Source organism: Dokdonia sp. Dokd-P16, from assembly GCF_003095655.1.
GTDB lineage: Bacteria > Bacteroidota > Bacteroidia > Flavobacteriales > Flavobacteriaceae > Dokdonia.
On sequence record NZ_CP029151.1, the window covers coordinates 2,245,944 to 2,303,614 of the forward strand.

The 57,671-nt window shown below is 37.4% G+C and carries 49 protein-coding genes and 5 tRNA genes (1 of these 54 only partly in view); 43 read left to right on the top strand and 11 right to left on the bottom strand.

All coding sequences use genetic code 11. From position 1 onward, the window contains the following. Positions 1-113: 113 nt before the first annotated feature. Positions 114-812 carry a LytR/AlgR family response regulator transcription factor gene (locus DCS32_RS10135; protein ID WP_108878158.1) on the bottom strand — a complete coding sequence of 233 codons (699 nt, stop codon included), beginning with the start codon at positions 810-812 and terminating at the stop codon, positions 114-116. After that, complete coding sequence (locus DCS32_RS10140) at positions 812-1,861, bottom strand: sensor histidine kinase (protein WP_108878159.1); 1,050 nt, start codon at positions 1,859-1,861, stop codon at positions 812-814. Before DCS32_RS10140 ends, DCS32_RS10135 begins: the two co-directional genes overlap by 1 nt. Positions 1,862-2,136: 275 nt before the next feature. Here DCS32_RS10140 and DCS32_RS10145 point away from each other — a divergent pair, with 275 nt between their 5' ends. Beyond that, on the top strand, positions 2,137-2,511 hold the full coding sequence (locus DCS32_RS10145) for a MotA/TolQ/ExbB proton channel family protein (RefSeq protein ID WP_108878160.1): 375 nt from the start codon (positions 2,137-2,139) through the stop codon (positions 2,509-2,511). Between the two features lies 1 nt (position 2,512). Here the strand turns inward: DCS32_RS10145 and DCS32_RS10150 are convergent, their stop codons facing one another. The 5 genes from DCS32_RS10150 to DCS32_RS10175 form a co-directional block, all read right to left on the bottom strand. Then, positions 2,513-3,358 (bottom strand): phosphatase PAP2 family protein, encoded by an 846-nt coding sequence (locus tag DCS32_RS10150; RefSeq protein ID WP_162533629.1) that lies wholly within the window; start codon positions 3,356-3,358, stop codon positions 2,513-2,515. A gap of 65 nt (positions 3,359-3,423) precedes the next feature. Continuing rightward, complete coding sequence (gene lptB, locus DCS32_RS10155) at positions 3,424-4,164, bottom strand: LPS export ABC transporter ATP-binding protein (protein WP_013749879.1); 741 nt, start codon at positions 4,162-4,164, stop codon at positions 3,424-3,426. Between the two features lie 220 nt (positions 4,165-4,384). Then, on the bottom strand, positions 4,385-4,744 hold the full coding sequence (locus DCS32_RS10165) for a carboxymuconolactone decarboxylase family protein (RefSeq protein WP_108878163.1): 360 nt from the start codon (positions 4,742-4,744) through the stop codon (positions 4,385-4,387). 69 nt (positions 4,745-4,813) lie between these two features. Next, the gene (gene tatC / locus DCS32_RS10170) at positions 4,814-5,653 is read right to left on the bottom strand and encodes a twin-arginine translocase subunit TatC (RefSeq protein WP_108878164.1); all 840 of its coding nucleotides are present in this window, start codon (positions 5,651-5,653) and stop codon (positions 4,814-4,816) included. Next, entirely contained in the window at positions 5,653-6,618 is a 966-nt protein-coding gene (locus DCS32_RS10175; protein ID WP_108878165.1) for an SIS domain-containing protein, read from the bottom strand. The genes tatC and DCS32_RS10175 overlap by 1 nt, the downstream gene beginning before the upstream one ends. 87 nt (positions 6,619-6,705) lie before the next feature. Between DCS32_RS10175 and DCS32_RS10180 the strand changes: the two genes are divergently transcribed. From DCS32_RS10180 to DCS32_RS10325, 30 genes are all read left to right on the top strand, one after another. Next, on the top strand, positions 6,706-8,904 hold the full coding sequence (locus DCS32_RS10180; RefSeq protein WP_108878166.1) for a RecQ family ATP-dependent DNA helicase: 2,199 nt from the start codon (positions 6,706-6,708) through the stop codon (positions 8,902-8,904). 133 nt (positions 8,905-9,037) lie between these two features. After that, positions 9,038-9,268: a PspC family transcriptional regulator gene (locus tag DCS32_RS16205; protein WP_108878167.1), complete on the top strand. Its 231-nt coding sequence runs from the start codon at positions 9,038-9,040 to the stop codon at positions 9,266-9,268. Next, positions 9,265-10,284, top strand: a complete 1,020-nt coding sequence (locus tag DCS32_RS10190) for a potassium channel family protein (RefSeq protein ID WP_108878168.1) — start codon at positions 9,265-9,267, stop codon at positions 10,282-10,284. The genes DCS32_RS16205 and DCS32_RS10190 overlap by 4 nt, the downstream gene beginning before the upstream one ends. 96 nt (positions 10,285-10,380) lie before the next feature. Continuing rightward, the gene (locus DCS32_RS10195; RefSeq protein ID WP_108878169.1) at positions 10,381-12,072 is read left to right on the top strand and encodes an alanine/glycine:cation symporter family protein; all 1,692 of its coding nucleotides are present in this window, start codon (positions 10,381-10,383) and stop codon (positions 12,070-12,072) included. 11 nt (positions 12,073-12,083) lie between these two features. Next, positions 12,084-12,965 carry a helix-hairpin-helix domain-containing protein gene (locus DCS32_RS10200; protein WP_108878170.1) on the top strand — a complete coding sequence of 294 codons (882 nt, stop codon included), beginning with the start codon at positions 12,084-12,086 and terminating at the stop codon, positions 12,963-12,965. Between the two features lie 127 nt (positions 12,966-13,092). Further along, positions 13,093-14,277, top strand: coding sequence for an acyl-CoA dehydrogenase family protein (locus DCS32_RS10205; RefSeq protein WP_108878171.1), 1,185 nt, complete (start codon positions 13,093-13,095; stop codon positions 14,275-14,277). An 83-nt stretch (positions 14,278-14,360) separates the two neighbouring features. Next, positions 14,361-14,555: a 30S ribosomal protein S21 gene (gene rpsU, locus DCS32_RS10210; RefSeq protein ID WP_013749868.1), complete on the top strand. Its 195-nt coding sequence runs from the start codon at positions 14,361-14,363 to the stop codon at positions 14,553-14,555. A 175-nt stretch (positions 14,556-14,730) separates the two neighbouring features. Next, the gene (locus DCS32_RS10215; RefSeq protein ID WP_108878172.1) at positions 14,731-15,618 is read left to right on the top strand and encodes a tyrosine-type recombinase/integrase; all 888 of its coding nucleotides are present in this window, start codon (positions 14,731-14,733) and stop codon (positions 15,616-15,618) included. 69 nt (positions 15,619-15,687) lie between these two features. After that, entirely contained in the window at positions 15,688-15,984 is a 297-nt protein-coding gene (locus DCS32_RS10220) for an HPF/RaiA family ribosome-associated protein (protein ID WP_108878173.1), read from the top strand. Between the two features lie 118 nt (positions 15,985-16,102). After that, positions 16,103-16,176 (top strand) — tRNA-Thr (locus tag DCS32_RS10225). Positions 16,177-16,277: 101 nt separating this feature from the next. After that, positions 16,278-16,359, top strand: a tRNA-Tyr gene (locus DCS32_RS10230). Positions 16,360-16,402: 43 nt separating this feature from the next. Next, positions 16,403-16,475, top strand: a tRNA-Gly gene (locus DCS32_RS10235). Between the two features lie 48 nt (positions 16,476-16,523). Further along, positions 16,524-16,595 (top strand) — tRNA-Thr (locus DCS32_RS10240). Positions 16,596-16,716: 121 nt separating this feature from the next. Beyond that, complete coding sequence (gene tuf, locus DCS32_RS10245; protein WP_108878174.1) at positions 16,717-17,904, top strand: elongation factor Tu; 1,188 nt, start codon at positions 16,717-16,719, stop codon at positions 17,902-17,904. Between the two features lie 168 nt (positions 17,905-18,072). Next, positions 18,073-18,145, top strand: a tRNA-Trp gene (locus DCS32_RS10250). Between the two features lie 106 nt (positions 18,146-18,251). Then, a complete protein-coding gene (gene secE, locus DCS32_RS10255; protein ID WP_013749864.1) occupies positions 18,252-18,455 on the top strand; it encodes a preprotein translocase subunit SecE in 204 nt (67 codons plus the stop codon). 10 nt (positions 18,456-18,465) lie between these two features. Beyond that, the gene (gene nusG, locus DCS32_RS10260) at positions 18,466-19,020 is read left to right on the top strand and encodes a transcription termination/antitermination protein NusG (RefSeq protein ID WP_013749863.1); all 555 of its coding nucleotides are present in this window, start codon (positions 18,466-18,468) and stop codon (positions 19,018-19,020) included. Between the two features lie 81 nt (positions 19,021-19,101). Further along, on the top strand, positions 19,102-19,542 hold the full coding sequence (rplK, locus tag DCS32_RS10265; RefSeq protein WP_035334250.1) for a 50S ribosomal protein L11: 441 nt from the start codon (positions 19,102-19,104) through the stop codon (positions 19,540-19,542). A 20-nt stretch (positions 19,543-19,562) separates the two neighbouring features. After that, on the top strand, positions 19,563-20,261 hold the full coding sequence (gene rplA, locus DCS32_RS10270; RefSeq protein ID WP_013749861.1) for a 50S ribosomal protein L1: 699 nt from the start codon (positions 19,563-19,565) through the stop codon (positions 20,259-20,261). A gap of 15 nt (positions 20,262-20,276) precedes the next feature. Beyond that, entirely contained in the window at positions 20,277-20,798 is a 522-nt protein-coding gene (gene rplJ / locus DCS32_RS10275; RefSeq protein ID WP_108878175.1) for a 50S ribosomal protein L10, read from the top strand. Positions 20,799-20,854: 56 nt separating this feature from the next. Continuing rightward, positions 20,855-21,226, top strand: a complete 372-nt coding sequence (gene rplL, locus DCS32_RS10280) for a 50S ribosomal protein L7/L12 (RefSeq protein ID WP_035334247.1) — start codon at positions 20,855-20,857, stop codon at positions 21,224-21,226. 194 nt (positions 21,227-21,420) lie between these two features. Next, positions 21,421-25,242 carry a DNA-directed RNA polymerase subunit beta gene (gene rpoB, locus DCS32_RS10285; protein ID WP_204161771.1) on the top strand — a complete coding sequence of 1,274 codons (3,822 nt, stop codon included), beginning with the start codon at positions 21,421-21,423 and terminating at the stop codon, positions 25,240-25,242. A 96-nt stretch (positions 25,243-25,338) separates the two neighbouring features. Then, positions 25,339-29,640, top strand: coding sequence for a DNA-directed RNA polymerase subunit beta' (gene rpoC, locus DCS32_RS10290; protein ID WP_108878176.1), 4,302 nt, complete (start codon positions 25,339-25,341; stop codon positions 29,638-29,640). 653 nt (positions 29,641-30,293) lie between these two features. Then, entirely contained in the window at positions 30,294-33,896 is a 3,603-nt protein-coding gene (locus DCS32_RS10295; protein ID WP_108878177.1) for a CheR family methyltransferase, read from the top strand. Between the two features lie 7 nt (positions 33,897-33,903). Further along, positions 33,904-36,111, top strand: a complete 2,208-nt coding sequence (locus DCS32_RS10300) for an ATP-binding protein (protein WP_108878178.1) — start codon at positions 33,904-33,906, stop codon at positions 36,109-36,111. Next, complete coding sequence (locus DCS32_RS10305) at positions 36,111-36,518, top strand: response regulator (RefSeq protein WP_108878179.1); 408 nt, start codon at positions 36,111-36,113, stop codon at positions 36,516-36,518. Before DCS32_RS10300 ends, DCS32_RS10305 begins: the two co-directional genes overlap by 1 nt. A 2-nt stretch (positions 36,519-36,520) precedes the next feature. Further along, positions 36,521-37,066 (top strand): response regulator, encoded by a 546-nt coding sequence (locus DCS32_RS10310; protein ID WP_108878180.1) that lies wholly within the window; start codon positions 36,521-36,523, stop codon positions 37,064-37,066. Positions 37,067-37,416: 350 nt separating this feature from the next. Further along, complete coding sequence (locus DCS32_RS10315) at positions 37,417-37,737, top strand: DUF3467 domain-containing protein (protein ID WP_108878181.1); 321 nt, start codon at positions 37,417-37,419, stop codon at positions 37,735-37,737. A 108-nt stretch (positions 37,738-37,845) separates the two neighbouring features. Then, positions 37,846-38,421, top strand: coding sequence for a biliverdin-producing heme oxygenase (locus DCS32_RS10320; RefSeq protein WP_108878182.1), 576 nt, complete (start codon positions 37,846-37,848; stop codon positions 38,419-38,421). Between the two features lie 104 nt (positions 38,422-38,525). After that, positions 38,526-39,542 (top strand): helix-turn-helix domain-containing protein, encoded by a 1,017-nt coding sequence (locus DCS32_RS10325; RefSeq protein ID WP_108878183.1) that lies wholly within the window; start codon positions 38,526-38,528, stop codon positions 39,540-39,542. On the opposite strand, the gene DCS32_RS10330 is transcribed toward DCS32_RS10325, so the two are convergent. Further along, entirely contained in the window at positions 39,539-39,835 is a 297-nt protein-coding gene (locus DCS32_RS10330) for a putative quinol monooxygenase (protein ID WP_108878184.1), read from the bottom strand. The two genes, DCS32_RS10325 and DCS32_RS10330, sit on opposite strands and share 4 nt — an antisense overlap. Further along, positions 39,832-40,668: an S-adenosyl-l-methionine hydroxide adenosyltransferase family protein gene (locus DCS32_RS10335; protein ID WP_108878185.1), complete on the bottom strand. Its 837-nt coding sequence runs from the start codon at positions 40,666-40,668 to the stop codon at positions 39,832-39,834. Before DCS32_RS10335 ends, DCS32_RS10330 begins: the two co-directional genes overlap by 4 nt. 184 nt (positions 40,669-40,852) lie before the next feature. Here DCS32_RS10335 and DCS32_RS10340 point away from each other — a divergent pair, with 184 nt between their 5' ends. Both DCS32_RS10340 and DCS32_RS10345 read left to right on the top strand, forming a co-directional pair. Then, entirely contained in the window at positions 40,853-41,809 is a 957-nt protein-coding gene (locus DCS32_RS10340; RefSeq protein ID WP_108878186.1) for a PhoH family protein, read from the top strand. 112 nt (positions 41,810-41,921) lie between these two features. Next, complete coding sequence (locus DCS32_RS10345; RefSeq protein WP_204161821.1) at positions 41,922-42,872, top strand: phosphoribosylaminoimidazolesuccinocarboxamide synthase; 951 nt, start codon at positions 41,922-41,924, stop codon at positions 42,870-42,872. 85 nt (positions 42,873-42,957) lie between these two features. On the opposite strand, the gene DCS32_RS10350 is transcribed toward DCS32_RS10345, so the two are convergent. Beyond that, the gene (locus DCS32_RS10350; RefSeq protein ID WP_108878188.1) at positions 42,958-44,037 is read right to left on the bottom strand and encodes a DNA topoisomerase IB; all 1,080 of its coding nucleotides are present in this window, start codon (positions 44,035-44,037) and stop codon (positions 42,958-42,960) included. A 106-nt stretch (positions 44,038-44,143) separates the two neighbouring features. On the opposite strand from DCS32_RS10350, the gene DCS32_RS10355 reads away from it, so the two are divergent. Next, the gene (locus DCS32_RS10355) at positions 44,144-45,535 is read left to right on the top strand and encodes an alanine/glycine:cation symporter family protein (protein ID WP_108878189.1); all 1,392 of its coding nucleotides are present in this window, start codon (positions 44,144-44,146) and stop codon (positions 45,533-45,535) included. Between the two features lie 122 nt (positions 45,536-45,657). On the opposite strand, the gene DCS32_RS10360 is transcribed toward DCS32_RS10355, so the two are convergent. Then, positions 45,658-47,286 (bottom strand): acyl-CoA carboxylase subunit beta, encoded by a 1,629-nt coding sequence (locus DCS32_RS10360; protein ID WP_108878190.1) that lies wholly within the window; start codon positions 47,284-47,286, stop codon positions 45,658-45,660. Between the two features lie 161 nt (positions 47,287-47,447). Here DCS32_RS10360 and DCS32_RS10365 point away from each other — a divergent pair, with 161 nt between their 5' ends. From DCS32_RS10365 to DCS32_RS10400, 9 genes are all read left to right on the top strand, one after another. Continuing rightward, positions 47,448-47,630, top strand: coding sequence for a CAL67264 family membrane protein (locus tag DCS32_RS10365; protein WP_013749842.1), 183 nt, complete (start codon positions 47,448-47,450; stop codon positions 47,628-47,630). A 9-nt stretch (positions 47,631-47,639) separates the two neighbouring features. Then, positions 47,640-48,947 carry a tRNA lysidine(34) synthetase TilS gene (gene tilS / locus DCS32_RS10370; RefSeq protein ID WP_108878191.1) on the top strand — a complete coding sequence of 436 codons (1,308 nt, stop codon included), beginning with the start codon at positions 47,640-47,642 and terminating at the stop codon, positions 48,945-48,947. Further along, the gene (locus DCS32_RS10375; RefSeq protein ID WP_108878192.1) at positions 48,944-50,953 is read left to right on the top strand and encodes a protein-disulfide reductase DsbD family protein; all 2,010 of its coding nucleotides are present in this window, start codon (positions 48,944-48,946) and stop codon (positions 50,951-50,953) included. Before tilS ends, DCS32_RS10375 begins: the two co-directional genes overlap by 4 nt. Beyond that, the gene (locus DCS32_RS10380; protein ID WP_108878193.1) at positions 50,954-52,831 is read left to right on the top strand and encodes a CocE/NonD family hydrolase; all 1,878 of its coding nucleotides are present in this window, start codon (positions 50,954-50,956) and stop codon (positions 52,829-52,831) included. Positions 52,832-52,939: 108 nt separating this feature from the next. Then, the gene (locus DCS32_RS16135) at positions 52,940-53,374 is read left to right on the top strand and encodes a helix-turn-helix domain-containing protein (protein ID WP_204161772.1); all 435 of its coding nucleotides are present in this window, start codon (positions 52,940-52,942) and stop codon (positions 53,372-53,374) included. After that, positions 53,338-54,219, top strand: a complete 882-nt coding sequence (locus tag DCS32_RS10385) for an IS3 family transposase (RefSeq protein ID WP_204161822.1) — start codon at positions 53,338-53,340, stop codon at positions 54,217-54,219. The genes DCS32_RS16135 and DCS32_RS10385 overlap by 37 nt, the downstream gene beginning before the upstream one ends. A gap of 131 nt (positions 54,220-54,350) precedes the next feature. Then, positions 54,351-54,611, top strand: coding sequence for a transposase family protein (locus tag DCS32_RS10390; RefSeq protein ID WP_239057517.1), 261 nt, complete (start codon positions 54,351-54,353; stop codon positions 54,609-54,611). A gap of 19 nt (positions 54,612-54,630) precedes the next feature. Beyond that, entirely contained in the window at positions 54,631-55,584 is a 954-nt protein-coding gene (locus DCS32_RS10395) for a transposase (protein WP_108876992.1), read from the top strand. Between the two features lie 552 nt (positions 55,585-56,136). Continuing rightward, positions 56,137-57,671, top strand: the 5' portion of a protein-coding gene (locus DCS32_RS10400) for a YifB family Mg chelatase-like AAA ATPase (RefSeq protein ID WP_108878194.1). It continues 4 nt past the right edge of the window; 1,535 of the gene's 1,539 nt are visible here — the first part of the coding sequence; it begins with the start codon at positions 56,137-56,139; its stop codon lies beyond the right edge, outside the window.

A 57,671-nucleotide genomic window follows, 5' to 3' on the forward strand; every position in this document is an offset into this window, starting at 1 on the left:
CTGCAATCCTTTTAATGGAATTTATTACGCTTTCGCGAAAGTATAATAAAGCACTTTTTAAATCTTTGTCGTAATGATTTTTTAAGGCTTGCAAAGGTACATAATAAACTACATTATTTTATGCGGTTTAATGTGCTAAGTACATTGTCACGGTAGCCGCGGCTGATAGGAATTGCTTTATTATTTATATTAATATGCTCGTTTGTGAAACTTTCAATACTACTTATCGCAACCACATATGATCTATGTGTTCTTAAAAATAGGGTAGCAGGTACTTTTTCTAGAGTAGCAAGCAGTGTTTCTCTAGTGACGATAATGTTATTTGTGGTGTGTATTTTCAAGTAATCACCTATGCTTTCTATGTAAAGTATATTGCTGAAGTCTACTTTTATCATTTTACGATCAGAGCGAAAAAAGGTAAAGGTTTCTTGATTTGTACTCTCAACTTTTGGACTTACTTCCTTATAAAACTTCTGTAAAGCTTTCATTAAGCGCTCTAGGGATATAGGTTTAAGTAGGTAATCTACCGCTTGTAAGTCAAAGCCTTCTACGGCGTATTCTCGATAAGCAGTTGTGAAAATTATTTTTGTTGTTCCTTGGATTGCCTTGGCAAACATAAGTCCGGTAACCTCTGGCATATTTATATCTAGAAAGACGAGGTCAACATCATGCTTACTGAGAGCACTGAAGCCTTCGGCTGCGTTTTTGCAAACAGCAATTACAGTCATCTGAGTTATTTTAGAAAGGTGATTTTCTAAAATCTCACGAGCCATGGGTTCGTCATCTATGATAATTGCTTGATAAGTTTCCATTAGTTTATGTTGATGTTTAGCTCAAGGTAATACCATCCTTTTGAAGTGTGGTTGTTAAGGGTATAAGCATTTGGATATAAAGTATCCAGCCGCTTGGTGCTATTTTGCATTCCTAGTCCGTGATTTTCCTTTGGAGAGGAATCTTCTTTGATTGTATTTTTTATAGAAAAATGTAGCTGTTTATCATGGACTTCAAGCGATATTACGATGTGTAATATTGTATCATGCGGACTGCCATGTTTAAATGCATTTTCAATAAATGCAATAAATAACATTGGCGGCACTTGTATGTCGTTGTCTATTTTTTTTGAGAATGAAACTTTTAATGTGTCTCTAAAGCGCACTTGCTCTAGTCCTATATAAGAAGATATGTAGAGCACCTCTTCAGAGATTGCAACAGTTTTTTTCTCAATCTGATTAAGAGTATAATCGAGTAGATTGGACAATTTTAAAATCAAGTCAGGAGTGTCTTTAGACTCTGTTAGTGCAGCGCCATAAATAGTATTTAGTGTGTTGAATAGAAAATGAGGGTGGATTTGCTCTTTTAGGTAATAAAGTTCTTTCTCTTTGAGCGTAAGTTGACCTTCTAGAAGTTTCTTTTCTAACGCTGTATTTCGATTAATCGCTTTGTAGTTGTATCGCAGTACTTGAACAAGTGATACCAATCCAGCAATTATATAAACAAGTATGAATACAAATAGAAAATTACGAGTGAGTAATGGCATTTGCTTCATATCATAATTAGATAAAAATATGAAGTTGATAAAAGTGATAATGATAATAAGAAATAGCGAGCCAACTATGGTGTAGAGTAAGTAGGTGCTAAATAGTAGATAGCGCTTTTCAAGCAAGAACTTTGGAATTAAATAGTAGGCTATAATATAAGTTACTGTAATCGTTATTGGCAAGAGACTTGTTGCAAAGTATAGTACAAATTCTTCATTTGCTGCTGCATAGCTAAAAAAGTAAATGTAAAATAGCCATACGACTATCCAAAGTATAATATGTAATGGGATAATCGCAAGATTTTTAAGCTTGAATTCATACATCTTCCAAAGATGAGAAAAATATAAGAACGATTTGATTTTTTGAGGTGAACGACGAGATTCATCATGGGAATAACATTTTCATCAAGCTAGTAACCACTTAAAAGGCTTATTAAGTTATAATGTGTGTTATAATGGAAGTTGGTCGAGTTTATAAATGAGCGTTGTAATTCAGTTATATATTTACCTCAGAAACGTTTACTAATAAATTGCTCAGCATGTTATTTTCAATCATTTAATATCAAAAGAAATGTTTTTAACCTTTAATACTATCCAATATGTCACAATTAATTGATCGCATGAACGAGGGAGGACCATTATTTATGTATCCTATTCTAATAGTAATTATTGCAATTATCGCCCTACTTGTAATTTCTCTTATGGGGAAAAGAGCTAAGAGGCCAACCTCAGAAATTATAGGTCACCTTAGTCTTTTTGCAATGATGTGGGGCTTTCTCGGTTCTACCTTGGGCTTAATTACAGCTTTTGATGCTATAGAAGGAAGCGGCAATATATCGCAACCCATGATGGCAGGCGGACTTAAAGTAGCATTGCTTTGTACGCTATTTGGTCTTTTTACCTTCGTGATTGGCAGGTTATCTATGTTAGTGCTTACTATAAAAGCACAACAAGAAGAGCGAATTAAAGTATAATTTAGAAAGTACCTGAAATCCCGGCTCGACCTAGACCCACGTTAAAATTCCAAGTGATTTTATTCTTTTTAGTTCCGTCGGGATAGACGTTACTTTTATTCATGTAGTTGTCTATAGAATCTACAATGACAATACTCAATGCAGCACTAAGAGCAACATCTGTAAGCCAGTGCGCTCCTCCCCAAATTCTTTGTAAAGGTGCAATAGATCCTAAGGCATACACGCCCACTTTTACCCACGTATTGTCAAATTGCTTTGCGATTGCATGCGCCATCGTAACAGATAGTATAGTGTGTCCAGAAGGAAATGATCTAAAACCTGGCATACCACTATAAGGGTTAAATGCAAATTTGCCTTCACCGTTCTTTGGTCTGCTTCTGCCTACAGAGGCTTTGAGAAGAGTTTGTAAAAGCCCAGCCGTAACTGCCGATGATGTCATCAAAGCTCCTGCTCTGCGTACCTTCTGATTCTTAGTAAATAACCCAAATAAATAAGTTCCAGCCGTCAGTCCATAGATCACCTGCGGACTACCGCCTCGTTCTCCAGCCTCGTCTAGTACTCCTGGTAAGTCATCACTTCTTTTTGTAAAAAAATTATTTACATCATCATCTACAAAATAGAGTAGTGCGGTTCCTCCAGCAATAGTACCAGCTACAATCCAGTCATCTTTTTTCCATCGTAGTGGTCCCGTATAAGCGTGGCCTATACCTTTGAGCATCACCTTGGTGTCGTACACTGCAAGTTTTAAAATACTCAAAGTGTCTTGAGTTTGAGAAGGAATAGGAGTTTGTGCTTTGCAAAAAACAGAAAGGAAACAAACGAGTATGATGGTAATGGTCGTTTTCAAGAGGATGATAATTTAGTCTGTGAGATTGATTAGAAAACTCACGCTATGGTTGGTTTAATGGTAAATTAGGTAAATAGTTTTTTCTTGCGTAGCTCAAAGTTTTGACCTAGATATACTTTACGTACCATCTCATCTGCTGCAAGTTCTTCTGGTTCTCCATGTTTAAGGATACTTCCTTCAAACATTAAGTAAGTACGATCTGTAATGGCAAGTGTTTCTTGAACATTATGATCGGTAATAAGAATTCCTATGTTTTTATCTTTTAGCTGGGCTACGATGCGCTGTATATCTTCTACTGCAACAGGGTCTACACCGGCAAAAGGTTCATCTAGTAATATAAAAGATGGTGAGGTTGCTAGTGCTCTTGCAATTTCTGTACGGCGACGTTCACCTCCAGAAAGTAAATCACCACGGCTTTTACGTATATGACCTAAGCTAAACTCTTCTATGAGTTCCTCCATTTTATGAAGTTGCTCTTTCTTTGAGAGTTTTGTGAGTTGTAAAACACTTAATATGTTATCCTCAATGCTTAGTTTTCTAAAAACAGATGCCTCTTGCGCGAGATAACCTATTCCATTCTGAGCACGCTTGTACATGGGATACTTTGTAATATCTTGCTGTTCTAGGTAGATATTACCACCATTAGGCTTTACAAGACCTACTATCATGTAGAAGGAAGTAGTTTTTCCAGCTCCGTTAGGGCCTAGTAATCCTACAATCTCTCCTTGATTTACCTCTACAGAAATTCCTTTAACCACCTTTCGGCCTTTATAGGATTTCATTAAATTTTCAGCGCGTAGTTTCATAATAGGTAAATATACAAATTGTTTAATCCTCTGTTCTAGTCTTACTATAACGTGTAAAAGTAAAAGCCATTATAAGACCAAAAAATAAACCTTGAAATAAATTACCAAACCAGCTTATCTCTTGTTTACTAAAATATTCAAAAGCATTGAGTACAAGACTGTGTGTAATGAAGACGGTTATAAAATATTTTAAAAATCTCATCGTTACACACAGCTTACATTATTTACCTGCTTTTCTCTCGTCTAGTGCTTCCCAAAATTCATAAGCACGGCGCAGGTGAGGTATTACAATAGTACCACCCACTAGAGTTCCTATGCCTAATGTTTCCATTACTTCTTCTTTTGTTACGCCTTCATCGTGACAGCTTTCTAAGTGATATTTTATACAATCATCACATCTTAGAACGGTAGAGGCTACAAGACCTAAAAGCTCTTTAGTCTTTTTATTTAAAGCACCTTCAGAAAAGGCATTTGTGTCTAGATTGAAAATACGCTTGACGATTTTATTATTATCGGCAAGGATTTTATCGTTCATTGTAGAACGGTAACTATTAAAATCGTCTATAATATTATTGCTCATAATTGCGGGGAGTAGTGGTTTTACGCTTTCGCGAAAGCGTTAAAAAAATTAAATGTTAGTTAAGTGATATTATGCAAGTCCTTGTTTCTTGAGTCGGCGTTTTTCTCTTCTGATAACACCTCTAGAAATAAAAATACTTACTTCGTATAATATAATAATAGGTACGGCAACGATTACTTGCGTTGAAATATCTGGAGGCGTTATAATTGCCGCCAAAATTAATACAATAACTAATGCGTACTTGCGATTCTTTTTTAGGAATTCTGGAGTAACAAGACCTATTTTGGTAAGAAAATACATGATGATAGGTAATTCGAATATAAATCCAGAGGCTAACACAGATGCTCTTACAAGTCCTATAAAAGAATCGATATCAAATTCATTTTGAACCGCGTCAGATATCTTGAAAGTTGCCAAGAAATTAATAGATAGTGGTGCTACCACAAAGTATCCAAATGCTGCTCCTAGAAAGAATAGAAAAGAGGCAACTACAATAAAGCCTTTACTAGATCTACGCTCATTTTCATAGAGTCCTGGAGATATAAATTTCCAAAACTCATACAATATATATGGAAAACCTATTACAACTCCGGCCATGATAGAAGTCCATATAGCTGCGCTAAACTGGCCAGCTACTTTTCTACTCTGGATGATAAAATCCATATCACCATCTGCAATACATCCTTTTTCTGCTCCAAAAAATTGAGAGATTTTACAGAGTATGTCATAAGAAACGAAGTCTGGATTTTGAGGTCCAAAAATAATTTCAAAAAGAGTTCCTTTAAATATAAAAGCAACAGTACCTATAATAACCACAGCAAGTGTAGCTCTTATTAAGTGCCATCTTAATTCTTCCAAGTGATCAAGGAAGGACATCTCATCTGGATGTTTTTTTACTTTTTTTGCCATTATGCGATTCCTTCTTTTATAAGATCGTGTATGTGAACAACTCCAGCATAGTTTCCATCTTTTTCAACTAATAACTGGGTGATATTATGTGCTTCTAAAATTTCTTTTGCATCAATCGCCATAGCATCATGACGTACAGTTTTTGGTGTAGCACTCATGATTGCGGCAGCGGTGAGACCGTCAAGTGAATCATTTTTTGAGAGCATGCGACGCAAGTCGCCGTCGGTTATAATTCCTTGGATAACTCCGTTGAGCACAACAGCGGTTACACCAAGCATTTTATTAGTAATCTCAATGATCACCTCCTTGATACTTGCATCTGGCGTTACTTGTGGGTTTTCATGAGTAGCGCAAATATCATGAACAGTAAGATACAATCTCTTACCTAGCGCGCCACCTGGGTGGTATCTTGCAAAGTCACTTTCTGTAAATCCTCTCAAATCTAGCAAAGCAACAGCTACAGCATCACCTAGTACGAGCTGTACAGTGGTGCTTGTGGTAGGTGCGAGATTATTAGGGCATGCTTCTTCTTCTGTGTTAGCATGTAAAATATAGTCTGCTTCTTTACCTAAAAAGGAATCTCTGTTTGCAGTAATTGCAATGAGCGTATTTTCTGTCTTTTTAATAAGAGGTACAAGGACTTTTATCTCTGGGGTGTTTCCGCTTTTTGATATGCAGATTACAATATCATCTATTAATATGCTTCCTAAATCTCCATGAATAGCATCTGCTGCATGCATAAATAATGCAGGAGTTCCTGTACTATTTAAGGTAGCAACGATTTTTTGAGCAATAATTGCACTCTTACCTATGCCGGTAATGACCACTCTGCCCTTAGATTTATAGATGGCTTGTACTGCTTGAGCAAATTCTTCGTCTATTAATGAACTAAGATTTGCAATCGCAGTTTGCTCAATATGAATGGTTTTCTGTGCGCTAGCAATGATTTGCTGGAAGTTGTTCAAAACTGGGTTTTGTTAAGATTTGTTTAACGTGCGGAAATTACTATCTTTAGAAAACACAAAGGTATGTAAAAATGTATTTGAATACATATGGGGACAAGGCAAATAGACTTACACGAAGAACTTAAAAGATATTTTGGCTTTAGTCAGTTCAAGGGTCTGCAGGAAGAAGTTATAAGAAGCATCGTAGGTGGTAATCACAGTTTTGTGATTATGCCCACAGGAGGTGGAAAATCATTATGTTATCAGTTACCTGCACTTATTGCAGAGGGTACTGCTATTGTGGTATCGCCACTTATAGCATTAATGAAAAACCAAGTAGATGCACTTAGAGGTATCTCTCAAGAAGAGGGCATAGCTCATGTACTTAATAGCTCGCTTACTAAAGGAGAGATAAAAAAAGTAAAAGAAGATATTACTAATGGAGTAACAAAACTCTTGTACGTGGCTCCCGAGTCACTTACTAAAGAAGAAAACGTCGAGTTTTTAAGAGGAGTTACTGTTTCTTTTCTGGCTATAGATGAAGCACACTGTATCTCAGAGTGGGGACATGATTTTAGACCAGAATACCGTAACCTACGTAAGATTATAGGTAGAATAGGTGATAATATCCCAATTATAGCGGTAACCGCTACTGCTACTCCAAAAGTGCAAGAGGATATTCTTAAAAACTTAGGGATTACAGATGCAAATACTTTTAAGGCGTCATTTAACAGACCTAATCTATATTACGAGGTAAGACCTAAAACGGCACAAGTAGATGCAGATATTATTCGTTTTGTAAAACAAAACGAAGGTAAGAGTGGTATTATATATTGCCTCGCGCGTAAGCGTGTAGAAGAGTTAGCGCAAACATTACAAGTAAACGGACTTAAAGCTGTACCATATCACGCAGGACTCGATGCAAAAACACGAGTGAGGCATCAAGATATGTTCTTGATGGAAGATGTGGATGTGGTGGTTGCTACCATAGCTTTTGGGATGGGAATTGATAAGCCAGATGTGAGATTTGTTATACATCATGACATTCCTAAAAGTATAGAGAGTTACTATCAAGAAACTGGTAGAGCGGGAAGAGATGGAGGAGAAGGACATTGTCTTGCTTTTTATGCGTATAAGGACATAGAGAAGCTTGAGAAATTCATGAGTGGTAAGCCTGTTGCCGAACAAGAAATAGGTCATGCCTTGCTTCAAGAAGTAGTAGCTTTTGCAGAGACGAGTATGTCTAGGCGTAAATTTATACTTCACTATTTTGGAGAAGAGTTTGATAACGCCACTGGAGAAGGAGGAATGCTTGATGATAATATGCGTAATCCTAAAAAGCAACATGAGGCAAAAGAAGAGCTTGTAAAAGTATTATCTGTAATACGAGATACTAATGAAATTTATAAAAGTAAAGAGATTGTTCTTACGTTAAGAGGGAAGGAAAATGCTATTATCAGTTCGCATAAAACGCATGAGCAGCCATTTTTCGGTATAGGTCATGACCAGAAAAAAGAATACTGGTTTGCCCTTATACGCCAAGCTCTAGTTGCAGGATATATAAAGAAGGACATTGAGACTTATGGTGTTGTAAAAATGACATCACAAGGTCTAGATTATATAGAGAACCCTGTTTCATTTATGATGACAGATGATCATGTATTTGATGCAAATAGCGATAATGCGATCGTATCTGCTCAAAAAGCAGGAGCCGGAGCCGATAAGAAGCTCCTGGAAATGCTCAAAGACTTGCGTAAAAAAGTAGCCAAGAAACTTGATGTGCCGCCATTCGTGGTTTTTCAAGATCCTTCACTAGAGGATATGTCTATTAAATATCCTGTAAGTGTTGAAGAACTGGGTAATGTACATGGAGTAGGTGATGGTAAGGCAAAAAAATACGGAAAAGAATTTGTAGCGCTTATCGATAGGTATGTTTCTGATAATGAAATTTTAAGACCAGATGATCTCGTAGTAAAAAGTACAGGAGCAAATAGCGGATTGAAATTATACATTATCCAAAACGTAGATCGCAAATTACCACTGGATGACCTCGCCTCTGCAAAAGGTAAGGATATGGCAGACTTCATTAAAGAGATGGAGGCAATCGTTTTCAGCGGTACGCGTCTTAATATAGACTACTGGATTAACGATATACTGGACGAGGATCAACAAGAGGAGCTTCATGATTACTTTATGGAGGCAGAGACAGATAAAATCGAAGTTGCTATGGAAGAATTTGATGGTGATTATGAAGACGAGGAGCTTCGTTTGTATAGAATTAAATTCATGAGTGAGGTGGCAAATTAAATTGTAACTGTATGAGATATGTTTGGTTTTGAATACGCTTTCGCGAAAGCGTGATTAATTAAATATCATCCCTGAGATTATTTTGATTCGTTTATTACAATATGGTACATCCAGCATTTATTACCTTCAGAATATGTTGAAACTAGTTTACGATATAAGGCATTATTTTGAGAAACATGGGTTTTATGTTTCCTCTAGACTCGCAGACCGCCTAGGAATGCGAGCAAAAAATGTCAGACTATTTTTTATATATGTGTCATTTGCAACCCTAGGAGTAGGCTTTGCATTGTACCTTACAGTGGCGTTTTGGCTTAAGTTAAAAGATCTTATTTACACAAAGCGTACTTCTGTTTTTGACCTATGAATTTGTTTTCCTTCTTTAAGAATAAAATTTATCTAGCTCTAGTGCTCCTAGTAACGACGTTGCTTTTAGGAGTTTTTGGCTATCGTTTTATAGCAGACTACAATTGGGTAGATGCTGTATATATGACGGTAATTACTATAACTACCGTAGGTTTTGGAGAAGTGATACCACTCACACCCGAAGCAAAAATTTTTACAGTAATACTTATTCTATTAAGTGTTGTGATTGTGGGTTATGCTTTGACAGTAATCTCGGAGTATATAATAAGTAAGAGTTCTTATAAAGATTTAATACATAAAAAGGTGCAGCAAGAAATCGATAAAATGACAGATCACATCATTGTGTGTGGTTATGGACGTAATGGACAAGAAGCAGTGCAAAAACTCATGGCTTATAACAAGCAATTTGTGGTCATTGAGATGGATTTAGACGTCATAGAGCGCTATGAAATGGATAAGAATATTCATTTTGTTAATGGTAATGCAAATGAAGATGAGATACTAGAAAAAGCCGGAATTACAAGAGCCTCCGCACTCTTATGTGCGCTTCCTGAGGATGCAGATAATCTTTTTATTGTACTCAGTGCTCGCCAGCTTAATAGTAAACTCAAGATTATAAGTCGAGCAACTGCAGAGACTTCTCAAAAGAAACTAAAACTTGCAGGAGCAGATAATGTGATAATGCCTGATAAAATAGGTGGAGATCATATGGCGTCACTCGTCGTAGTTCCTGATCTTATCGAATTTTTAGACAATTTATCTGTAGTAGGAGAGGAGGATAGTATCAATGTAGAGGAAATAAGCTTTGATCAAATTTGTGCAGACGGAAAAGAAGCAAGTATTAAGGAAATTGATTTGCGTTATAAGACGGGTTGTACGATTATAGGTTATAGATCGCCATCTGGGAAGTATATTGTTAATCCAGAAGCAGATATGCGGCTTGAGAAGGAGTCAAAATTAATAGTGATAGGACGCCCTGAACAAATCAAAAGATTGCATGAGACTTTTGGTATTTAAATATTGTTAAGGATTTTAAGATAGTTTCCTTTGAATAAGGGGCATTTTTTTGGATATTGCTAGCTGAATTTACAATAACTTAATATATCCATACTAATGAAGAAATACCTTTTATTCATTCTTTCTGTTTTTATTCCGCTTCTTTCATTTGCACAAGAAACTCAAGAAGTAGGAATTGACCAGAAAATTGACCAAGCATTTCAACCTGTTTCAGATTTCTTTTCGGCAATTGTATTTTTTGAAGTTGCAGGAACACCTTTTGTTCTTATTTTATTAGTGGCGAGTGCCGCTTTTTTTACGATTTATTTTGGATTTCCAAACATTCGCTTTTTTTGGAGAGCAATCCAAACGGTACGTGGTAAATATGAAGATATTGAAAAGCATGGAGCTGCAGAGCTTTATGGTGAAGATGGTATTGCCCAAGGGCAAGACTTGTCAAAAGTCGATATCGAGGAGCATATAGAAAATCTAGAGGTAGATGATAATCTAGCAATAGATGGAGATATCGTAGACACTATTAGAGACGAAAGTTCTGCTGGTGAAGTTTCTCACTTCCAAGCACTAGCTACTGCAGTATCTGGTACGGTAGGTAATGGTAACATTGCTGGTGTTGCACTTGCTATCGCTTTAGGTGGTCCTGGAGCTACTTTCTGGATGATAGTTTGTGGTCTCTTAGGAATGTCTACAAAGTTTGTAGAGTGTACCTTAGGTGTTCAGTACAGAGATGTAGGTGAAGACGGGACTGTTTACGGAGGCCCTATGTATTATTTAACTAAAGGTTTAAAAGCAAAAGGATTTGCAACTTTAGGAAAGATTGCAGCTGTAGTATTTGCTGTTTTCTGTATTGGTGGTTCTTTTGGTGGTGGTAACGCAGCTCAATCTAATCAAGCAACGATCGTCCTTAAAGAAATGTTCAACATGACTAGTGCAGCCTCAGGATTTATTGTAGGTATTGTACTTGCTGTAATTGTAGGTATTATCATCATAGGTGGTATTAAGCGTATCGCTCAGGTAACCGAGAAAGTAGTGCCTTTTATGGCAATCATGTACGTTGTTGCATGTCTATATATTATACTAAGTAACTTTAGTCTTATTGATGATGCTGTTGCACTTATTGTAAAAGAAGCATTTAATCCTACCGCTATAGGAGTAGGAGGATTTATAGGGGTGTTACTAGTTGGTTTTAAAAGAGCAGCATTTTCAAATGAAGCTGGAGCAGGATCTGCATCTATTGCACACTCTGCAGTACGTACTAAATACTCAGCAAGTGAAGGTTTAGTAGCATTACTAGAGCCATTTATTGATACAGTACTTATCTGTACGATGACTGCACTTGTAATTATTATTTTCAACTTTGGAGGAGCATTCCAGTATGGAGGTGATGGACTAGGAGCGGTAATGATAGGGGGAGAATCTTTTGAAGGAGCTGGTATTACTGCCAAGGCTTTTGCAGAATATATTCCTTATTCTGATGTGTTCTTAACAATCGCTGTAGTACTATTTGCAGTATCAACTATGATATCTTGGTCTTATTACGGACTACAATCTTGGAAATTCCTTTTCGGGCGTGGTAAGGTTGCAGATTTAGTATACAAATTATTATTCCTAACGTTTGTAGTTGTAGGAGCATCTGCAAGTATGAACTCAATATGGGCATTCTCTGATGCAATGATTTTTGCAATGGTTTTCCCTAACATGGTAGGACTATTCTTCCTATTCCCTGTTGTTAAAAAGCAATTAACTAGATACCTTAACGCTATAAAGCTTAAGGAGCAGGCTATAGAGTAATACTTAATATTATGAAAAGTTTTAAATCCCATTTCATTTACGATAGGCGTAAAAGAAATGGGATTTTCTTATTTATAGCAATAATCATTGCGTGTACAACTGCAATCATTTTCTATACTCCAGAAACTGAAGTCCTAATATCTCAAGAGGAAGATTTAGAAGTTTTGGCATTTCAGAAAGAGATAGATTCTCTTAAGGTAATAGAGCTTGAAAAACGTAAGCCTAAGATTTTTCCTTTCAACCCTACATTGCTTACAGACTTTAACGGTTACAAACTTGGTATGACCACAGAGGAGATAGATAGAGTGTTACGCTTTCGCGAAAGCGGGAAATGGTTTGACTCCACCGCTCAGTTTCAAAAAGTGTCAGGTATCTCAGATTCCCTACTTGCAGTGATGGAGCCTTATTTTAAATGGCCGAAATGGATTGAAGAGCAAAAGAAATCTCCTAAAAAGAAATCTAGGTTTAAAAAGAAATGGAAAACTGAAGAAGAAAAAGGTGATCTCAACAGTGTTACTTTTGAAAAGTTACTTGCTATTGACGGTGTAGATGAAGACGTGGCGACCAAAATAATTAGGCATCGTGATAAAACTGGTGGTTATCTAGTAGATTTTCAGCTTTACAGTGTGTTTGGTGTTGATAAGATTTTAAAGCGTGCAATCCTTAATGAATACACGGTAAAGGAAAAGCCAGTGGTTACGTTAGTGAATGTAAATACGGCAACTGCATCAGATTTATCTACCGTTCCTTTACTTAATTTTGATCTTGCCAAAGAGATAGTAGATTATCGAATTCTCAGAGAAGGTGTCAAATCAATAGAAGAATTGAAAAATTTGGATGGTATGACGGACTTTAAATATGATATAATAAGTTTATATTTACATATTGATTGAAATTGCTATAAATAACCATCGCATTCTTAGTAATTATTCTTTTTTTAGAGAATTACTTACTAGAATGAAATTCCCAATTGTAAGAGTTGTAAAAGGCTTACAATTGGATTGAAAAAGAATTTTAAATATGACAGACATGTATTTTACGGAGGAGCATAATCTCTTTCGCGAAAGCTTAAGAGACTTTCTTAAGAAAGAAGTAGTGCCGCACATTGATAAGTGGGAGAAAACAGGACAGATAGAACGTTTTATCTGGAAGAAATTTGGTGACATGGGATTCTTTGGGATTAGTTATCCTGAGGCATATGGAGGAATGAATCTTGACTTCTTCTATACTGTTATCTTATTAGAGGAGCTACAGCGTATTAATAGTGGCGGATTTGCTGCTGCTATATGGGCGCACGCCTACCTTGCAATGACACACCTTAATGTAGAGGGAGATGAAAGAATAAAATCTGAATATCTCACAGCTAGTATTGCTGGAGATAAAATAGGTTGTCTATGTATTACAGAGCCTTTTGGCGGCAGTGATGTTGCAGGAATGAGAACTACGGCTGTTAAGGATGGCGATCATTATGTAATTAATGGTTCTAAGACCTTTATCACAAACGGTGTCTATTCAGATTATTTAATAGTTGCAGCTAAGACGGCTCCTGAACTAGGAGGAAAAGGGATGAGTATCTTCCTTTTAGATAGAGACATGCCAGGTATAAGTGCAACAAAGCTGGATAAGCTAGGATGGAGAGCATCAGATACTGGAGAGATTGCATTTGATAATGTGAAAGTTCCAGTAGCAAACCTTATGGGTGAAGAAAATGCAGGGTTTGGATACATCATGCAGCATTTTGCTTCAGAGCGTCTTATCATGGGTATAAATGCTCATGCGAGAGCAGAGTATGCTATTGAGTATGCGCTAGATTATATGAAAGAGAGAATGGCGTTTGGTGTTACTATTGATAAATTTCAAGCATTACGTCATAAACTCGCAGAGCGTCAGGCAGAGGTAGAGATGTCAAAGGCTTTTAATTATACAGTTGCATATCGCCTTAATAAGGGAGAGTATGTTGTAAAAGAAGCGACGATGTCAAAACTTACTGCAACAAAAATTGCAGATGAAGTAATTTATGACTGTTTACAGATGCTAGGTGGTTATGGTTATATGGAAGAGTATCCACTTGCACGTATGTTGCGTGACAGTAGGCTAGGACCTATAGGTGGTGGTACTTCAGAAATACTGCGTGAAATTATTGCAAAAATGGTGATCGATAAGAAGACTTATAAAGCAAAGTCAGAAGAAATTTCAAAAAAATAAAGGATAGGGTTGTAGGGTTACTTTTAAAGCGTATATTTGCAGCCTGAAAACCGAATAAGAACTTAAAGAAAGGAGGTCCCACTATGTTAATTATACCAGTAAAAGACGGAGAAAATATAGATAGAGCGCTTAAACGTTTTAAGCGTAAATTTGATCGCACAAAAACTATGCGTAATCTTAGAGAGCGCAAGCAGTTTACAAAGCCTTCTGTAGTAAGAAGACGTGAGATTCAAAAAGCATCGTACATCCAAGGGATGAGGGATGCAGAGAATATCTAGCATTTATTAATCCGTTGTCATGCAAAGCATGATCTGGATTAACAGGGAGATTAAACCTCTCTCAATCATATAAAACCGTTGTGTTGTAAAGTTTATCTTTACAGTGCAACGGTTTTTTATTTTAGACATATGTTGCAAAGGGTGTTTGTAGTAATTCTAATAATCTATCTTATTTATGTCATTGACCTCTTTTCTTGATTATCTCGGTCTTGAGAAAAATTATAGTAGGCATACAGTTGTAGCTTATGAGAAAGATGTGGTTGAATTTTTGGCTTTCGCCAAAATAACTTTTGATGAAAGTAATCTAGTAGATATTCATTACGCGCAAATCCGATCTTGGATTGTAAGTCTTGTAGATAACGACGTTTCTAACCGAACGGTCAATAGAAAGATATCTTCACTAAAGGCTTACTATAAATTCTTACTTAAAATAGGTGAGATAGAAGCTTCGCCACTTGCGAAGCATAAATCACTAAAAACTCCAAAACGACTACAAATTCCATTTTCTGAAGTAGAAGTAGGTGATGTGTTTTATCGACTAAAAGAAGCTGATGATTTTGCAGCGTTAAGAGACTTATTAATAGTGGAGCTTCTGTATGCAACTGGAATGAGACGTGCTGAGCTAGTGGATCTGACTGTGGGGAGTATTGATGTGGTTCAAAAAACTATAAAAATTATAGGTAAACGTAATAAGGAGCGCATCGTTCCTTTGCTTTCTAGTGTGGTTGTTACCTATGATAGGTATATAGCTGTTAGGTCTTCTGTAGCTAGTAGCGGTGAAGATGCTCTGTTGGTGACTAATAAAGGTGCTAAAATTTATAGCACCCTTGTATACAGGATAATTAATCGTTACTTTAGTGAGACGTCAGATAAGTTAAAAACGAGTCCGCATATATTGAGACACTCGTTTGCAACACATTTACTTAATCAGGGTGCAGATTTAAATATTGTAAAAGAGTTGTTGGGTCACGCAAGTCTTGCATCTACGCAAGTTTATACGCATAATAGTGTCCAGGCGCTCAAAGATGTTTATTCTAAGGCGCATCCTCGCAATAAAAAGTAATTATCTGAGTAATTAAAGGAAGCACCTATTGTAAGGTGTTTGAGTTTTGAACTAAAAATATATAATTTTATGAAAGTAACTGTAGAAGCGCCAAAATTTGATGCAGATGTAAAACTCATTGAATTCATTGAAAAAAAAGTAGGAAAGCTTGAGCATTTTTATGATAAGATAATTCACGCAGATGTGTTCTTAAAATTAGAGCCTAATGTGAAGCCGGATAATAAAATTGTGGAGCTATTAATCAGTGTTCCAGGGGATGAGTTTATCGTAAAGAAAATGGCAAAGTCTTTTGAAGAGGCTACAGACACGTGTGTACAGTCTATGGAGAGGATGCTTTTAAAGAGAAAGGATAAAATTAGATCTTAATTTTTTTGATTTTTTTTCAAAAAAAAATTGGATAAGTATAAAAATTAGTTATCTTCGCAGTCCGTTAGAAATAGCGGACTTTTTTATGCTCCTTTAGAGAAGTATATGTAAGTAAAAAGCCGATGTAGCTCAGCTGGCTAGAGCAGCTGATTTGTAATCAGCAGGTCGTGGGTTCGAGTCCCTCCATCGGCTCTTTTTTGACCAAAATAAAAAGGTTAAAAAGTTCTTTAAAATATTGTTTTATTATTCAAAATTAATACGTAGTTTTGCGCACTGAATTTTGATAATACAATGGGGAGATACTCAAGCGGCCAACGAGGACTGACTGTAACTCAGTTGTTTTTAACTTCGCAGGTTCGAATCCTGCTCTCCCCACACCTTTAATTTCATTACCACTTTTGTTAGTGAGGTTATAAACGCGGGAGTAGCTCAGTTGGTAGAGCGTCAGCCTTCCAAGCTGAATGTCGCCAGTTCGAACCTGGTCTCCCGCTCTAAATGCCTTTGAGGTGTTGAGCTTTCGCGAAAGCGTAAAAAAATCCGCCGACGTAGCTCAGGGGTAGAGCGTTTCCTTGGTAAGGAAGAGGCCACGGGTTCAATTCCCGTCGTTGGCTCAAAAAAAAGAAATAATAACAATGAGTGCTGGTCGCACTCACTTTTCGTGTTTAAATGAGAAGGTACTCGATCAATAGTAAACTAGTACACTAATAATAACTAAGATTAAATAATTACATTATGGCAAAGGAAACATACGATCGTTCGAAACCCCATTTAAATGTTGGAACTATCGGACACGTAGATCACGGTAAAACAACTTTAACAGCTGCGATTACAAAAGTATTGGCAGATGCGGGTTATTCAGAAGCTTCTGCTTTTGATCAAATTGATAATGCTCCTGAGGAAAAAGAAAGAGGTATAACAATAAACTCTTCACACGTTGAGTATGCTACGGAAAACCGTCACTACGCACACGTTGATTGTCCAGGTCACGCCGATTATGTAAAGAATATGGTAACTGGTGCTGCTCAAATGGACGGTGCTATACTTGTTGTTGCTGCTACAGATGGTCCAATGCCACAAACACGTGAGCACATCCTTCTTGGTCGTCAGGTAGGTATTCCTCGTATCGTTGTATTCATGAATAAAGTGGATATGGTTGATGATGAAGAATTACTTGAACTTGTAGAGATGGAGATCAGAGATCTTCTTTCTTTCTACGAGTATGATGGAGATAACGGTCCTGTAATTGCTGGTTCTGCTCTTGGAGCATTAAACGGTGAGCAAAAATGGGTTGATACAGTATTAGAGCTTATGGCTGCTGTTGATGCTTGGATTGAAGAGCCATTACGTGAGACTGAAAAGCCTTTCCTTATGCCTATAGAGGATGTATTCTCTATTACAGGTCGTGGAACTGTTGCTACAGGTCGTATCGAAACTGGTATTGCAAACACTGGAGATCCTGTTGAGATCATCGGTATGGGTGCAGAAAAACTTACATCTACTATTACTGGTATTGAGATGTTCCGTCAGATCCTTGATAGAGGTGAGGCTGGAGATAACGCTGGTATCCTTTTAAGAGGTATTGAGAAGTCAATGATTTCTAGAGGAATGGTAATTGTTAAGCCAGGATCAGTAACACCACACGCTAAGTTTAAAGCTGAGGTTTACATCCTTAAGAAAGAAGAAGGTGGACGTCACACTCCATTCCACAATAACTACCGTCCACAGTTTTACGTACGTACAACTGATGTAACAGGTAACATTATGCTTCCTGATGGAGTTGAGATGGTTATGCCTGGAGATAACTTAACTATTACTGTTGAGCTTATCCAGCCTATCGCACTTAGCTTAGGTCTTCGTTTTGCTGTCCGTGAAGGTGGTAGAACTGTAGGAGCTGGTCAGGTAACTGAGATATTAGATTAATTCTAGTCTATAAATAAAAAGTAAAGGTGTCTTGTTTTGCAAGACGCCTTGACTTTTGTTAAGAGGGGTTCTATTTAGCTTTCGCGAAAGTGTTGCTTGTTGAAATCCTAAGTTTATGAATAATAACGATAATTTCTTTTGAAATTTGAGATTCAAAACTTAAAGTATACGGGATTAGCTCAGTTGGTAGAGCACTGGTCTCCAAAACCAGGTGTCGTGAGTTCGAGTCTCTCATCCCGTGCAACTTAAATTAGCTTTAAGATTATTTTTTAGAGCTAATTTATATTTTGAAAACATTAGAGCATCCTGGCGCTTGCTAGGTGTTTGTTTAGAAAGAAATAACTATTATGGCTGGATTAATTAATTACGTTCAAGAATCATATAATGAGCTTAGAAACCACGTAACGTGGACGCCGCTTCCAGAAGCGCAACGTCTAATGGTAGTGGTTGCTGTGTTTTCTATAATTTTTTCATTAGCTATTTGGGGTGTTGATACCGTTTTTAGTAATGTGATTAAGTTATATTTTGATAAAGTAGTTGGAACAAATTAATTCAAGCAAGATGGCTAAGACAAGTAACACGAAACAGTGGTATGTGGTAAGGGCCGTTAGTGGTCAAGAGAATAAAGTAAAGGCGTATATCGAGCAAGAAATTTCTCGTTTAAATCTTGAGGATAGTATTGAGGAGGTGTTAGTGCCTACTGAAAAAGTTATTCAAATCCGTAATGGTAAAAAGGTTAACAAAGAGCGCGTTTATTTTCCGGGATACATAATGGTTAAAGCTAATCTTGGCGGAGAAATTCCTCACATTATTAAGTCTATTAATGGTGTAATTGGTTTTCTTGGTGAGGTTAAAGGTGGAGATCCTGTTCCATTACGCAAGTCTGAAGTTAATCGTATGTTAGGTAAGGTAGATGAGCTTGCTGTAAAGCAAGACAGTATATCTATACCATTTACTATAGGTGAGACAATCAAGGTGATTGATGGTCCATTTAATGGATTTAACGGTACGGTGGAGAAAGTGAATGAAGAAAAGCGTAAGCTTGAGGTGATGGTGAAGATATTCGGAAGAAAGACTCCGTTAGAGCTTAGCTATATGCAAGTGGAAAAAGTATAAGAGATTAATTGTTACATTAATATATTTTAGATTTTGTTCTATGCTTCCACATTATGAACAGGTCTGTTTAAATTTTTAGAAATGGCAAAAGAAGTAAGTAAGGTTGTTAAGTTACAAGTACGTGGAGGGGCTGCAAATCCTTCTCCACCAGTAGGACCTGCTTTAGGTGCAGCCGGTGTAAACATCATGGAGTTCTGTAAGCAGTTTAATGCTAGAACTCAAGATAAAGCTGGCAAAGTGCTTCCTGTTGCGATAACTGTTTATAAGGATAAGTCTTTTGATTTTGTAATCAAGACTCCTCCAGCGGCAGTTCAATTATTGGAAGCAGCTAAAGTTAAAAGTGGTTCTGGTGAGCCTAACCGTAAGAAGGTTGCAAAAGTTACTTGGGATCAAGTACGTGCAATTGCAGAGGACAAGATGCCTGATTTAAATGCATTTACAGTTGATAGTGCAATGAAGATGGTGGCTGGTACAGCTCGTTCAATGGGAATAACGGTTAAAGGTGGAGATGCTCCAGCTTAACAGCTTAAAACAAAATTAAAATGGCAAAATTAACAAAAAAGCAAAAAGAAAATCAGACTAAGATTGAAGCGGGTCAAACCTACAATCTTGCTGATGCTTCTGCTTTAATTAAAGAAGTAAGTAACGTAAACTTTGATCCTTCTGTAGATATTGCTGTACGTCTTAATGTTGATCCTCGTAAAGCTAACCAGATGGTTCGTGGAGTGGTTACATTACCTCACGGTACTGGTAAGGATGTAAAAGTGCTTGCACTTGTTACTCCAGACAAGGCTGCAGAGGCTCAAGAGGCTGGTGCAGATTACGTAGGACTAGACGAGTACCTTGAGAAAATCAAAGGTGGTTGGACAGACGTAGATGTAATTATTACTATGCCTAGTGTAATGGGTAAATTAGGACCTTTAGGACGTGTCTTAGGACCACGTGGTTTAATGCCTAACCCTAAGACTGGTACAGTTACTATGGATATTGCAAAAGCAGTATCTGATGTAAAAGCAGGTAAGATTGACTTTAAGGTTGATAAAACTGGTATCATTCACGCTTCTGTAGGTAAAGCATCTTTTGATGCTGAGAAAATTGCAGGAAACGCAAGAGAATTAATAACAACATTAGTAAAGCTTAAACCTACTACGGCAAAAGGTGTTTACATAAAGAGTATTTTTATGTCAAGTACAATGAGCCCATCTGTAGAGGTAGATGCTAAGCGATTCGCTACTGACTAGTTCAAATTTTAAATTATGACAAGAGAAGAAAAATCAATAGTAATTAAAGATTTAACTGCGCAGTTAGGGGATAATGTACATATTTATCTTGCAGATATATCTGGTTTAGACGCAGGTACGACTTCTAATTTACGTCGTGCATGTTTTAAAGCAGGAGTTAGTCTAGCAGTAGTTAAAAACACATTGCTTTCAAAGGCAATGGAAGCATCAGACAAGGATTTTGCAGAACTTCCAAGTGTATTGAAAGGAAACACTGCAATCATGTTTGCTGAGACGGGTAATGCACCTGCTAAGGTAATTAAGGAATTTCGTAAGAAATCTGACAAGCCTTTATTAAAAGGAGCATTTATTGAAGAAGCTATTTATGTTGGAGATGACCAACTTGATAGTCTGGTAAATATCAAATCTAGAGAAGAACTTATTGGAGACATCGTTGGATTGCTTCAATCACCTGCTAAGAACGTTGTTAGCGCTCTTAAGTCAAGTGGAGGGAAACTTGCTGGTATTATCAAAACCCTTTCTGAAAAGGAAGGATAAGCAGTACGCACTATTATTTATTATATAACAATTACAATTTTCAAAAACGATAGAAAATGGCAGATTTAAAAGATTTCGCAGAACAATTAGTTAACCTTACAGTAAAAGAAGTAAACGAGTTAGCTACTATTTTAAAAGATGAATACGGTATCGAGCCTGCTGCTGCTGCAGTAGTAGCTGGACCAGCTGGAGCTGGAGCTGAAGCTGCTGAGGAAAAGTCAGAATTTGACGTAATCCTTAAAGCTGCTGGTGGTTCTAAACTTGCTGTAGTTAAACTTGTAAAAGAATTAACTGGAGCTGGACTTAAAGATGCAAAAGAGCTTGTAGATAATGCACCATCTCCTATCAAGGAAGGTGTTTCTAAAGACGAAGCTGAAGCACTTAAAGCTCAATTAGAAGAAGCTGGTGCAGAGGTTGAGCTTAAGTAAGCTTACCATAATAACTAGATAAAGGTTTAGGTTAATTGTACTTCTTCGGGAGTACGATTATACCTAAACCATTTGTCGTATAAGATGGTTACCTTTTTTGTAACTCGATATTTATTTGATTTTAATCGTACATAATAAATCATATTTAAACTTGCTAAGGGGCAAGTTTAGTTCTAATCAAATTCCGTTCGTTGATGATGCAAGATGCAAAACAAGGAGAAAGAATCAGTTTCTCATCGGTAAAGAATAGACCTGATTATCCAGACTTTTTGGATATTCAAGTAAAGTCTTTCCAAGATTTTTTCCAACTGGAAACAAAGTCTGATGAGAGAGGTGATGAGGGTCTTTATAATACTTTTCTCGAGAACTTCCCAATTACAGATACTCGTAACAACTTTGTACTCGAGTTTTTAGATTATTTCGTTGACCCACCAAGGTACTCTATTCAAGAGTGTATTGAACGTGGTCTTACATATAGTGTGCCTTTAAAAGCACGTCTAAAATTATACTGTACTGACGAAGAGCACGAGGATTTTGAAACTATTGTACAAGATGTATATCTGGGTACAATTCCATACATGACTCCTAGCGGAACATTTGTGATCAATGGCGCAGAGCGTGTTGTTGTTTCTCAACTACACCGTTCACCTGGAGTTTTCTTTGGACAATCGTTCCACGCAAATGGAACAAAATTATATTCTGCCCGAGTAATTCCTTTTAAAGGGTCTTGGATAGAATTTGCGACAGATATTAATAGCGTTATGTACGCATATATCGATCGTAAAAAGAAATTACCTGTTACTACACTTTTCCGTGCAATCGGTTTTGAAAGAGATAAGGATATCCTTGAGATCTTTGACCTTGCAGAAGAAGTAAAAGTTTCTAAAACAGGATTAAAAAAATATTTAGGTCGTAAGCTTGCTGCTCGTGTTCTTAACACATGGCATGAAGACTTCGTAGATGAAGATACTGGTGAAGTAGTTTCTATCGAGCGTAACGAGATTGTGCTTGACCGTGATACTGTATTAGAAAAAGAGCATGTAGAAGAAATTCTTGAAGCTGGAGCTAAGACTGTATTACTTCATAAAGAAGATAATCAGCAAGCAGATTATGCGATTATCCATAATACACTACAAAAGGATCCAACAAACTCAGAAAAAGAGGCTGTTGAACATATTTATAGACAACTACGTAATGCTGAGCCGCCAGATGAGGAAACAGCACGTGGTATTATTGACAAATTATTCTTCTCAGACCAACGTTACAACTTAGGTGAAGTAGGTCGTTATAGAATGAATAAAAAACTAGGTCTTGATATTGAGATGGATAAGCAAGTGCTTACTAAGCTTGATATTATTACCATTATTAAGTATTTAATTGAGTTGATCAATGCAAAAGCAGAGATTGATGATATTGATCACTTATCAAACCGTCGTGTACGTACCGTTGGTGAGCAATTATCTGCACAATTTGGTGTAGGTCTTGCACGTATGGCTCGTACTATTCGTGAGCGTATGAACGTTCGTGATAATGAAGTTTTTACTCCTATTGACTTGATTAATGCAAAGACATTGTCTTCTGTTATTAATTCTTTCTTTGGAACAAACCAGTTATCACAATTTATGGATCAAACCAACCCTCTTGCAGAGATAACGCACAAGCGTCGTCTTTCTGCTCTTGGACCTGGAGGTCTATCTCGTGAGCGTGCTGGATTTGAGGTACGTGATGTTCACTATACACACTACGGAAGACTATGTCCAATTGAAACACCAGAGGGACCAAACATTGGTCTTATCTCATCTCTTGCAGTATATGCAAAGGTGAATAACATGGGATTCATTGAGACTCCATATAGAAAAGTAGAAAACGGTAAAATCGATCTAAAATCTGAACCACTTTATTTAAGTGCAGAGGAGGAGGAAGGGATGTTAATTGCACAAGCAAACAACCCGATGGATGATAACGGGGCAATTACTGAAGAAAAAGTAATTGCACGTATGGAAGGAGATTTTCCTGTTGTAGATCCTGATACCGTACACTATGCAGATGTCTCTCCTAACCAGATTGCATCTATATCTGCATCTCTTATTCCATTCTTGGAGCATGATGATGCAAACCGTGCACTGATGGGATCAAACATGATGCGCCAGGCAGTACCACTTATTATGGCAGATGCGCCTATCGTGGGAACAGGTCTGGAACGTCAAGTAGCTACAGATTCTAGAGTACTTATTAACGCAGAAGGTGCGGGTACTGTTGAGTATGTAGATGCAAACATGATTACTATCAAGTATGATCGTACTGAAGATGAGCGTTTAGTTAGCTTTGACGAAGATTCTAAATCATATAACCTTATTAAGTTCCGTAAAACGAACCAAGGAACAAATATCAACTTGAAACCTATTGTAAAAGTAGGTGATAGAGTAGAAAAGGGTCAAGTATTATGTCAAGGGTATGCTACCGAGAAAGGGGAGCTTGCACTAGGACGTAACATGAAGGTTGCCTTCATGCCTTGGAAAGGATATAACTTTGAGGATGCAATCGTAATATCTGAAAAGGTAGTACGTGATGATATCTTTACTTCTATTCACATTGATGAGTATTCTCTTGATGTGCGTGATACTAAGTTAGGAAACGAAGAGCTTACTAATGATATCCCTAACGTTTCTGAGGAAGCTACTAAGGATCTTGATGAGCACGGGATGATCCGTATAGGAGCAGAAGTAAAACCTGGAGATATATTAATAGGTAAGATTACTCCAAAAGGAGAATCTGATCCTACTCCAGAAGAAAAACTTTTACGTGCAATCTTTGGAGACAAAGCTGGTGATGTAAAAGATGCTTCTCTTAAAGCTTCTCCTTCTTTACATGGTGTGGTTATCAATAAGAAATTGTTTGCAAGAGCAATAAAAGATAAGCGCAAGCGTGCAAAGGATAAAGAAGATATCGCTGTTCTTGAAAATGAGTATGACGATAAGTTTGACGATTTACAAGCTGTAGTAATTGAAAAATTATTTAAGCTAGTAAATGGTAAAACTGCACAAGGTGTTATGAATGATCTAGGTGAGGAAGTTCTTCCTAAAGGAAAGAAATTCACTCTTAAAATGCTTAACTCTGTAGAAGATTACACGCACCTTACACAAGGTACTTGGACTACAGATGACAAGACTAACACGCTTATAGCAGATTTATTACACAACTATAAGATTAAAGAAAACGATCTACAAGGAAACTTACGTCGTGAGAAATTTACAATTTCTGTAGGAGATGAATTACCAGCTGGTATCATCAAACTTGCAAAAGTGTACATTGCCAAAAAACGTAAGCTTAAAGTAGGTGATAAAATGGCAGGACGTCATGGTAACAAAGGTATTGTTGCTCGTATCGTTCGTCAAGAGGATATGCCATTCCTTGAGGATGGAACTCCAGTAGATATCGTTCTTAACCCACTTGGTGTACCATCTCGTATGAACATCGGGCAGATTTATGAAACGGTACTAGGATGGGCTGGTCAAAAATTAGGAAGAACGTATGCGACGCCTATTTTTGATGGAGCTACACTAGATCAGATTAATGCACTTACTGATGAGGCAGGTATTCCACGTTTTGGACATACTTATTTATATGATGGAGGTACGGGAGATCGTTTTGATCAACCAGCAACAGTAGGAGTTATCTACATGCTTAAACTAGGACACATGGTAGATGATAAGATGCACGCGCGTTCTATCGGACCATACTTTCTTATTACGCAACAACCTCTTGGAGGTAAGGCGCAGTTTGGAGGTCAACGTTTTGGTGAGATGGAGGTTTGGGCTCTTGAGGCATATGGAGCTTCGGCAACATTGCGTGAGATCTTAACTGTAAAATCTGATGACGTGATTGGTCGTGCTAAGACGTATGAAAGTATTGTAAAAGGAGAGCCTATGCCAGAGCCGGGACTTCCTGAATCTTTCAACGTATTAATGCATGAGCTTAAAGGACTGGGACTAGACATTCGTCTAGAGAATAAGTAAATGGTTTTTGGAAAGCGGAGTCTTTTGAGGTTCCGCTTTCGCGAAAGCGTAACAATAACCATTCACAACAATAATTAATTCGACATATACAGAATTATGGCAAGAAATAATGATAATGTACAACAGCCGAAGTTTAATGCTATCTCGATCGGTCTTGCGTCTCCAGAATCTATTCTAGGGGCATCAAGAGGAGAAGTTTTAAAGCCGGAAACAATAAACTACCGTACGCACAAGCCAGAGCGTGACGGGTTGTTCTGTGAGCGTATTTTTGGTCCTGTAAAGGACTATGAGTGTGCTTGTGGTAAATATAAAAGAATACGCTACAAGGGGATCGTATGTGATCGTTGTGGTGTTGAAGTAACAGAAAAGAAAGTACGTCGTGATCGCGTAGGGCACATTAATCTTGTGGTTCCTGTTGCACACATTTGGTACTTTAGATCGTTACCTAACAAAATAGGTTACTTACTTGGTCTTCCATCTAAGAAATTAGATATGATCATTTACTACGAGCGTTACGTGGTTATACAACCAGGTATTGCAAAGAGTGAAGAGGGTGAGGAGCTTAACAAGATGGATTTCTTAACAGAAGAGGAGTATTTAAACATACTTGATAGTCTTCCTCAAGAAAACCTATATCTTGATGACGAAGATCCAAACAAATTTATCGCCAAAATGGGTGCTGAATGTTTGATCGACCTTCTTAAAAGAATTGATCTTGATGAGCTTTCTTATGAGTTACGTCACAAGGCAAATAATGAGACGTCTAAACAACGTAAAACGGAAGCGCTTAAACGTCTTCAGGTTGTAGAAGCACTTCGTGATTCTAACAAGAATCGTGAGAATCAACCTGAGTGGATGATTATGAAGGTTGTACCTGTAATTCCACCAGAATTACGTCCACTAGTACCACTAGATGGAGGTCGCTTTGCAACATCAGATTTAAATGACCTTTACCGTCGTGTAATCATACGTAACAACCGTCTTAAGAGATTGATGGAAATCAAGGCTCCTGAGGTAATTTTACGTAACGAGAAGCGTATGCTACAGGAATCTGTAGATTCACTTTTTGATAACACTCGTAAGTCATCTGCAGTAAAAACAGATTCTAACAGACCATTAAAGTCTCTTTCTGATTCTTTAAAAGGTAAGCAAGGACGTTTCCGTCAAAACTTACTTGGTAAGCGTGTGGATTATTCAGCACGTTCTGTAATTGTTGTTGGACCTGAGCTTAAATTGTTTGAATGTGGTATTCCTAAAGGAATGGCTGCAGAGCTTTATAAGCCATTTGTAATCCGTAAGCTTATTGAGCGTGGGATTGTAAAGACAGTAAAATCTGCAAAGAAAATAATAGATAAAAAAGAGCCAGTGGTTTGGGATATTTTAGAGAATGTTCTTAAAGGACATCCTATCCTCCTTAACCGTGCTCCTACGCTTCACCGTCTAGGTATACAGGCATTCCAGCCTAAACTTATTGAAGGTAAAGCAATACAGTTACACCCATTAGTATGTACAGCATTTAACGCCGATTTTGACGGTGACCAGATGGCAGTACACTTACCATTGGGACCTGAAGCGATACTTGAGGCGCAGCTATTAATGCTTGCTTCTCATAATATCTTAAACCCTGCAAACGGTGCTCCAGTAGCAGTACCTTCTCAGGATATGGTATTAGGTCTTTACTATATGACAAAGGCCAGAAAATCGACTCCAGAATTTCACGTAAAAGGAGAAGGAATCACTTTCTACTCTGCAGAAGAGGTAAATATTGCCTACAATGAAAAGCGTGTAGATATTAATGCTATTATTAAGATCCGTGCTAAGGATTTTAATGAAAATAAAGAGCTTGTTTACAAGGTTATGGAGACGACGGTAGGTCGTGTTCTCTTTAACGAAGCTGTGCCAGAAGCTGCTGGATATATTAACGAAGTACTGACTAAAAAGTCTCTTCGTGATATTATTGGTGGTATTCTTAAAGTGACTAGTGTACCTGTAACAGCAGATTTCCTTGACCGTATCAAAACGATGGGTTATGGATTTGCATTCCGCGGTGGACTATCATTCTCTCTTGGAGATATTATTATCCCTGCAGAGAAGCATGCTATGATTGATGAAGCAAACGAGCAAGTTGAAGGTATTACTGGATCTTATAACATGGGTCTTATTACTAACACAGAGCGTTATAACCAAGTTATTGATGTTTGGACATCAACAAACGCGACTCTTACGGAGCTTTCTATGAAGCGTATCCGTGAGGATCAACAAGGGTTTAACTCGGTGTATATGATGCTTGACTCTGGAGCACGTGGATCTAAGGAGCAGATTCGTCAGCTTACTGGTATGCGTGGTCTTATGGCAAAACCTAAAAAATCTAACGATGGAGGTGGTGCTATTATTGAAAACCCTATTCTTTCTAACTTTAAGGAAGGTCTTTCAATTCTTGAGTACTTTATCTCTACGCACGGTGCACGTAAAGGTCTTGCAGATACCGCTCTTAAAACGGCAGATGCAGGTTACTTAACACGTCGTCTAGTAGATGTATCACAAGATGTTATTATTAATAGCACAGACTGTGGTACGTTACGAGGAGTAGAAGTAGGAGCTCTTAAGAAAAACGAAGAGGTTATTGAATCTCTAAGTGCACGTATAATAGGTCGTACATCTCTTAACGATGTTATCAACCCACTTACTAATGAAGTGATAGTTGAAGCTGGGGCAGAGATAGACGAAGATATAGCAGATCTTATAGGTGCTGCACCAATAGAAACTGTAGAGGTTCGTTCTGCGCTTACTTGTGAGGCTAAGAAAGGAATTTGTGTGAAATGTTACGGTCGTAACCTAGCAACCAATAAAACGGTGCAAATGGGTGAAGCTGTAGGAGTAGTAGCAGCACAATCTATTGGAGAACCAGGTACACAGCTTACACTTCGTACGTTCCACGTAGGAGGGGTAGCAGGAGGCGTGTCTGAGGATTCTAGTGTAACAGCTAAATTCCCTGGACTACTTGAAATCGAAGATCTTAAGACTGTAACTGGACAAGATAACGAAGGAAACGATGTTCAAATCGTAATCTCTCGTACATCTGAAGCAAAAGTATCTGATCCAAAGACGGGTATCACATTAAGTACAAATACAATTCCTTACGGTTCACAAATATTTGCCAGCTCTGGTGATAAAGTGAAAGCTGGAGATGTAATCTGTAAGTGGGATCCATTTAACGGTGTAGTTATCTCAGAATTTGCTGGAAAAATTAAGTTTGAGTCTATTGAGCAAGGTATTACATACCGTGTAGAAACAGATGAGCAAACAGGTTTCCAAGAAAAAGTAATATCTGAATCTAGAGATAAGAAGAAGATACCAACATTGATTATTGAGGATAGCAAAGGAAACGCGCTACGTTCTTACAACTTACCAGTAGGAGCTCACCTTATGATTGATGATGGAGACAAAATAAAAGAAGGTAAGATTCTTGTAAAAATACCTCGTAGGTCTGCAAAGGCTGGCGATATTACAGGGGGTCTTCCACGTGTAACTGAACTGTTTGAAGCACGTAACCCATCTAACCCGGCAGTAGTATCTGAGATAGACGGTGTGGTTTCATTCGGTAAAATCAAACGTGGTAACCGTGAGATAATCGTAGAGTCTAAGCTTGGAGAAATCAAGAAGTACTTAGTGAAGTTATCTAATCAGATTCTTGTTCAAGAAAATGATTATGTACGCGCAGGTATGCCACTTTCTGATGGATCTGTAACACCTAATGATATTCTTAATATCAAAGGGCCGTCTGCAGTACAGCAGTACCTAGTAAACGAAGTACAAGAAGTATATCGTCTACAAGGGGTGAAGATTAACGATAAGCACTTTGAAGTTGTTGTGCGCCAGATGATGCGTAAAGTACGTATACAAGATCCAGGAGATACTATCTTCCTAGAGAATCAATTGGTACACAAAGCAGACTTCATTGAAGAAAATGATGCAATGTACGGTATGAAAGTCGTAGAAGACGCAGGAGAATCTGAGAGCCTTAAACCAGGTCAACTCGTTTCACCACGTGAGCTTCGCGATGAAAACTCTTTACTTAGAAGAGAAGATAAGAATCAAGTTACAGCTCGTGATGTAAGTCCAGCTACAGCTTCTCCTATCCTTCAAGGTATTACAAGAGCATCGCTACAGACTAAGTCATTTATCTCTGCAGCATCATTCCAAGAGACAACAAAAGTATTAAACGAAGCTGCTGTAAGCGGTAAGATTGATCACTTAGAAGGTCTCAAGGAGAATGTAATTGTAGGTCATAAAATTCCAGCAGGAACGGGAATGCGTCGTTACGATAATATACTCGTAGGAAGCAAAGAAGATCTTGAGAATATGATGACTGAAAAGCAAGAAGTAAATTACAACTAGTATATAGTTTGAGTTTTTTAATCTTTTAAGAAACAAAAGCTTTAATAATGTTTAAAACCCGTTCAGCAACGCTGAGCGGGTTTTGTATTTTAATATGACTAATCATTGCTTAGATTAGGTTTGTTTTTTCGTGTCAGGAGAAATACGCATTAGATCATTTATGCTTTCGCGAAAGCATTTAAATTCTAACATTTTATAGTTGCATTAGAACGATTTCTATGATCTCATACATCGCAAATGGTGATTAGTATTTACCACTATTTCATGCAATGCTACTATCTTAATGTGAAAATCCTGTTACCAAATTACTTGCCGAAGAAGTAAGAAGATCTGAAAGAATTTCCAAGTGTAATGAGCAATATGAAGGACTTATATATTTCTCAATCTAGGCGTTACTAGACGTATCTAGTACTTGCAGTTACTAATTTGACTTTTAGCCTTTTCATTTATATAATTAGACTAGAACGTGCTGTATTGAACAAATATTAAACACTTTTAATCAAAAAATTAAGGATTTCTTTTGATTTTCATTTAACATAAACAAAATGTTAAAATTTAATCGTAAATTTATTAAACAAAACTTAATTTGAGATACTAAGCATACTTTCGATTACTTTTTTTAGTAATTTTTTTAGTTTTAAACCCCTACTTTTTTGAGAAACGCACAAAATAACAAGCATATTATTATAGCTGTAGGAGCCAGTGCTGGCGGCCTAGAGGCACTTAATGCTTTTTTTAATAATGTAGTAGAAAATTACGATTACAGTTATATAATTATACAGCACTTGTCTCCAGACCATAAAAGTCTCATGGCCGAATTGCTGTCTAAAAAAACAAATGTTCCTATTGTTGCGGTTACTAATGACTCTGAAATAAAGAGAAGTCATATCTATGTGATACCTCCTTCAATGAATCTTATTATTGAAAATGGGCACCTCATATTATTAGACAAACCAGTAGCCAAAACGCTCAATCTTCCTATAGATTTATTCATGAGTTCCCTTGCAGAAGCTTATGGAAAGGAAGCCGTAGGCGTTATATTGAGTGGTACAGGTAGTGATGGTACAAAAGGCGTGCAAGCTATCAAAGAACATGGAGGAGTCGTACTTGTACAACAACCAGATGAGGCTAGCTTTGATGGGATGCCTACAAGCGCTATAAATAGTGGTGATGTAGACTATATTGTGCCTGCTGGAGAAATGATAGATGAAATACATCGCTATTTTAATAATGAGGACGCGTTTAATTTTAAGGATGATATTTCTACAGAAGATAATGAACGTTTGCGTTCCATTTTAAATATCCTTCATACTAATACAAATATAAATTTCAATTACTATAAGCGTCCTACAATTCTGAGACGAACAGAAAGGCGTATGCAAAACCTTAAAATGGGTAGTTTTGATCAATATATAGCATATCTCAAAATTCATCCAGAAGAGGTTTCTGTGTTATATAAGGAGTTTTTAATAGGTGTTACAAAATTTTTTAGAGACACAAATGCGTGGAATTTACTAGAAGCGGAGACCATACCAGGTATTGTAAGAAATAAAAGGGATGGAGATACTATAAAAGTTTGGGATGTAGCTTGCTCTACGGGAGAAGAGGCATACTCAATGGCGATGCTTTTTCAAGAAGAAATAGATCGTCAGGAAAAGGATGTAAAGCTCAAAATATTTGCTACAGATATTTCTGAAGAGCACATAGCACTTGCATCTCAAGGAGTTTTTAGTAATACCATCGTTCAGAGTGTTTCTCCTAGTAAATTACAGAAGTACTTTGTTAAAGATGGGGAAGAGTATAAGGTTACTAAAGATCTTAGAAAGAAGATTATTTTCTCTAATCATGATATTTTAAAAGATCCTCCATTTAAGAATATGGATATGGTCTCATGTCGTAATCTTTTGATTTACTTAAAGCCAGAGGTGCAAACAGCCGTATTGCATACATTACACTACGCATTAAAGCTCAATGGATTTTTGTTTTTGGGTTCAAGTGAGTCTATAACTGCACTGCGTAACTCCTTTGAGACAATCAATGGGAAACTTAAGATCTTTAAGAATATACACCCATCAGAGAGATTGCATAGTGAGTTACTTACTTCGAATGCTGATAAGAGTAATTTTATGCTTTCGCGAAAGCATAAAAAAACTGTAACTCAAAAGAAAGAAACATTTACCAGTGATATTAAAATGAGTATAAGCAATGTGCTTTTGTCTCAATTTGATACTGCTAGCGTATATGTCGATGCAGATTTTAAGGTACTTGATGCCTTAGGTTCTTTTTCTAAGTATGCACAATTACCAGAAAGCGGTTTTTCTTTAGACTTACTAAAGATGCTTCCTGATAATTTAAAAACCGCAGTAAATTCGGCTGCGAGAAAAGCAAAGCGTTCTAAAAAAGACTTTATTTACAACGATGTGATTACCCCAAAGGCAGGTGCCGATACTGTTGTTAATGTATTGGTAAAGCCTGTTTTCCAAAACAACACGAGTGACTGTAACTACGTAGTCACCTTTATTGAAAAGGAATTAAATCCAGACTCAGCCGTAGCACGAGGTACAATGAATCTTGCAGTAGCTCCAGACGAGCGCATTAAAGACCTCATAGACGAGATAGAAGAAACAAGGGGAGAGCTTAAAAAAGCGCTAGAAGATGCAGAGACTAGTAATGAAGAACTACAAACGCTTAACGAAGAGTTGCTTGCCTCAAATGAAGAATTGCAGAGCACAAACGAGGAGTTGCAGAGTGTAAATGAAGAATTGCATACTGTAAATGTCGAGCATATTGAAAAAATGGACGATCTCGCATTGCTTAATGCAGATATGGACAACATCCTTAATAGTACTCAGATAGCCACGATCTTTCTAGATAGGCAACTTACAATTAGAAAATTCACACCTTCCATACAAGAACATTTCAAGTTGATGAAGCAAGATGTAGGGAGACCTATAGATCACTTCTTAACCCAGTTAGGGACAGGAAAAAAATCGTCACTTAGAAGTAAGATAGAGACAGTGATGAGTACAGGTGAGGTAAATGAAACGCAAATAAATAATAAAAACGGAAAATCTTACATAAGACGTATTTCTCCTTTCTATACAGGGACTAATAAAATAGAAGGATCTGTAATCACCTTTGTAGACATTACAAAAACCGTGGATTCACAAAAGAAATTAAAAGAAAGTCAGCAGAAGTTTAAGGATTTTTATGAAAATGATCCAGTGATGCACGTTAGTGTAGACCCTTCCACAGGTCGTATTGTAGAGTGTAATAAAATTTTTATTGACACTCTTGGCTTAAACTCTAGAAGTGAGGTTATAGGTAGGCGTATATTTGATTTCTACACAGATGCTTCTAAGGCTAAAGGCCTCGGGCTTCTAGATGAGATTCAAAAAACTGGAGTGATAGAAGGTGAGCAAATGATCCTTGTAGATACAGAAGGTAACGAGATTCCTATTATACTTAATTCTGAGCTGGTGATCCCAGAAGAAGGTAACTCGTACTCGCGTTCCACCTTAATAAACATATCAGATCTGCAGCGTGCACAGCAGTTAATGTATGATAAGAATGAAGAGTTACAACGCATTAATACAGACCTAGAACAGTTTGTATCTATATGTTCACATGATTTACAAGAACCTTTGGGCACGATACGTTTTAGTAGTGATGTTATTCTTAAGAAATTTGGAGATGATCTAGACCCTAAGGCTGCCGAATACTTGGGTTACATTTATGGTGCAGCAGGTAGAATGGCAAACCAAATCAAAGGACTTCTAGAACATAGCCGCATAGGGCAGGAACTAGAGCGTACTGAAGTAGATGTTCAAGAATTACTAGAAATCGTAAAATACGATCTCGGTAAAAGGCTGAGAGAGTGCGGAGGTAAAATACACCTTAGTAAAATGCCTACTATCCAAGCGTATAATACGGAGCTGAGATTATTGTTCCAGAACTTAATAGGTAACTCACTTAAATATTCAAAGCCAGATGTAAGTCCTGTAGTGCGTATTTCATCTTTTGAAGATGAGGGGTACTGGACTTTTGTGATCAATGACAATGGTATAGGTATAGCAGAAGAAGATCTTGATCAGGTTTTTAAAATTTTTGGTCGAGCATCAACCCAGCATAAATATGAAGGAACTGGTGTTGGTCTTGCACACTGTGAGAAGATTGTAAAACTTCACGATGGCTCAATATGGGTAGACTCTCAATTAAATGTAGGTAGTACATTTTATTTCAAAATTAAAAAATAAGTGAACTATGGGGAGCCCTTCTTCTTTATATCCAAAAAAGATAGATCTAACTAATTGTGATAAAGAGCCTATACATCTCATAGGTCGCATACAATCTCATGCGATGCTTTTTGTGATAGATAGCTCAACTTTCGAAATCTCACACATATCTGAAAATGTGATTTCTACGCTTTCGCGAAAGCGTGAAGAGTTTTTTTCTAAGCGTCTTGAAGATGTATTGGGACAAAATGGTACGCTTATAGAAACATATATAAAAAGTGAAAATAAGACTTCTTTAGAAGTAACTATTGATGATAAGCGTTATGTAGTAGTCACTCACCACAACAATCAATTAGTATATATAGAATTAGAACCTATACAACAGCAAGAAAGTGCTCAATACATGCAGCGCCAGTTATCTGAGATTATATCAGATTTAAGTCAAGCTGTTTCTGTCTCCGCAATGTGCGATAAAACGGCAAGACTCATTAAGAGTTTTACTGCTTATGATCGGGTAATGATCTACAAATTTGACGAAAACTGGAACGGTAAGATTATATCTGAGGCTCGTGAAGAGCACCTTGATAGCTGGATAGGCATGCATTACCCAGCGACAGATATACCGCAACAAGCACGTAAACTGTTTTTAAAACAAGGCGTGCGTATTATTGCAGATGTTGCATCACAAACGGTTCCCGTTTACGCAAAGCTCAGTACAGAAAATGAGCCATTAGACCTAGGTCTTTGCGAGTCTCGGGCTTCGTCTCCCATACACATAGAGTATTTACAGAATATGAAAGTGGGAGCAACGCTCACAGCAGCAATCGTGAGTGATGGAGAATTATGGGGTTTAATAGCGTGTCATCATTATAGTCCAAAGTTTGTAAACTATTACCAAAGACAAACAGTTAAGTTTTTAACCCAAGTATTTTCTACGCAGCTCACGTTAAGAGCTTCAAATGAAGTGCTCACTCGTATTAATGCAACCTCTGCTATACGAGCTACGCTTGTAGAGCAAATGAGTGATGGATGGGACGTGGCAAGTGGTTTAACACAGAAGTCTACATCAATGCTTACTATTACAGAAGCCTCGGGTGGAGCGGTTTTTTTAGAAAATAACGTGTCCACTGTAGGAGAGGCTCCCAGTAATGAAGAAATTATAGCGCTTATAGACTGGATATATGATACCCAGGTGGGTGATATATATACCACTCAAAATATTGCAGAAGAGTATGATAAGGGGTTGGCTTTTACCCAAATAGGCTCTGGAGTGCTTTGTGTTTTTATTGCAAAAGGTGAAAAGGATTGTCTTCTCTGGTTTAAACCAGAACTCAAACAGGTCATTGCTTGGGGAGGAAATCCAGAAAAAGCGATGGAAGAAAAGGCGCAAAAACTAAGCCCTAGAAAATCTTTTGAAAAATGGAATAAAGAGCAAGTAAATACATCGCTTCCTTGGAAAGATTATGAAATTGCTTCTGCTCAAGCACTCAAAACAAGTATTTCAAATATTATAATAAGTAGGTATCAAGAGGTGAAACTCCTTAACGATAAACTTAAAGAAGCTTATAAAGAGTTAGAATCTTTTAGCTACAGTGTTTCTCATGATTTAAGGTCTCCTTTGCGTGGTATAGATGGTTTTGCACAAATTATAAAAGAAGACTACTTTGATACGCTAGATGAATATGGTAAAAAAGCTGTCCAAACTATAATAGACTCTACAAGTAAAATGAACATGCTTATAGATGATATTCTTGCGTTTTCTGGAATAGGTAAAAACCAGATATCTATGGGAGTTTTTTCTATGAAAGATTTAGTAGAAGAGGTAGTTGCGTTTTTGCAAGTAGATGTGAAGTATAAAGATGCTCAATTTATTATTGATTCAGGTCTACCTGATGCCTTCGGAGATCGAGGGATGATTTTTCAATTGCTTAATAACCTTCTAGGTAATGCCCTTAAGTATTCTCAAATGGTAGAAAAGCCTATTATAGAAATAGGTTTTGATAGTAGTGAGTCTCCTTCGGTGTACTATGTAAAGGATAATGGGATAGGTTTTAACAATAAGTATAATGAAAAAATCTTTGGAGTTTTTAACAGACTTGTAAAGGACGAGTTTGAAGGTTCTGGGATAGGTCTTGCTATCTCTCAACGTGTGGTAGAGAAACATCAAGGTCGTATTTGGGCAGAGGGCAAGATAGATGATGGAGCCACATTTTATTTTCAATTACCCAATAGATAATGAAAGGACTTATTGTATCTGTAGAAGATAATGCCACAGATAGTGCATTAATGAGTCGTATTTTTGATAAAGAAATGCCACTTGTTGAAGTTCGCTTTATAGATGATTCCTTAGAAGCTCTATCATGGTTTAAAGCTTATGATGATGTGAGTCGCATACCTGATCTTATATTATTAGACATAAAAATGCCTAGATTAAATGGTTTAGACCTCTTAAAGGAAATAAGAAAAATAGAGTTATTTAAATATGCACCTATTGTTATGATGAGTTCGTCAGATCAAATAAGTGATAAGGATAAGGCTTATCTCAATGGAGCAAATAGCTACCTAGAAAAGCCAAAAAATTATGCTGAACTAAAGGAGCGAATCCCCGTTATCGCCAAATATTGGTTAACATTAAATAAATAATTATGTCAACAGAAGTACATATACTACTTGTAGAAGATACAGACTCAGATGCTGCACTTATCACAAGGCAAATTCACAAGTTAGATAATGCATATAAAGTGCAAGTTGTTGATAATCTTGCAGATTTTGAAGTGGCAATTAAGACTTTTAATCCGCAGCTTATAATTTCAGATTATAATTTGCCTACGTGTACTGGGATGGAAGTGCTAGATGTTGCTAGAAGTAAGTCTCCTACTGCTACCTTCTTATTTGTAACAGGTACTCTTCAAGATGAAGAACTCGCTGCCGAAACTATTTTAAATGGTGCAGACGGCTTTATTTTAAAAAGACACATTAGCGTACTTGCTTCTAAACTGGCTCCACATATAGATAAAATTAAAAATAGACCTGTCATTGTGCAAAACACGAGAAATCGTATTAAGCAAAGTACAGATCTTGTAAATGATATAAAGGAGTATATGGAGGACATTAATAGAGAAAATATCTCTCATCAAGAGCGGATAGCCAAAATAAGAGAGCATCTTGATAAGATTAAAAGCTCATTGTAATACTAAGAGAATATCCTCCTAAGAAGCAAAGAGGGTTCTTATAGGTCTGATGCATAAAAATTAAAACGTAAATTATTACTAGTATATCAACTTAGTTTTTTGATAAGAAACAAATTTCTAAAAAAGTTAAAAAACCCGTTCGGCAAAGTTGAATGGGTTTTTTAATACTTGAAAGTCAATTTTTTATAAAAATATTAAGTTTTAATTAACGAATCTCTAACACTGTGATGCGGATTTCCGCTTTCGCGAAAGCAAGGCAATTCTTACCTTTCCAGACTGCCTTATAAAGGTAGAATAAAGACTAAATCAATCGAATAGAGAGTACTACTCTCATTATAATACACGCCCACATGGCTGAAGATAAAAAAACTCAAAAAAACCAAAAACAAATAAATATAGAACTGGATGAGGCTGTTGCTCAAGGCACGTACTCAAACCTGGCAATAATAAATCATTCTGTTTCAGAATTTGTAGTAGACTTTGTAAATATTATGCCTGGTACGCCTAAAAGTAAGGTGAAGAGCCGCATCATATTAACACCGCAACATGCTAAAAGACTTGCTAAGGCACTTGCAGAAAACGTAAAACGTTTTGAGAATGCACATGGTGTTATAAAAGATTATGAGAGACAACCTGTTCCATTAAATTTTGGACCTACAGGTCAGGCTTAATTTTATTTAATTGGTATAGTTTATGATGAGTTAGTTAATTCTCTACTAACTAGGTTATAAGCGTAGTTAAATTTAATACATGAATAGTTTACTTATAAAAACATCCCTATGATTTTAGAAGCACTCAAGAATGGAACAGCATCAATTCACGATGCGATAGAAAAAAACAACTTAACTAATTTTATAATGGATGGTTCAATTGATCAAAATCAATATGAAACATTGTTACGTCATAATTTTAAAGTATATAAAGCTGTCGAAGATTTTATAAATGGTCGCTACGAAATGTTGCCACTAGGATTAAAGTCATTTGCAGGTTATGAAAAGACGAATGCGTTAGCTAAAGATATTACAGCGTTTTCAAGTATGCCGCTGCCCGAGCCTATGAGCATATCAGGAGCTAGAGATGAAGCAACCTTAGTGGGAAAACTTTACGTTATAGAAGGATCTATGATAGGAGGAATAATGATGAGTAAGAAGCTTCAATCTTGCAGTAATCTCTCTCACATAGAGAGACATCATTTTTTTAATGGAGACGTAAACGAAGGTTTGTTGAGGTGGAATGAATTTAAAGAAGCTGTTGATTCTTTAGACTTTAATTATGAAGAAATTAAAACTGCTGTAAAAAGTGCAAAAGCTACGTTTAAGCTGTTTAAGAAAGCCTACAAGAAGGAGCTCATCTAGCATTCACATATAATTATGCTTTCTGGTTAAAGCAGGGTTAAATGCAGTGTGTTTTATTTTTTATAAGAATATATTTCAGACCTTCATAATCATTAAATGGAGATATGAAATCATATAAGCTTAAAATAGAACAAGTAGACGACTTTGTACCAGAAATTGCAGATGCTTTTGGGGTCAATTACACAAACAACTTTGGGGAGTTTGCAATGCAAATCCCTACTCATTTAGGTAAAGGTTTCATAAAAGGCATTAATTTTCCTAACGGTATCGGTCTTCATATCATTAACGGTGATATGGTAGACGATACCGAACTTTATTTTGAGAATAACGGAATGAATTCCTTGCGCTTTATTTATTGCATGAAAGGGGAGGTGGGTCATAAATTTTCAGGAGATTCTGAAGAAATGGCTATTAGAAGAGCAGAGCATCTTATCGCAGCGCCTAGGTATAATGAGGATCAAGTCTACATTATCAAAAAGGAAAAGCCTGCAATTATTTGTTATTTAGAGCTCAATAAAGCAAAATTCCAAGAACAGCTTTCCTACGATTTATCAAAGGTAGATGAAGTCTATTATCCGCTCTTTGCAGATGTTAATGCACTGACCCAAGTGTGCTACAAAGGATATTACAGTTTACAAATTTCAGATATCATAGATGATATCTTGACCAATGATGATGAAGGTCTGGTAAGAACAAATTATCTTGGAGCAAAGGCATTAGAGTGCACCTCATTAATGCTTAAGTTATTCAAAGAAGACTCACTCGAAGGTAACAAGCGCACGACGCTTAGGTTATCAGATCTAGACAATATTGCAGCTGCTGTTCAATATATAGAAAATCATATATCTGAGCTTGTAACCATTCCAGAAATCGCCGAAGTGGTAGGCATCGAGACCTACCGATTACAAGATGGATTTAAGCGCAATTATGGTATGACCGTAAATGATTATATCAAGGAGTTTAGACTTAAGAGAGCTTTGACTATGCTCACCTCAGAAGATAAAAATGTATCTGAAGTAGTGTATGCACTTGGCTTGTCTAGTAGGAGTTATTTTTCAAAAATATTTAAAGAAAAATATGGAATTAGTCCTTCCTCTTTGAGACGAAATCCAGAGATTTAAAGTAGTTTTTCTAGAGATGAAGTAGTCCAAGCTTCAGGCTTTGCACTAAACTTAGTTTTCGTTTGTGCCCAGATACCTTTAAAAAGTTCTGAGTTACGATAATTCTGTAGCGCTTCGTCAGATATCCAGTGACTGTGAGTAAAGAAAATACAGGGATCATCTTCACCACGTAGTAGCTCTAAATATAAACATCCATTAGAGGCTCTAATTTTTTCTTTTACCTTCTCAAAATTAGCTAGAAAAGCTGGTATCTCGCTTTCGCGAAAGCGTAATTTTACAAGTCTTACAATCATTTATCTATAAAATTAATCATCACAGTATCTCTATAATTGAGGCCAAATAAGCTAGCAGCACTTCCTACAGTACTGGGATTGCTTTTATAAATGGCAAGTTCCACATATCCGCCAGAATTAAATACAGCTAGCTTTTTACCTTCTTCTTCACGTTTAGATTTGTCAATCGTAAAGTTAATGGCATCACTGTACTGATTATGAATTTTTGAAATGTCGGCACCTCTCGCTTGAAGTCTGTAATCTCGACCCTTACCTACCTCATCAAATAGCTTTTTTGTGATATTGCTTATCACATTTCCATAGTTGTCTATGTAAATGACATTTCCAGAAATTTGATTTCGTGAGGTATTTATTACTGGTGAGATTCCCGTAAGTTGTCTTATAGTTTCTATGTTTTTACCTATAACTCCTAAGGTTCCACCACGTGCAATATGACATGCAGTTTTTACAAATACATCAAGAACAGTAAAGTTAGTTTGTGTGCGGTCGTGAATGTTTATTTCTACCTTTTCTTCAGGTATAATATCCTTAGTGAGGAGAGAAATAATACCATTATTTGCACATATAAAATAATGACCGTCTAGCTTTACAGCGATATGATTTGTCTCAGGAGTGAGTTCACTATCTACTCCTATAACATGTATAGTTCCCTTTGGAAAATTTTGATAAGCATTCTGAATAATATAGGCTGCTTCCATAAGATGAAAGGGAGATACATTATGCGAGATGTCTACAATGCGCACTTCTTCTAACTCTGAATAAATAGCACCCTTTACAGCGCCTGCAAAAGGATCTTTCTCTCCAAAGTCTGTAGTAAGAGTGATTATTTTCATCGAGTTATGAGTGTGTGCTTACTAGAAAGTATATAAATCTAATATAGTTATAAACTAAAAATGTTCATTATTTCTTAACTTAGAAAAGCGTGTGTCTTGCAATTGATGGTTAAAAAAGACGTATTTTAGTAGTAAACAAAGCTAAAATATTTTACGGACGTATCTCACATAATCTCTCTGCCTTTTGAACGAATTAATCTTAGAACTCTCAGAAATCAATCCGCGCGAATTTTTCGGTCAGCGTAACTCAAATATCGAACTTTTAAAACAGTATTATCCAAAGCTTAAAATTGTTGCTAGAGGTAACAAAATCAAAGCTTATGGTGATGAGGATCTCCTCGAAGAGTTTGATAGGCGTATGACGATGCTTATGGAGCATTTTGGGAAATACAATAAGCTTGATGAGAATTCTATAGAGCGTGTACTCACTAGTGTAAGTAAAGCAGATTATGAAACCCCGGTAGAAAGTGGTGACACACTTGTACATGGTGTAAGTGGTAAACTTATAAAGCCGCAAACTGCAAACCAGCGTAAACTAGTAGAGCTCGCAAAGAAGAATGACTTAACATTTGCCATAGGCCCAGCGGGTACTGGAAAAACATATATAGGTGTTGCTCTAGCCGTACAAGCTCTCAAAGAAAAGAGAGTAAAAAAAATTATTCTCACACGTCCAGCGGTTGAAGCTGGTGAAAACCTAGGTTTTTTACCAGGTGATCTTAAGGAAAAGCTAGATCCATATATGCAGCCGCTATATGATGCGCTACGGGATATGATTCCTCATGAAAAACTAGAAACGTTTATTGAGAAAGGAGTCATACAGATTGCTCCTATGGCATTTATGCGTGGTCGTACTTTAGATAATGCCTTTGTAATACTTGACGAAGCGCAGAATACAACGCACGCTCAAATGAAAATGTTCCTTACTCGTATGGGACGTAATGCAAAATTTATGATTACTGGAGATCCAGGACAGATAGATTTACCTAGGAGAGTTACTAGTGGTCTTAAAGAAGCGCTACTTATTCTCAAAACCGTTGAAGGAGTTGGTATGGTTTACCTAGATGATAAAGATGTAGTACGCCATCCCCTAGTAAAGAAAATGATTGCAGCATATAGAGAGATAGAAAATAGAAATGACTAATATTTATTAGGCAGAGTGCTTTATTAAGCATTTAGAATTTTACTTTTGAAAAATAACTAATCGTGTTGTATGAATACCTCAAAAGGATTAATACAACCGTTCAAACCAACCTATAGTGAACACTATTACAGACACTAATTTTAACTTCCCTGGTCAGAAATCTATCTATAAGGGTAAAGTAAGAGAAGTCTACACACTCGAAGATGATTTATTACTTATGGTTGCAACAGATAGGTTAAGCGCCTTTGATGTTGTAATGCCTAAAGGAATTCCTTTTAAAGGACAAATCTTAAATCAGATTGCTACTAAAATGATGAAGGACACAGAAGACCTCGTGCCTAACTGGCTCGTGGCTACTCCAGATCCTAATGTGGCAATAGGGAAGCGATGTGAGCCTTTTAAGGTGGAGATGGTGATACGTGGTTATATGTCTGGGCACGCAGCTAGAGAGTATAAAGCGGGTAGGAGAATACTTTGTGGTGTTGCGATGCCAGAGGGAATGAAAGAAAATGATGCTTTTCCAGCTCCTATTATTACACCAGCCACTAAGGCAGAGATGGGTGATCACGATGAGGATATCTCAAGGGAAGATATTATTAAAAAGAACATCGTTTCAGAAGAGGATTACTTGGTGCTAGAAGATTACACACGCAAGCTTTTTCAAAGAGGAAGTGAGATAGCAGCATCTAGAGGGCTTATTCTTGTAGATACAAAGTATGAATTTGGAAAAACAGCAGATGGTGAGATTGTTCTCATAGATGAAATACATACACCAGATTCTTCTCGTTACTTCTATGCAGAAGGTTATGAGGAGCATCAAGCAGCTGGCGAAGCCCAAAAACAACTTTCAAAAGAGTTTGTGAGACAGTGGCTTATCTCAAATGACTTTCAAGGTTTAGAAGGACAGACGGTGCCTGAGATGACAGACGAGTACATTGAGACTGTATCAGAAAGATATATTGAGTTGTATGAGAATATTACGGGTGACGCTTTCGCGAAAGCGGATACCTCAAATATTCAAGAGCGTATCGAGAAGAACGTGCTCGCATACCTTGCAAAGTAATAGCATAGCATTCTAAAAACCTTAAAAGCCCTTTCGTTACGAAGGGGCTTTTTTTGTGTTACGCTTTCGCGAAAGCGAACTTATATCACTTACTAAAATCTAATTCAAACTTTGAAATCATTTGCAGTAATACCTCCTCAGTTTCTGTAAAAAATGATCTTGCCCCTTGATGAGCATCTACTTTTTTAAATTCAGCTACGATAGATCCAGACTCGTAGGCATCTACTATTTGAGGATGCACATAGTACTTTCGACATACATTGCGTGTGTTGCCTAGGGCCTCTGCCGCGGCATCAAAACCCTTGAGCACGTTAGATTTATTTTCTTTCTCATTATCTGTATATCCTAAATCATGCACCGTCTCAAAAAAGGTTTTTGTAGCTCCCCAAGTTCTAAAATCTTTTGCCGAAAATAAGGCGCCACTTAGCTCGTGTATGTAATCGTTTACCATTGTGCTATCTACGCGGTGCTTTTCACCATTTGCATCATAAAATTGAAATAACTCCCAGCCAGGTATTTCCTCACAACGGTTTACAAGCTTTGCTAGTTTCTTATTACGTAGCGTGATATCGTGCTTTTTGCCTTTTTTACCCACAAATTCAAAGCGGATTTTTTCCTTAGTAGTCGTCACGTGTCTGGTGCGTAAGGTAGAGAGACCATAGGTTTTATTGCGCTTTGCGTAATAGTCGTTACCTATGCGTATGTGAGTCTCTTCCATAAGTCTCAACACAAGTGCAAGTACTTTGCGCTTAGACATATCTGGAGCATCTAGGTCTTGATCTATGCGTTCTCGTAAATTAGGTAGTGCGTTTCCGAAATTGGCTAGTTTATAAAACTTAGTTTGGTTTCTAATTTTTGACCACAGATCGTGATAGCGGTATACTTTTCTGTTTTTAGCATCGCGCCCTACCACTTGTAAGTGCCCGTTAGGAGGATAGGCAATGCGCACTTTCTCCCAGTTAGGCGGTATCACAAGATTATTGATGCGCTCTAATTCTTTTTTGTCCTCAAGAGGCTTATCATTGAAATAATAATGAAAGTTTTTCTTCTTCTTCTTCCTTCTTATGTTGAGGTCTGCATCAGAGACATAAATAAGATTTGCTGCTGCTGCAGTTTCCTCAGGATTTCTCAGGATGTTCTCGATTTGGCTGGCGGTGAGTGTCATAAGAGTAAATTTAGTAACGAAAACAAATGACTGTTCAAAAATATATGTGAACGTTTTGGTAAACTGCTCTTAATTTTTGTTACTTCACCATATAAATAGACTTTGTATGCAATCACAACCATCATTTTACGATCAGGCTAATGAGCTTATAGCAGATTTTTCTAGCGCTATGTGGGGAATCCCGCTCGTATGCTTACTTATAGGTGGCGGTCTGTTTTTGCTCATCTACTCTCGGTTTTTACCGTTTAGATATCTAGGTCATGCCGTTGCAGTACTGCGAGGGAAATATGATGGAGAAAACGACGAAGGAGAGATCACACACTTTCAAGCACTCACTACAGCGCTTAGTGCAACTGTGGGTATGGGTAACATCGCCGGTGTAGCAGTAGCAATTGCTATAGGAGGTCCAGGTGCTGTATTCTGGATGTGGATGAGTGCAATAGTGGGGATGGGGACAAAATTTTTTACAGGTTCACTTGCTATTATGTACCGCGGTAAAGATAGCGAGGGTAAAACGCAAGGAGGGCCTATGTATTTTATCACAGAAGGAATGGGTAAGGCTTGGAAACCACTTGCCGTAATCTTTAGTATTGCGGGACTCGTGGGAGCATTGCCGGTTTTTAATGTAAACCAACTCACACAGGCGGTAAATGATATATTACTGGTTCCGCAGGGTGTTGAGGTGGGTTTCACCTCTAACTTGATTATCGGGCTCGTGCTTGTTGCTATTACGGCAGTTGTCATACTAGGCGGACTCGATCGTATTTCTAAAACTGCGTCAAGACTGGTACCGGCGATGGTACTTATTTACTTTGTAGCGGTAATGGCAATACTCTTTGTAAACATAGATGTAGTACCTAAGTATCTAGGTCTCATATTTACAGACGCCTTCTCTGCCGATTTTTATACGGGAGATAAACTGCTGGGTGGCGTGGTAGGTGGATTGATTCTATTAGGTATAAAACGTGGAGCGTTCTCAAACGAGGCAGGAGTAGGTACAGCACCTATGGCGCACGGCGCCGCAAAAACTGCAGAGCCTATCCGTGAAGGACTTGTGGCAATGCTCGGTCCAGCAATTGATACCATTGTGGTGTGTACACTTACGGCGCTTGCAATCTTAGTGACAGATGTATGGCAAACCAGTGATGCAAATGGTGTTACGCTTACGGCATCTGCTTTCGCGAAAGCGTTATCACCCGCAGGGAAATACGTATTATTGTTATGTATCGCCGTGTTTAGTATCTCATCGCTTTTCTCTTATAGTTATTATGGAACGAAGTGTTTGAGCTTCCTTTTTGGAGCGCATAACAAGAAGTATTATAACATCGCTTATATCGCAAGTATCTTGATAGGTGCTACCACATCACTTAGTATGATGATTAACTTGATAGACGGCTTTTTTGCCATCATGGCAATCCCTACAATGATTGCAACGCTTTATCTCGCGCCAAGAGTAATGAAGGAAGCGAGGAGATATTTTAAGGCTTTGAAAGAATAGAAATATTGATCGCTATTTTCTAAAGTTGGCCAACTGAAGAATTAATACTGTAAGACATAAAAAAAGCTAGATCATTTAACTTAATAAATGATCTAGCTTTTTATCTAATATCGTCTGTTCAATTATACTTGGATCACCCCAAGATTAAAAGGCTTCTCGATAGGAGCGTGGTCTGCAGCTTCGATACCCATGGAGATCCATTTACGGGTGTCTCGTGGATCTATGATGCCATCTGTCCAGATTCTTGATGCTGCGTAGTATGGTGATACTTGATCATCATAACGTGACTTAATACGGTCAAAAAGTTCTTTTTCTACCTCTGGTGTAATTTCTTTTCCTTGTTTTTTGAGCGAAGCAGTTTCTATCTGTAGTAATACTTTTGCAGCACTATTACCAGACATTACTGCAAGCTCTGCACTTGGCCAGGCTACTATGAGTCTTGGGTCATAAGCTTTACCGCACATTGCATAGTTTCCTGCTCCGTAAGAATTTCCTATAATAATCGTAAACTTAGGCACCACCGAGTTTGAGACAGCATTTACCATTTTTGCTCCGTCTTTAATAATACCACCGTGCTCACTTTTACTACCTACCATAAAGCCAGTAACATCTTGTAAGAATACAAGCGGTATTTTTTTCTGGTTACAGTTGGCTATAAAGCGTGTAGCCTTATCTGCACTGTCGGAGTAAATTACTCCGCCAAACTGCATTTCACCTTTTTTAGTTTTTACAAGCTTGCGCTGATTTGCGACAATACCCACTGCCCATCCATTAATGCGAGCATAGCCCGTAAGTATAGATTGTCCGTAGCCCTCCTTGTACTCATCAAACTCAGAGTTGTCTACCAGTCTGTCTATAATGTCTCGCATATCATATTGATCTGCTCGAGAAGCAGGCAGGATGCCAAAAATTTCTTCTGGATCTTTTGTAGGTTTTGCAGGTGCAATACGATTGTAACCTGCTTTTGTATAATCACCTATCTTACTCATTATTTTCTTAATGGTATCTAGGGCGTCTTTATCGTCTTTAGATTTGTAATCTGTAACGCCAGAGATCTCACAATGCGTAGTAGCTCCACCTAAGGTTTCATTATCAATACTTTCACCTATTGCAGCTTTTACAAGGTAACTTCCCGCGAGGAATATACTTCCAGTTTTATCTACTATAAGCGCTTCGTCGCTCATAATAGGTAAATATGCACCACCGGCAACACAACTTCCCATTACAGCAGAGATCTGTGTAATACCCATACTGCTCATTACCGCATTATTACGGAAAATGCGTCCAAAGTGTTCCTTATCTGGGAAAATCTCATCCTGCATTGGTAAATACACACCTGCACTATCTACTAGATAGATGATAGGTAGTTTATTTTCCATAGCAATTTCTTGCGCTCTTAGGTTTTTCTTTCCCGTGATAGGGAACCAGGCTCCGGCCTTAACCGTAGCATCGTTTGCAACAATGAGACACTGCTTTCCAGATACGTAACCTATTTTTACAACCACACCACCAGAAGGGCAACCGCCATGTTCTTCATACATACCATCACCTGCAAAGGCAGCAATCTCGATACATTTATCTGGATTATCTACAAGGTAATTAATGCGCTCGCGCGCCGTCATTTTACCTTTTGCTTTATGCTTATCTATTCTTTTCTGGCCGCCACCTAGTTTTACTTGCCCTAGGCGTGTGCGCATTTCTGAAAGAAGTAGCTTATTATGATCTTCGTTTTTATTGAATTTTAAATCCATAAAATGTGTGTGTGCTTGAATGTTTTTCTGTCTATAAAGGTAAGTATTGTAGCACAAGCTTGAAATGAGAATTGTAAAAATTACCAGCTACCCAAATTCCAATAAATAACCGATATTTGTAGCTTATCTTATTTAATAAGATTTTCCCTAAAAATTAAACTATGGGTATGAATAAAAATACCGTTCTGGCTTGGGCCACTTTTATAATGATTTTAGTAGGCTTAGGACTTATTGCTCTAGGCGTTTTTAGATATACTGATGTAGCCGGCTGGGGTTTTGCATCTGTGGGTATTGGCTTTTTTGCTATTGCTTGGGTATTTAATGCCCTTAAGGGTCGTGTATAATGTGTAAGGATGCTTGAGGATTTTAAGCACCATATCGCACAAGATTTACCATTTCTTCTTGATAGTAAGATACTCGTTACTGTAAGTGGCGGGCTTGATAGCATGCTCTTATTACAGCTATGTCGCCAGGCAGGGCTTACTATAAGTGTAGCACACTGTAATTTTAATTTAAGAGGAGTAGAGAGTGACGGTGATCAAGCTTTTGTTACAAGCTATTGTACGCTTCACAACATTCCTATTTATATAAAAGGGTTTGATACTTCTGCTTACGCGAAAACTTCCAAGACATCAACTCAGATCGCCGCAAGAGAACTTCGCTATCAGTGGTTTAAAGAACTTTCGGTTGCCGAAAGTTTAGATTTCATTTTAACTGCTCATCATCTCAACGATGATTTGGAGACATTTCTCATTAATTTAGGTCGTGGTACGGGTATAAAAGGACTCACAGGAATACCTGTGGTAAATGGAGAGATTGTGCGCCCTTTGCTCAAATTTTCGCGAAAGCAACTAAAAAATTATGCTTTAAAAGAAGATTTGCAATGGCGAGAAGATAGCAGTAATGCAACAGATAATTATGTGCGTAATCATATACGCCATCATGCAATACCTAATCTAGAGGAAGCTCAACCAAATATCCTCAAAGGGTTGCAGCATACGCAGGAGCACTTAAAACAAAGTGAACGTTTGCTGAAAGTTTATACAGGCCAATTACGACAACAATTTATAACCGAATCAAATGGTGAGGAAGTCGTAAATCTAGTAGCACTTAAACAGCATTCAGAGCCGGAAGCCGTGTTGTATCAATTATTATCACCTTATGGGTTTACTGCTTGGGATGACATTTATAAGTTGCCACAGGCGCAGTCTGGAAAAGAGGTTACGTCGAGTACGCATCGCTTATTAAAGGATAGAGATAAGTTAATTATTTCTGTAATTAAAGAGGAAGCAACACGTTCTTATCAATGGCAGCAAGGAGAGGAACGTATTGAAGGAGATTTTGGAATACTGTCTGTGGGAGAAGGAACTGTTTTAACTAGTTTGTCGAAGCAAGAGATAGTAGTAGATGCAGCGCATCTAGGGTACCCACTTACCATTAGAAAGTGGCAAGATGGTGATTACTTTTATCCTTATGGGATGAAGGGAAAGAAGAAGTTGAGTAAGTATTTCAAAGATGAAAAGTTATCTTTGATAGCAAAAGAAAAGGTCTGGCTTTTGTGCATTGATAATGCTGTAATATGGGTGATAGGTCACAGAGCAGACGACCGTTTTAAAGTAGTTGATACTACACAAAAAATAATAAAATTTACAATTATATGACGCGTAAAGCATTCATTATAGCAACTTCTCTACTATTATTTATAGTTAGCGGAGTAGCCGCACAAGGATTTGGCATCACTCAAGTAACACTTGATCCCGTAGCCTGGGAAGGATCTGTAGAGAAAGTGTCAGACACGGAGTATGTCTTGCATTACCAAGCTACCGTAGAGGATGGATGGTACATCTATGCTCAAGAAACTCCAGCTGGAATTCCTTTTAATTTTGAGTTTTTACAAAAGGATGCAGGTATCACTCGTGAGAAATTTGCACTAGAGAGCGAGACCAAAACCGCTTACGATGAGATTTTTGAAGAGGATGTGATTAAATATGCAGGACAACGTCCTAGGCTATCTATGCCTATTACGCTAACAGATAAAGATATTACCATTGTCAAGTCGGTTATAAACTATCAGGTATGTAAAGAAGTATGTATTCCTCAAGACTTTTATATTGCTCACAACCTCAAAACGGGTAAAGTTAAAGCCTTTACAGATTATAATGAGTTTGAAAAATATGGAGCAACGCCAGCACAAAAAGATAAAGGAGAAGAAGAGGAAGGTGTGATAGACGATAATGGACCTAGTAACAAAGGTTTGTGGGCTACATTTTTTCTATCTTTTCTAGGAGGTCTTGCAGCTCTTTTTACACCTTGTGTATTCCCTATGATCCCTATGACGGTGAGCTATTTTACAAAACAAAGTAAATCTCGAGCTGCCGGTATACGTAATGCTATCATTTATGGCATCTCTATCATTATTATATATGTAGTACTGGGACTCACAGTAACTGGTATTTTTGGAGCTACCGCAATTGTTGAGGTCTCTACTAGTGTTACTTTTAATCTAGTGTTCTTTATATTACTAGTAGTATTTGCCGTTTCATTTTTCGGAGCCTTTGAGATTATGCTTCCTCAAAAATGGGCAAATAAGATAGACAGCAAAGCAGATCGTGGAGGATTTGCAGGTATATTTTTTATGGCGCTTGCACTCGCTATCGTTTCCTTCAGCTGTACGGGTCCTATAGTAGGCGTTGCGCTAGTACAATCTATTACAGAAGGTGGTATTACCCCAGTAATAAGTATGCTTGGTTTTTCTACTGCTATAGCACTGCCATTTGCACTATTTGCAATGTTTCCAGGGTGGTTAAATAGTTTGCCAAAATCTGGCGGATGGCTCAATACGGTAAAAGTAGTTTTAGGATTTTTAGAGCTTGGACTAGCACTCAAGTTTTTATCAAATGCAGATTTGGTAATTGATGGTCATTATCTAGAGCGTGAGGTATTTTTAGTATTGCTTATTGCAATCATGGTTGGGCTAGCATTGTATTTATTTGGTAAAATTCAACTATCACATGACACAGAAGTAAAGAATATCTCTGTGGGCAGATTACTACTAGGGATAATTACTACTGCTTTCATTTTATACCTCATTCCTGGATTATGGGGTGCGCCACTCAAACTCATAAGTGGTTTCCCACCGCCTATGAATTATAGCGAGTCGCCTTATGGAATAGCAGGGCAGGCTACACTCTCTAATAGTACGGCAGAGTTTCCAGAAAATGCAGAGATAGGACCGCACGGGTTATTATCCTTTACAGATTATGAAGCAGGTATGGAGTATGCCCGTAAAGAGAGAAAACCTGTACTGCTAGATTTCACTGGAAAAGCTTGTGTAAACTGTCGTCGTATGGAAGAGTTAGTGTGGTCTAAACCGGGCGTGTTAAATATCTTAAAGAATGATGTTGTTTTGATATCTTTATACGGAGATTCTCAAGAAGAGCTTCCAGAAGCCGAGCAGGGAGTAAGTGCTTCAGGACGTCGCATTAAAACAGTAGGTAACAAGTGGAGTAACTTCCAGATAGAGCGTTATAATCTTGTTGCAGCGCCATATTATGTAATGCTGGATCATGATGAAAAACCATTAAACAAGCCTGTAGCTTATACTCCTGATGCAAAAAAGTATGAAAACTGGCTTAAAACTGCCATCACAACCTTTAACAATCAATAAATGAATTACACCTTTAAACTACTTTGTATAGTATGCTTTTTTGCTTTCGCGAAAGCGTCATCTGCACAATCACGAGAAACTATCTTAGATACCACCTATCAAGTTTCTGAGCATTATAACAAACAAGAAGTGCGCATCAAAATGAGAGATGGCGTGCATCTTCATACTACCATTTACTCGCCAAAGGATACCTCAAAATCGTATCCTATTTTAATGCAGCGCACGCCATACAGTTCAAAGCCATATGGCGAAGGGCAAATGCGTACGGCGATAGCTCCTAATGCTTATTTAATGCAGGAGGGTAATATTATCGTATATCAAGATGTGCGTGGTCGCTGGATGAGTGAAGGTAAATATGATAACATGCGGGCATTTATTCCTAATAAAACAGGAACCCAAATAGATGAAGCTAGTGATACCTATGATACGATAGAGTGGTTAGTAAATAACGTAGAGAATAATAACGGAAACGTAGGGACATGGGGAATTTCTTACCCTGGATTTTATGCAACTTATTCTTTGTTAAGTGGTCATCCAGCTTTAAAAGCGGCATCACCACAAGCATGTATAGGCGATTTCTTTTTTGATGATTTTCATCACAATGGAGCTTATTTGTTAAGCTACTGGAGAGCAACTGCAGTTTTTGGTTACCAGAAAGATGCTCCTACTACAGAGTCTTGGTATGATTTTCCAGATTTAGATAGTGATGACCAGTTTGACTTTTTCTTAAAAACAGGACCTTTATCGAACTTAGATAAGTATTACGATGAGACTAATGAGTTCTGGACGCAATTAAAAGAGCACCCTAACTATGATGAATTTTGGGAATCTAGAGGGATTATCCAGCACTTAGAAAATATAGAGCCTGCTGTAATGGTCGTAGGCGGACTTTATGATGCCGAAGATTTATATGGACCTTGGGAAACTTACAAGAATATAGAGAAGCGTAGTAATAACTATAATACTGTTGTTTTTGGACCATGGAGTCATGGAGACTGGGCTCGTAATAAGCCGAGACAAGCAGTGGGTAATGTTTATTTTGGCGATAATATTTCAGACTATTTTCAAAGAGATATTGAGACAAAATTCTTTAATCACTTTTTAAAAGGAGGTGATAAAGGGGAAGCAACAGGATTACCAGAAGCACACGTTTTTGACTCAGGAAGTAAAGAATGGAACTCTTTTGAGCAATGGCCACCTAAAAAATCGATGAAAGCTTCTTTCTTTTTAGGAAAAGACAATGCTCTTACGGGAAGTCCTTCTACAAAGTATGATGCAGAGAAGTTTGTAAGTGATCCAGCAAACCCAGTACCATATGCAGAGGGTAAAAAGATGGTATTTACACCACGTAAATATATGTCTGATGACCAACGTTTTGCTGCAGCGCGTGAGGATGTATTGGTATATGAAACACCGGTACTTGATGATGATTTGACGCTAGTAGGAGATATCATGGCAAAGCTTAATGTAGCCACTACAGGAACATCTGCAGATTGGATTGTAAAAATTATAGATGTATACCCAGATGATGTACCTAACACTCAAGAAACAGAAGAAGGTGTAGAGATGGCAGGATATCACCAGATGGTACGTAGTGAGGTAATGCGCGGTCGTTTTAGAAAGAGCTTTGAACGCCCTCAGCCATTTGTTGCGGGAGAGAAAGATGAGGTTTTTGTGAAGCTACAAGATGTGCTTCACACGTTTAAAAAGGGACATAAATTGCAAGTGCAAATACAAAGCACATGGTTTCCTCTTATAGATTTAAATCCGCAGACGTATGTGGATAATATCTTTGAAGCAAAGGAAGAAGATTTTACTAAGCAAACACATAGTGTATTCCACTCTTCAAAAATTGAATTTAATATTCTTACCAAGTAAGAGTACTAATCACAATAATCAAAAAAAGCCTGAGAAATTAATTTCTCAGGCTTTTTTGTATAAGTATTGTCCCGTCCTGAAATAGCGATACACTAAATTTTTAGCGTAATGAAAACTTCAGTAAAAGCTGGGTACGTTAAGCGTACTCAAAAAGATTATTCGATTTCTTTCAAGCTTCAAGTCGTTGAAGAAATTGAGTTAGGTCATTTAAGTAGAACAGAAGCCTGTCATAAGTATGGCATACAAGCAAAGTCTACAATTCGAGAATGGCTCAGAAAATATGGTAACTTTGATTGGGAACACCAATCTCAAACTACTGTGAACAAGACACCCGAACAAAAGATATTAGAGCTAGAGGCTAAAGTTAAACTACTGGAGAAACAGAAAGCAAGAGCAGAGCATCTTGCCGAACGAGCAGATAAGAAGGTTATTATCTTTGATATGCTTGTTGATATGGCTGAGAAGGAATATGATATCCAGATTAGAAAAAATTACAAACCCGAGTTATCGACCACTTTAAAGAAGAACACAAAGAAACGTTAGTTTCTACCTGTGATTTACTCGGGGTAAACAGACAGGTTTACTATAGATCTATTAAATCAAGAGTACATAAACAGTCAATAGCTCAAAAGGTTATTGTGCTAGTTCGTGACATACGAGTCTGTATGCCTGAGCTAGGCACTCGTAAACTGTACTATATTCTTAAAGAAAAGCTATCGGTATTAAATGTTGGCAGAGATAGACTCTTTAGAATATTACGCGCTAATCATATGCTTATAAAACCTAAGCGGAGCTATCATATTACAACAGACTCGCATCATCGTTTTAGAAAGCATAAGAATTTAGTAAGCACCATCGAGATTGAAAAACCAGAATCTGTTTGGGTAAGCGATATAACCTATGTTGGAACTAGAATCAATCCATCATATCTGGCACTTGTTACAGATGCGTATTCTAAGAAAATTGTTGGTTATAATGTGTCTAACAGCTTATCCCTAAACGGTTCGTTATTAGCCTTGGATATGGCTGTGAAAAGTAGAGAATATAAAGCGAGGCCTTTGATACATCATTCAGATAGAGGTCTACAGTATTGCGCTAATGAGTATCAAAAACTCTTAAAGAAAAATGATATAAAAGCTAGTACGACAGAAAAATATGATCCTTACGAAAACGCAATTGCAGAGAGAATCAATGGAATCTTAAAGCAAGAGTTCAATATAGCCAAGAATATAAAAGATCTAAGTCTAAAAAAAGAACTCATTAAAAATGCAATAACTATTTACAACAATAGAAGACCACATCTATCAAACCATATGCTAACTCCAATGCAAATGCACAAACAACAAATCCTAAAAAGAAAACGGATCATTCTCAAAAGTTGTGTGTGAATTGGATAATTTTTAGATTTTTGTAATAAAGCCTAGCCTTGGACAACTATCTAGAATTACTAAAACTCATTCTCCCAGAATTTCTCATTAACCACTTCGATCTGGTCAGAAACACCAAGAATGGTGAAGTAATGCATCTTTATTTTGAGGAGCGTAACGAGACTCCAAAAGAAGAATATATCCGCATACTTATTGCACACGGTTTTCACAAAGAGGTCACGATTCAAGATTTTCCTCTACGTGGCAATACTGTTTATCTCCACGTAAAGCGACGCAGGTGGATTGACAAGCAAACCAAAGAGATAGTTCAAAGAGACTGGAACCTAGTAGCACAGGGAACACGGATGACCGCCGAGTTTGCTGATTTTTTAAAAGAAATTAGTCAATACTAGAGCCTCGGACTGTCATACTATCGGGCGTTTTTATGGCGTTAATGGAAAGAAGCTACAGCGCCAGTACAAAGATTATCTAAGTGACTTTAAAAACTGGGATCAAAAGAAGCACGCAAAACAGTACCTGATTTTTCCAGAGAATATAGGACCTTACTTATCTATAGACGAGACCGCATTATCCAAAGGAGAACTCTATACGATTATTACCAATAAAAAAGCCAAAGGAAAGAAAGGCAGTATTGTTGCCATCTTCAAGGGAACAAAAGCAGAACCAATCATAGCACAACTGCTGAAAATATCTGCTAAGAAAAGAGCCAAGGTAATAGAGATAACCCTTGATATGGCTAACACTATGAAAACTATTTGTAAAAAATGTTTCCCGAAAGCTATACAGGTTACAGACCGATTCCATGTACAAAAACTAGCACTAGAGGCGCTACAAGACATTCGTGTCAAACATAGATGGGAAGCAATAGACCTAGAGAATGAAAACATAAAACTAGCACGAGTCAACAACACACCCCATCAACCTGAAATCTTTGAAAATGGTGATACCAGAAAGCAGCTTTTAGCAAGAAGTAGATATCTACTTTATAAAGCACCCAGCAAATGGACAAAAAATCAACACCACAGAAGTAAAGTTCTCTTCAAGGAATATCCAGATATAAAAACTGCATTTAATCTAGTACAAGGTCTAATAAATATCTTTAATACAGGAAGATCAATAGAAACAGCATATACCAAATTAGCACACTGGTACAGTGACGTCGAAAAAACAGGTTACAAAGCATTTAATTCAATCGTAAACACGATAAGCCTTAACTATAGATCAATATTAAACTACTTTATAAATAGAAGCACAAACGCGTCAGCAGAATCATTCAATGCGAAAATCAAGGCGTTTAGAGCTCAATTTAGAGGTGTGAAAAATGTAGAATTCTTTCTTTATAGATTAACAACAATATTTGCATAAACACAACAATTGGTCTTGATCCAAGAAAACAATACAAAACAAAAAAGCTGAACAATGATATCATTGTTCAGCTTTAAATAATTAATTTAATCCTTTAATAATCTGTATCGGTTATTTAGGACTAGACATATAGTTGTAAAAAGAAAAACACCCCTGCAAAGCAGGGATGCCTTTCACCCCTAAATTCATGATAGCTAAATGAATAGCTCACAGTCCCCTAATCTCTTAGGTGCGCCAAATATAACCTACATTTTCTAGTTAGCGATAACTTTTCTCGGTAAAAAGTTAATTTTTAATGATTTAAAAAGAAAAGCACCTTTGCGAGTGCAGAGATGCCTTTCACCCCTAAATAATGTCTACTATATTATGATATTCTTAATATGACTTGTTGTGTATAGTTTTTTTATAATGGATTAAGAATCCTATTATTTATTGTAAAAGTAGGGTGATTTTACAAGATGCTGTAGGGGTGTTTGCCCCTAATACAGCTTATTGAAAATGTAGGGTTTGATTACCAGAGTATTACCTATATTTATGCAAACAATTGATTAGATGCTAACTAAGGTTTATGGAAGTGCTGTTTTTGGGGTAGATGCTACTACAATTACAATAGAGGTAAATGTAGATAAGGGAGTAGGCTACCACTTAGTAGGGCTACCAGATAACGCAATCAAGGAAAGCAGCTATCGTATTGCAGCAGCATTACAGAATAATGGCTACAAAATACCAGGGAAGAAACTTATTCTTAATATGTCTCCAGCAGATTTACGTAAGGAAGGATCTGCATATGATTTACCGCTTGCTACAGGTATACTTATCGCCACCGAACAAATTAAAGGAGATGATGTAGAGAAGTATATCCTTATGGGAGAACTTTCTCTCGATGGAGGTTTACAGCCTATAAAGGGAGCTTTGCCTATTGCGATAAAAGCAAGAGAAGAAGGGTATAAAGGATTTATTTTACCCGCTCAAAATGCAAAAGAAGCAGCGATTGTAGATGGACTTGATGTATATGGTGTAAAAAACATAAGCGAAGTAATTGCCTTTTTTGATAAAGGAACACCTCTTGAAGCTACCGTTATAGATACTAGAGCGGAGTTTTATAAAAATCTTGAGCATCCAGAGTTTGACTTTGCAGATGTAAAAGGTCAAGAATCTATCAAACGCTGCATGGAAATTGCAGCTGCGGGAGGTCATAATATCATACTCATAGGGCCACCAGGATCTGGTAAAACTATGCTTAGTAAAAGACTGCCAAGTATTTTACCTCCCATGTCCCTTAGAGAAGCGCTGGAAACCACTAAGATTCATTCTGTGGTAGGACGAGTTAAAGAGCATCAAGGTCTCATGTCTGAGCGACCTTTTAGAAGTCCGCACCATACTATAAGTGATGTGGCTCTTGTGGGCGGTGGTGCTTACCCTCAACCTGGTGAGATATCTCTATCTCATAATGGTGTTTTATTTCTAGATGAACTACCAGAATTCAAGCGTTCGGTATTAGAAGTGATGAGACAGCCACTAGAAGATAGAGAGGTCACAATATCTAGAGCGCGATTTACGGTTACCTATCCTTCTAGTTTTATGCTCGTAGCGAGTATGAATCCTAGTCCTGGAGGTTATTTTAATGATCCTAACGCTCCAGTTACTAGCAGTCCAGCAGAGATGCAGCGCTATTTAAGTAAAATATCTGGACCGCTGCTTGATCGCATTGATATACATATAGAAGTAACGCCTGTTCCTTTTGAAAAGCTTAGTGATGAGACGAAGGCAGAGTCAAGTGTTGATATACGCAAACGTGTAACGGCAGCGAGAGAATTACAGGTAGAACGCTTTCGCGAAAGCATAAAAACCAATTATAACGCTCAGATGAATGTGAAGCAAATAAGAAAATATTGCGCACTTGACGATGCATCAAAAGAGTTATTAAAAACTGCGATGGAACGTTTAAATCTATCTGCTAGGGCTTATGATCGTATTTTAAAAGTTTCAAGAACGATAGCAGATCTCGAAGGTGCTGCTATTGTTACGGGAACTCATATATCTGAAGCAATACAATATAGAAGTTTAGATCGGGATGGCTGGTTAGG

What these genes read in the sequence shown, in the direction of transcription:
- DCS32_RS10135 (WP_108878158.1), bottom strand. Translation starts at nt 812, where the DNA reads ATGGAAACTTATCAAGCAATTATCATAGATGACGAACCCATGGCTCGT.
- DCS32_RS10140 (WP_108878159.1), bottom strand. Translation starts at nt 1,861, where the DNA reads ATGTATGAATTCAAGCTTAAAAATCTTGCGATTATCCCATTACATATT.
- DCS32_RS10145 (WP_108878160.1), top strand. Translation starts at nt 2,137, where the DNA reads ATGTCACAATTAATTGATCGCATGAACGAGGGAGGACCATTATTTATG.
- lptB (WP_013749879.1), bottom strand. Translation starts at nt 4,164, where the DNA reads ATGAAACTACGCGCTGAAAATTTAATGAAATCCTATAAAGGCCGAAAG.
- DCS32_RS10165 (WP_108878163.1), bottom strand. Translation starts at nt 4,744, where the DNA reads ATGAGCAATAATATTATAGACGATTTTAATAGTTACCGTTCTACAATG.
- tatC (WP_108878164.1), bottom strand. Translation starts at nt 5,653, where the DNA reads ATGGCAAAAAAAGTAAAAAAACATCCAGATGAGATGTCCTTCCTTGAT.
- DCS32_RS10180 (WP_108878166.1), top strand. Translation starts at nt 6,706, where the DNA reads ATGGGGACAAGGCAAATAGACTTACACGAAGAACTTAAAAGATATTTT.
- DCS32_RS16205 (WP_108878167.1), top strand. Translation starts at nt 9,038, where the DNA reads ATGTTGAAACTAGTTTACGATATAAGGCATTATTTTGAGAAACATGGG.
- DCS32_RS10190 (WP_108878168.1), top strand. Translation starts at nt 9,265, where the DNA reads ATGAATTTGTTTTCCTTCTTTAAGAATAAAATTTATCTAGCTCTAGTG.
- DCS32_RS10195 (WP_108878169.1), top strand. Translation starts at nt 10,381, where the DNA reads ATGAAGAAATACCTTTTATTCATTCTTTCTGTTTTTATTCCGCTTCTT.
- DCS32_RS10200 (WP_108878170.1), top strand. Translation starts at nt 12,084, where the DNA reads ATGAAAAGTTTTAAATCCCATTTCATTTACGATAGGCGTAAAAGAAAT.
- DCS32_RS10205 (WP_108878171.1), top strand. Translation starts at nt 13,093, where the DNA reads ATGACAGACATGTATTTTACGGAGGAGCATAATCTCTTTCGCGAAAGC.
- rpsU (WP_013749868.1), top strand. Translation starts at nt 14,361, where the DNA reads ATGTTAATTATACCAGTAAAAGACGGAGAAAATATAGATAGAGCGCTT.
- DCS32_RS10215 (WP_108878172.1), top strand. Translation starts at nt 14,731, where the DNA reads ATGTCATTGACCTCTTTTCTTGATTATCTCGGTCTTGAGAAAAATTAT.
- DCS32_RS10220 (WP_108878173.1), top strand. Translation starts at nt 15,688, where the DNA reads ATGAAAGTAACTGTAGAAGCGCCAAAATTTGATGCAGATGTAAAACTC.
- tuf (WP_108878174.1), top strand. Translation starts at nt 16,717, where the DNA reads ATGGCAAAGGAAACATACGATCGTTCGAAACCCCATTTAAATGTTGGA.
- secE (WP_013749864.1), top strand. Translation starts at nt 18,252, where the DNA reads ATGGCTGGATTAATTAATTACGTTCAAGAATCATATAATGAGCTTAGA.
- nusG (WP_013749863.1), top strand. Translation starts at nt 18,466, where the DNA reads ATGGCTAAGACAAGTAACACGAAACAGTGGTATGTGGTAAGGGCCGTT.
- rplK (WP_035334250.1), top strand. Translation starts at nt 19,102, where the DNA reads ATGGCAAAAGAAGTAAGTAAGGTTGTTAAGTTACAAGTACGTGGAGGG.
- rplA (WP_013749861.1), top strand. Translation starts at nt 19,563, where the DNA reads ATGGCAAAATTAACAAAAAAGCAAAAAGAAAATCAGACTAAGATTGAA.
- rplJ (WP_108878175.1), top strand. Translation starts at nt 20,277, where the DNA reads ATGACAAGAGAAGAAAAATCAATAGTAATTAAAGATTTAACTGCGCAG.
- rplL (WP_035334247.1), top strand. Translation starts at nt 20,855, where the DNA reads ATGGCAGATTTAAAAGATTTCGCAGAACAATTAGTTAACCTTACAGTA.
- rpoB (WP_204161771.1), top strand. Translation starts at nt 21,421, where the DNA reads ATGATGCAAGATGCAAAACAAGGAGAAAGAATCAGTTTCTCATCGGTA.
- rpoC (WP_108878176.1), top strand. Translation starts at nt 25,339, where the DNA reads ATGGCAAGAAATAATGATAATGTACAACAGCCGAAGTTTAATGCTATC.
- DCS32_RS10300 (WP_108878178.1), top strand. Translation starts at nt 33,904, where the DNA reads ATGGGGAGCCCTTCTTCTTTATATCCAAAAAAGATAGATCTAACTAAT.
- DCS32_RS10305 (WP_108878179.1), top strand. Translation starts at nt 36,111, where the DNA reads ATGAAAGGACTTATTGTATCTGTAGAAGATAATGCCACAGATAGTGCA.
- DCS32_RS10310 (WP_108878180.1), top strand. Translation starts at nt 36,521, where the DNA reads ATGTCAACAGAAGTACATATACTACTTGTAGAAGATACAGACTCAGAT.
- DCS32_RS10315 (WP_108878181.1), top strand. Translation starts at nt 37,417, where the DNA reads ATGGCTGAAGATAAAAAAACTCAAAAAAACCAAAAACAAATAAATATA.
- DCS32_RS10320 (WP_108878182.1), top strand. Translation starts at nt 37,846, where the DNA reads ATGATTTTAGAAGCACTCAAGAATGGAACAGCATCAATTCACGATGCG.
- DCS32_RS10325 (WP_108878183.1), top strand. Translation starts at nt 38,526, where the DNA reads ATGAAATCATATAAGCTTAAAATAGAACAAGTAGACGACTTTGTACCA.
- DCS32_RS10330 (WP_108878184.1), bottom strand. Translation starts at nt 39,835, where the DNA reads ATGATTGTAAGACTTGTAAAATTACGCTTTCGCGAAAGCGAGATACCA.
- DCS32_RS10335 (WP_108878185.1), bottom strand. Translation starts at nt 40,668, where the DNA reads ATGAAAATAATCACTCTTACTACAGACTTTGGAGAGAAAGATCCTTTT.
- DCS32_RS10350 (WP_108878188.1), bottom strand. Translation starts at nt 44,037, where the DNA reads ATGACACTCACCGCCAGCCAAATCGAGAACATCCTGAGAAATCCTGAG.
- DCS32_RS10355 (WP_108878189.1), top strand. Translation starts at nt 44,144, where the DNA reads ATGCAATCACAACCATCATTTTACGATCAGGCTAATGAGCTTATAGCA.
- DCS32_RS10360 (WP_108878190.1), bottom strand. Translation starts at nt 47,286, where the DNA reads ATGGATTTAAAATTCAATAAAAACGAAGATCATAATAAGCTACTTCTT.
- DCS32_RS10365 (WP_013749842.1), top strand. Translation starts at nt 47,448, where the DNA reads ATGGGTATGAATAAAAATACCGTTCTGGCTTGGGCCACTTTTATAATG.
- tilS (WP_108878191.1), top strand. Translation starts at nt 47,640, where the DNA reads ATGCTTGAGGATTTTAAGCACCATATCGCACAAGATTTACCATTTCTT.
- DCS32_RS10375 (WP_108878192.1), top strand. Translation starts at nt 48,944, where the DNA reads ATGACGCGTAAAGCATTCATTATAGCAACTTCTCTACTATTATTTATA.
- DCS32_RS10380 (WP_108878193.1), top strand. Translation starts at nt 50,954, where the DNA reads ATGAATTACACCTTTAAACTACTTTGTATAGTATGCTTTTTTGCTTTC.
- DCS32_RS16135 (WP_204161772.1), top strand. Translation starts at nt 52,940, where the DNA reads ATGAAAACTTCAGTAAAAGCTGGGTACGTTAAGCGTACTCAAAAAGAT.
- DCS32_RS10390 (WP_239057517.1), top strand. Translation starts at nt 54,351, where the DNA reads ATGCATCTTTATTTTGAGGAGCGTAACGAGACTCCAAAAGAAGAATAT.